53 protein-coding genes and 3 tRNA genes (2 of these 56 running past the window's edge) are annotated in these 57,289 nt (G+C 59.4%); 21 read left to right on the forward strand and 35 right to left on the reverse strand.

The window, feature by feature from the left end; genetic code table 11:
- The 4 genes from tig to QD409_RS06925 all read right to left on the reverse strand — a co-directional run.
- Positions 1 to 1,218, reverse strand: the 5' portion of a protein-coding gene (gene tig / locus QD409_RS06910) for a trigger factor (protein WP_430762184.1). 273 nt of this gene lie to the left of the window's left edge; only the first 1,218 of its 1,491 coding nucleotides appear in the window; the start codon lies at positions 1,216 to 1,218; its stop codon lies beyond the left edge, outside the window.
- A gap of 276 nt (positions 1,219 to 1,494) precedes the next feature.
- Positions 1,495 to 1,579: transfer RNA gene (locus QD409_RS06915), tRNA-Leu, on the reverse strand.
- Between the two features lie 144 nt (positions 1,580 to 1,723).
- A complete protein-coding gene (locus tag QD409_RS06920) occupies positions 1,724 to 2,335 on the reverse strand; it encodes a GDYXXLXY domain-containing protein (protein WP_430762185.1) in 612 nt (203 codons plus the stop codon).
- On the reverse strand, positions 2,332 to 3,471 hold the full coding sequence (locus QD409_RS06925) for a DUF2157 domain-containing protein (RefSeq protein WP_430762186.1): 1,140 nt from the start codon (positions 3,469 to 3,471) through the stop codon (positions 2,332 to 2,334). Before QD409_RS06925 ends, QD409_RS06920 begins: the two co-directional genes overlap by 4 nt.
- 843 nt (positions 3,472 to 4,314) lie before the next feature.
- Here QD409_RS06925 and QD409_RS06930 point away from each other — a divergent pair.
- The 3 genes from QD409_RS06930 (at position 4,315) to trmFO (ending at position 6,556) form a co-directional block, all read left to right on the forward strand.
- Complete coding sequence (locus tag QD409_RS06930) at positions 4,315 to 4,461, forward strand: DUF1127 domain-containing protein (protein ID WP_081615319.1); 147 nt, start codon at positions 4,315 to 4,317, stop codon at positions 4,459 to 4,461.
- 300 nt (positions 4,462 to 4,761) lie between these two features.
- The gene (locus QD409_RS06935; protein WP_069611985.1) at positions 4,762 to 4,905 is read left to right on the forward strand and encodes a DUF1127 domain-containing protein; all 144 of its coding nucleotides are present in this window, start codon (positions 4,762 to 4,764) and stop codon (positions 4,903 to 4,905) included.
- Positions 4,906 to 5,119: 214 nt separating this feature from the next.
- Complete coding sequence (gene trmFO / locus QD409_RS06940) at positions 5,120 to 6,556, forward strand: methylenetetrahydrofolate--tRNA-(uracil(54)-C(5))-methyltransferase (FADH(2)-oxidizing) TrmFO (RefSeq protein WP_430762187.1); 1,437 nt, start codon at positions 5,120 to 5,122, stop codon at positions 6,554 to 6,556.
- An 18-nt stretch (positions 6,557 to 6,574) separates the two neighbouring features.
- Here trmFO and QD409_RS06945 read toward each other — a convergent pair whose 3' ends face one another.
- The 5 genes from QD409_RS06945 to yajC all read right to left on the reverse strand — a co-directional run bounded on the left by QD409_RS06945 (position 6,575) and on the right by yajC (position 11,429).
- Complete coding sequence (locus QD409_RS06945; RefSeq protein ID WP_092845085.1) at positions 6,575 to 7,036, reverse strand: hypothetical protein; 462 nt, start codon at positions 7,034 to 7,036, stop codon at positions 6,575 to 6,577.
- 76 nt (positions 7,037 to 7,112) lie between these two features.
- A complete protein-coding gene (locus tag QD409_RS06950; RefSeq protein WP_430762188.1) occupies positions 7,113 to 7,973 on the reverse strand; it encodes a phytoene/squalene synthase family protein in 861 nt (286 codons plus the stop codon).
- Between the two features lie 16 nt (positions 7,974 to 7,989).
- Positions 7,990 to 8,376 carry an Mth938-like domain-containing protein gene (locus QD409_RS06955; protein WP_430762189.1) on the reverse strand — a complete coding sequence of 129 codons (387 nt, stop codon included), beginning with the start codon at positions 8,374 to 8,376 and terminating at the stop codon, positions 7,990 to 7,992.
- Between the two features lie 4 nt (positions 8,377 to 8,380).
- Complete coding sequence (secDF, locus tag QD409_RS06960; RefSeq protein WP_430762190.1) at positions 8,381 to 10,924, reverse strand: protein translocase subunit SecDF; 2,544 nt, start codon at positions 10,922 to 10,924, stop codon at positions 8,381 to 8,383.
- 157 nt (positions 10,925 to 11,081) lie between these two features.
- Positions 11,082 to 11,429: a preprotein translocase subunit YajC gene (yajC, locus tag QD409_RS06965; RefSeq protein WP_092845077.1), complete on the reverse strand. Its 348-nt coding sequence runs from the start codon at positions 11,427 to 11,429 to the stop codon at positions 11,082 to 11,084.
- A 205-nt stretch (positions 11,430 to 11,634) separates the two neighbouring features.
- On the opposite strand from yajC, the gene QD409_RS06970 reads away from it, so the two are divergent.
- Positions 11,635 to 12,507 carry an ATP-binding protein gene (locus tag QD409_RS06970; RefSeq protein ID WP_430762191.1) on the forward strand — a complete coding sequence of 291 codons (873 nt, stop codon included), beginning with the start codon at positions 11,635 to 11,637 and terminating at the stop codon, positions 12,505 to 12,507.
- A 79-nt stretch (positions 12,508 to 12,586) separates the two neighbouring features.
- On the opposite strand, the gene QD409_RS06975 is transcribed toward QD409_RS06970, so the two are convergent.
- From QD409_RS06975 to QD409_RS07035, 13 genes are all read right to left on the reverse strand, one after another.
- Entirely contained in the window at positions 12,587 to 14,272 is a 1,686-nt protein-coding gene (locus tag QD409_RS06975) for a peptidoglycan DD-metalloendopeptidase family protein (protein WP_430762192.1), read from the reverse strand.
- Positions 14,273 to 14,441: 169 nt separating this feature from the next.
- Positions 14,442 to 15,095, reverse strand: a complete 654-nt coding sequence (locus QD409_RS06980) for a protein-L-isoaspartate(D-aspartate) O-methyltransferase (protein WP_092845071.1) — start codon at positions 15,093 to 15,095, stop codon at positions 14,442 to 14,444.
- A 4-nt stretch (positions 15,096 to 15,099) separates the two neighbouring features.
- The gene (gene surE / locus QD409_RS06985) at positions 15,100 to 15,864 is read right to left on the reverse strand and encodes a 5'/3'-nucleotidase SurE (RefSeq protein ID WP_430762193.1); all 765 of its coding nucleotides are present in this window, start codon (positions 15,862 to 15,864) and stop codon (positions 15,100 to 15,102) included.
- Positions 15,865 to 15,879: 15 nt separating this feature from the next.
- A complete protein-coding gene (gene serS / locus QD409_RS06990; RefSeq protein WP_430762194.1) occupies positions 15,880 to 17,163 on the reverse strand; it encodes a serine--tRNA ligase in 1,284 nt (427 codons plus the stop codon).
- Between the two features lie 108 nt (positions 17,164 to 17,271).
- Positions 17,272 to 18,093: a twin-arginine translocase subunit TatC gene (tatC, locus tag QD409_RS06995; RefSeq protein WP_430762195.1), complete on the reverse strand. Its 822-nt coding sequence runs from the start codon at positions 18,091 to 18,093 to the stop codon at positions 17,272 to 17,274.
- The gene (gene tatB, locus QD409_RS07000) at positions 18,090 to 18,770 is read right to left on the reverse strand and encodes a Sec-independent protein translocase protein TatB (protein WP_430762196.1); all 681 of its coding nucleotides are present in this window, start codon (positions 18,768 to 18,770) and stop codon (positions 18,090 to 18,092) included. Before tatB ends, tatC begins: the two co-directional genes overlap by 4 nt.
- 54 nt (positions 18,771 to 18,824) lie before the next feature.
- Entirely contained in the window at positions 18,825 to 19,028 is a 204-nt protein-coding gene (locus tag QD409_RS07005) for a twin-arginine translocase TatA/TatE family subunit (protein ID WP_092845061.1), read from the reverse strand.
- 240 nt (positions 19,029 to 19,268) lie between these two features.
- Positions 19,269 to 19,901, reverse strand: a complete 633-nt coding sequence (gene scpB / locus QD409_RS07010; protein ID WP_430762319.1) for an SMC-Scp complex subunit ScpB — start codon at positions 19,899 to 19,901, stop codon at positions 19,269 to 19,271.
- Positions 19,902 to 20,005: 104 nt separating this feature from the next.
- Entirely contained in the window at positions 20,006 to 20,803 is a 798-nt protein-coding gene (locus QD409_RS07015) for a segregation and condensation protein A (RefSeq protein WP_430762320.1), read from the reverse strand.
- A gap of 71 nt (positions 20,804 to 20,874) precedes the next feature.
- The gene (nagZ, locus tag QD409_RS07020; RefSeq protein ID WP_430762197.1) at positions 20,875 to 21,888 is read right to left on the reverse strand and encodes a beta-N-acetylhexosaminidase; all 1,014 of its coding nucleotides are present in this window, start codon (positions 21,886 to 21,888) and stop codon (positions 20,875 to 20,877) included.
- 217 nt (positions 21,889 to 22,105) lie between these two features.
- Positions 22,106 to 24,829, reverse strand: coding sequence for an SPOR domain-containing protein (locus QD409_RS07025; RefSeq protein WP_430762198.1), 2,724 nt, complete (start codon positions 24,827 to 24,829; stop codon positions 22,106 to 22,108).
- Between the two features lie 61 nt (positions 24,830 to 24,890).
- Complete coding sequence (argS, locus tag QD409_RS07030; RefSeq protein WP_430762199.1) at positions 24,891 to 26,651, reverse strand: arginine--tRNA ligase; 1,761 nt, start codon at positions 26,649 to 26,651, stop codon at positions 24,891 to 24,893.
- Between the two features lie 56 nt (positions 26,652 to 26,707).
- Positions 26,708 to 27,925, reverse strand: a complete 1,218-nt coding sequence (locus tag QD409_RS07035; RefSeq protein ID WP_430762200.1) for a deoxyguanosinetriphosphate triphosphohydrolase — start codon at positions 27,923 to 27,925, stop codon at positions 26,708 to 26,710.
- 297 nt (positions 27,926 to 28,222) lie between these two features.
- Between QD409_RS07035 and erpA the strand changes: the two genes are divergently transcribed.
- Positions 28,223 to 28,555: an iron-sulfur cluster insertion protein ErpA gene (gene erpA / locus QD409_RS07040; protein WP_092845053.1), complete on the forward strand. Its 333-nt coding sequence runs from the start codon at positions 28,223 to 28,225 to the stop codon at positions 28,553 to 28,555.
- A gap of 127 nt (positions 28,556 to 28,682) precedes the next feature.
- Positions 28,683 to 29,474 carry an exodeoxyribonuclease III gene (xth, locus tag QD409_RS07045; protein WP_430762201.1) on the forward strand — a complete coding sequence of 264 codons (792 nt, stop codon included), beginning with the start codon at positions 28,683 to 28,685 and terminating at the stop codon, positions 29,472 to 29,474.
- 60 nt (positions 29,475 to 29,534) lie between these two features.
- Here xth and exoR read toward each other — a convergent pair whose 3' ends face one another.
- The 5 genes from exoR to QD409_RS07070 all read right to left on the reverse strand — a co-directional run bounded on the left by exoR (position 29,535) and on the right by QD409_RS07070 (position 37,445).
- Positions 29,535 to 30,338: an exopolysaccharide production regulator ExoR gene (gene exoR / locus QD409_RS07050; protein WP_430762202.1), complete on the reverse strand. Its 804-nt coding sequence runs from the start codon at positions 30,336 to 30,338 to the stop codon at positions 29,535 to 29,537.
- A gap of 684 nt (positions 30,339 to 31,022) precedes the next feature.
- Positions 31,023 to 32,279 (reverse strand): OmpP1/FadL family transporter, encoded by a 1,257-nt coding sequence (locus QD409_RS07055; protein WP_092845047.1) that lies wholly within the window; start codon positions 32,277 to 32,279, stop codon positions 31,023 to 31,025.
- Positions 32,280 to 32,692: 413 nt separating this feature from the next.
- Positions 32,693 to 35,536, reverse strand: coding sequence for a valine--tRNA ligase (locus QD409_RS07060; RefSeq protein ID WP_430762203.1), 2,844 nt, complete (start codon positions 35,534 to 35,536; stop codon positions 32,693 to 32,695).
- A gap of 122 nt (positions 35,537 to 35,658) precedes the next feature.
- Positions 35,659 to 36,531 carry a PopZ family protein gene (locus tag QD409_RS07065; protein ID WP_430762204.1) on the reverse strand — a complete coding sequence of 291 codons (873 nt, stop codon included), beginning with the start codon at positions 36,529 to 36,531 and terminating at the stop codon, positions 35,659 to 35,661.
- A 242-nt stretch (positions 36,532 to 36,773) separates the two neighbouring features.
- Positions 36,774 to 37,445, reverse strand: a complete 672-nt coding sequence (locus QD409_RS07070; RefSeq protein WP_430762205.1) for a protein-L-isoaspartate O-methyltransferase family protein — start codon at positions 37,443 to 37,445, stop codon at positions 36,774 to 36,776.
- A gap of 505 nt (positions 37,446 to 37,950) precedes the next feature.
- Between QD409_RS07070 and QD409_RS07075 the strand changes: the two genes are divergently transcribed.
- A complete protein-coding gene (locus tag QD409_RS07075) occupies positions 37,951 to 38,376 on the forward strand; it encodes a Rap1a/Tai family immunity protein (protein WP_430762206.1) in 426 nt (141 codons plus the stop codon).
- A gap of 197 nt (positions 38,377 to 38,573) precedes the next feature.
- Here QD409_RS07075 and QD409_RS07080 read toward each other — a convergent pair.
- Positions 38,574 to 38,647, reverse strand: a tRNA-Cys gene (locus QD409_RS07080).
- A gap of 174 nt (positions 38,648 to 38,821) precedes the next feature.
- Between QD409_RS07080 and QD409_RS07085 the strand changes: the two genes are divergently transcribed.
- From QD409_RS07085 to QD409_RS07100, 4 genes are all read left to right on the forward strand, one after another.
- A complete protein-coding gene (locus QD409_RS07085) occupies positions 38,822 to 38,959 on the forward strand; it encodes a hypothetical protein (protein WP_430762207.1) in 138 nt (45 codons plus the stop codon).
- 242 nt (positions 38,960 to 39,201) lie between these two features.
- The gene (locus QD409_RS07090) at positions 39,202 to 39,654 is read left to right on the forward strand and encodes an acetyltransferase (RefSeq protein WP_430762208.1); all 453 of its coding nucleotides are present in this window, start codon (positions 39,202 to 39,204) and stop codon (positions 39,652 to 39,654) included.
- 781 nt (positions 39,655 to 40,435) lie between these two features.
- Positions 40,436 to 41,539, forward strand: a complete 1,104-nt coding sequence (locus QD409_RS07095) for a porin (protein ID WP_430762209.1) — start codon at positions 40,436 to 40,438, stop codon at positions 41,537 to 41,539.
- Between the two features lie 211 nt (positions 41,540 to 41,750).
- Positions 41,751 to 42,080 (forward strand): hypothetical protein, encoded by a 330-nt coding sequence (locus QD409_RS07100; RefSeq protein ID WP_430762210.1) that lies wholly within the window; start codon positions 41,751 to 41,753, stop codon positions 42,078 to 42,080.
- Positions 42,081 to 42,248: 168 nt separating this feature from the next.
- On the opposite strand, the gene QD409_RS07105 is transcribed toward QD409_RS07100, so the two are convergent.
- From QD409_RS07105 to QD409_RS07115, 3 genes are all read right to left on the reverse strand, one after another.
- Positions 42,249 to 42,428, reverse strand: a complete 180-nt coding sequence (locus QD409_RS07105; RefSeq protein WP_092845034.1) for a hypothetical protein — start codon at positions 42,426 to 42,428, stop codon at positions 42,249 to 42,251.
- Positions 42,429 to 42,730: 302 nt separating this feature from the next.
- Positions 42,731 to 43,135 (reverse strand): DoxX family protein, encoded by a 405-nt coding sequence (locus QD409_RS07110; protein WP_430762211.1) that lies wholly within the window; start codon positions 43,133 to 43,135, stop codon positions 42,731 to 42,733.
- 271 nt (positions 43,136 to 43,406) lie between these two features.
- A tRNA-Asn gene (locus QD409_RS07115) sits at positions 43,407 to 43,481 on the reverse strand.
- Positions 43,482 to 43,597: 116 nt separating this feature from the next.
- Here QD409_RS07115 and QD409_RS07120 point away from each other — a divergent pair.
- Positions 43,598 to 43,909 carry a hypothetical protein gene (locus QD409_RS07120; protein ID WP_430762321.1) on the forward strand — a complete coding sequence of 104 codons (312 nt, stop codon included), beginning with the start codon at positions 43,598 to 43,600 and terminating at the stop codon, positions 43,907 to 43,909.
- Between the two features lie 6 nt (positions 43,910 to 43,915).
- Here the strand turns inward: QD409_RS07120 and QD409_RS07125 are convergent, their stop codons facing one another.
- The gene (locus QD409_RS07125) at positions 43,916 to 44,473 is read right to left on the reverse strand and encodes a sugar O-acetyltransferase (protein WP_430762212.1); all 558 of its coding nucleotides are present in this window, start codon (positions 44,471 to 44,473) and stop codon (positions 43,916 to 43,918) included.
- Positions 44,474 to 44,801: 328 nt separating this feature from the next.
- On the opposite strand from QD409_RS07125, the gene QD409_RS07130 reads away from it, so the two are divergent.
- The 3 genes from QD409_RS07130 to QD409_RS07140 all read left to right on the forward strand — a co-directional run bounded on the left by QD409_RS07130 (position 44,802) and on the right by QD409_RS07140 (position 48,059).
- Positions 44,802 to 46,154, forward strand: coding sequence for an extracellular solute-binding protein (locus QD409_RS07130; RefSeq protein ID WP_430762213.1), 1,353 nt, complete (start codon positions 44,802 to 44,804; stop codon positions 46,152 to 46,154).
- Positions 46,155 to 46,252: 98 nt separating this feature from the next.
- A complete protein-coding gene (locus QD409_RS07135) occupies positions 46,253 to 47,137 on the forward strand; it encodes a carbohydrate ABC transporter permease (protein WP_092845026.1) in 885 nt (294 codons plus the stop codon).
- Between the two features lie 7 nt (positions 47,138 to 47,144).
- Complete coding sequence (locus QD409_RS07140; RefSeq protein WP_430762214.1) at positions 47,145 to 48,059, forward strand: ABC transporter permease subunit; 915 nt, start codon at positions 47,145 to 47,147, stop codon at positions 48,057 to 48,059.
- Between the two features lie 171 nt (positions 48,060 to 48,230).
- Here QD409_RS07140 and QD409_RS07145 read toward each other — a convergent pair.
- Both QD409_RS07145 and QD409_RS07150 read right to left on the reverse strand, forming a co-directional pair.
- Positions 48,231 to 49,291 (reverse strand): IS630 family transposase gene (locus tag QD409_RS07145; protein ID WP_430762215.1). Its coding sequence is split into 2 segments (ribosomal slippage): positions 48,231 to 48,799 and positions 48,799 to 49,291, totalling 1,062 coding nucleotides; the frame shifts between segments, so codons are not numbered across the junction.
- Between the two features lie 384 nt (positions 49,292 to 49,675).
- Positions 49,676 to 50,788: a sn-glycerol-3-phosphate import ATP-binding protein UgpC gene (locus tag QD409_RS07150; RefSeq protein ID WP_430762216.1), complete on the reverse strand. Its 1,113-nt coding sequence runs from the start codon at positions 50,786 to 50,788 to the stop codon at positions 49,676 to 49,678.
- A gap of 247 nt (positions 50,789 to 51,035) precedes the next feature.
- On the opposite strand from QD409_RS07150, the gene QD409_RS07155 reads away from it, so the two are divergent.
- Positions 51,036 to 52,493: a cryptochrome/photolyase family protein gene (locus tag QD409_RS07155; RefSeq protein WP_430762217.1), complete on the forward strand. Its 1,458-nt coding sequence runs from the start codon at positions 51,036 to 51,038 to the stop codon at positions 52,491 to 52,493.
- A gap of 3 nt (positions 52,494 to 52,496) precedes the next feature.
- On the opposite strand, the gene QD409_RS07160 is transcribed toward QD409_RS07155, so the two are convergent.
- A complete protein-coding gene (locus QD409_RS07160) occupies positions 52,497 to 53,327 on the reverse strand; it encodes an SDR family NAD(P)-dependent oxidoreductase (protein WP_092845018.1) in 831 nt (276 codons plus the stop codon).
- A 295-nt stretch (positions 53,328 to 53,622) separates the two neighbouring features.
- On the opposite strand from QD409_RS07160, the gene QD409_RS07165 reads away from it, so the two are divergent.
- From QD409_RS07165 to QD409_RS07185, 5 genes are all read left to right on the forward strand, one after another.
- Positions 53,623 to 54,663 (forward strand): cysteine synthase A, encoded by a 1,041-nt coding sequence (locus QD409_RS07165; protein ID WP_430762218.1) that lies wholly within the window; start codon positions 53,623 to 53,625, stop codon positions 54,661 to 54,663.
- 4 nt (positions 54,664 to 54,667) lie between these two features.
- Positions 54,668 to 55,405, forward strand: coding sequence for an alanyl-tRNA editing protein (locus QD409_RS07170; RefSeq protein ID WP_430762219.1), 738 nt, complete (start codon positions 54,668 to 54,670; stop codon positions 55,403 to 55,405).
- Between the two features lie 60 nt (positions 55,406 to 55,465).
- Complete coding sequence (gene sseA, locus QD409_RS07175; RefSeq protein WP_430762220.1) at positions 55,466 to 56,323, forward strand: 3-mercaptopyruvate sulfurtransferase; 858 nt, start codon at positions 55,466 to 55,468, stop codon at positions 56,321 to 56,323.
- An 8-nt stretch (positions 56,324 to 56,331) separates the two neighbouring features.
- Positions 56,332 to 56,892, forward strand: a complete 561-nt coding sequence (locus tag QD409_RS07180) for a GNAT family N-acetyltransferase (protein ID WP_092845285.1) — start codon at positions 56,332 to 56,334, stop codon at positions 56,890 to 56,892.
- Between the two features lie 132 nt (positions 56,893 to 57,024).
- Positions 57,025 to 57,289: the 5' portion of a DUF1203 domain-containing protein gene (locus tag QD409_RS07185; RefSeq protein WP_430762322.1), read on the forward strand. It continues 245 nt past the right edge of the window; only the first 265 of its 510 coding nucleotides appear in the window; its start codon is at positions 57,025 to 57,027; its stop codon lies off the right edge, out of view.

Here is a 57,289-nt window from a genome sequence, read left to right on the forward strand (position 1 = left end):
GCCGGGGGTCTTGCGGAAGAATTCCAGGATTTCCTTTTCCTGGCCCGGGAACTGCTGGAGCTGAGCATAGAGTGCGCGCTGCAGTTCGTCTTCGCTGACTTCGACGCCGGCCTTTTCGCCGATTTCGGAGAGAACGAGGCCGAGGCGAACGCGACGCTCAGCGAGCTTGCGGTATTCTTCGCGAGCCTTCTCTTCCGTGGTGTCTTCGTCTTCGAAAGTCTTGCCCGATTCGCTGAGGTCGGTTTCGACCTGACGCCAGATGCTGGCGAATTCAGCTTCGACCAGCTTCTGCGGCGTGTCGAACTGGTACATTTCGTCGAGCTGGTCGAGGATCTGGCGCTTGACCTTCTGGCGGGTGACCGAGCCGTACTGGCTTTCGATCTGGCCGCGAACGATTTCCTTCAGGCGATCGGCCGATTCCAGGCCGAGCTTGGAGGCGAGCTCGTCGTTGATCTCGATTTCGCCGGGAGCTGCGACTTCCTTGACGTTGATGTCGAAGGTGGCTTCCTTGCCGGCGAGGTTCTTGGCCGGATAGTCGGCCGGGAAGGTTACGGTGATGACCTTCTCATCGCCAGCCTTGACGCCAACGAGCTGTTCTTCGAAGCCCGGGATGAAGCGGTTGGAACCGAGAACGAGCTGCGAGTCTTCGTCCTTGCCGCCGTCGAAGGCAACGCCGTCGACCTTGCCGAGATAGTCGATGGTGACGCGGTCGCCGTCGGCAGCCTTGCCCTTCTTGGTCTCGTAGCTACGGGCGCTTTCAGCGATCTTGAGGATCTGCTCGGTGACTTCGTCTTCGGCGATTTCAGCGACTTCGCGCGTGACCTTGATGCCCTTGACGGACTTCAGCTCGATCGCCGGGATGACTTCGTAGGAAAGCGTGAATTCGAAATCGGCTTCCGCAGCAAGAATCTTTTCTGCCTCTGCCTGATCTTCGGTCATGGCGATTTCCGGCTGGGTTGCCGACTTTTCGCCGCGCTCGGTGAGGATCGCCGGGGGCTGATCGCGAACGATTTCGTTGACGAGATCGGCCATGATCGACTTGCCGTAGACCTTCTTCAGGTGCGAGACCGGAACCTTGCCGGGACGGAAGCCGTTGATGCGGACCTTGTCCTTGACCTCGGCGAGGCGCTCGTTCATGCGCACTTCCATGTCCTTGGCCGGGATGACCACCTTGATTTCGCGCTTCAGCCCTTCAGCGAGCGTTTCGATAACCTGCATTGTCCTACCTTCATTCATGGCGGCCGTGCCCAGACAGCCGTTCGTTTCGATGAGCACGACGCCGGAAAATCCCGAGCGTGGCTTGGATGCAATTCTCTTTCACCTTGCAAGAGCGCCGCGCCTTCGAATGAACGCGCAAAAGGCAGCTCTATCCCGTCACGAGCCAAAACATCTTATCCCCTTCCTCTTCGAAAGAGGGATGCTTTGAGCAAGATGGCGCGCCCTGCGGCATATAGGAAGACAGGCTAGAGCCTCCCCCCGTCCACAAGACAGTGTTGGTGCGGGTAGAGAGACTTGAACTCCCACGCCTTGCGGCACCAGAACCTAAATCTGGCGTGTCTACCAATTTCACCATACCCGCGTTCCCAAAACCGCATGGCGATGCCTGCCCATGGGCCTTCCGGAGCGCGGCGTCTCTATATCACCCGTTTCAAACCACGCAAAGGAAAAATGACGGTTCCGCGACGACGCCCAAAGCTTATCGGACATAGTCGTGCAGATATCGTCAGTAGAGCGGCTCTTCATAGACGGGTTTGCCGTCCAGCAGCAGACTTCGGATATGGGCGGCGCCATCCGAGGAAACGCGAGCGGCGATTGAGACGCGCCTATCGTTGCGTGCGCTTTCGATATCGTGCCCCTGCCCCTCGGGCACATAAAAACGCTCTATACCGTAGTTTACGAACATGGTCGCCTTAGCGTCGGCTTGGTCACCATAGGAAACATAGTCGAATGGCAGGCTTTTCAAGATGACCGTGTCAGGCTTGGGCTCGAGTGTTCCGAGGGACGATTCGGCGATGCTCCAATAGCCATCGTCCTGCTTCTTCAAACGTACCGACAGAACCTGATTGCTGAGGCTCTCTTTCGGCGGTCCACCGACCAGCGTCGAGACCGGTACTCGGGAGATATCATAGTTCAAAGTGACGTAGTCGCCGCGCAGAAGATCGCGCGGATCGACGGGCGCGGTCTTCAGGATGACTTCGACGCCGCTTCGCAGCCCCCAGGCCCGCTCGCCGACCATATAAGCGAGAACGGCGGTTTGCAGGACTGCAACGATGACGGCCGCGGTCCACAGGCGACGGGCGCCGACGGCTGGGCTCCTTTCGGCTATATCGCTCATACCCGTGTCCCCTGCCCACCATTGTTGGAAAAGCGCCGTTCGAGCTGGATGACCAGCCAGGCGGCAATCGCAACGAGCACGCCTGCGACGAGGAAGAAACCGGCCGTGCCGATGATCGAGCCGATCGTCTCGCTGGCGAGATAGAGAATCTCGCAGGCAAAGACGAAGTAAGCGAGGTAGCGTACCGCGCCATTGTCACGACCACTAAGCGCAATGGCAACGACCGAGCCGACCAGCGTCGCCGCGGCCACAACGATAAGCGGCACCTTGTCTTCGACCCAGACATTATTTTCAAAGGAGCCGTTACTGATCTCGGCATGGACCAGAAAGAAACCGATCGACGCGATCAGAAATGCATAGAAGGCCGGCGCAGCTCCCGCCGTTCGCGCAAAGGGCATGAGTGGCGAGGCAGATATGCTGACGACCAGAAAAGCTACCATCCCGAGGGCTGCAAACAAGATCGCCGTAGTCAGTCCCTCATGCCGGGCAAAAAGCCAGGTCAGCCAGCCGACGAGCATGAGATAAGCCAAATGCCTGGCGAGCGGCGCATCGGCATAGCGAACAAGCGCAATCAGAACCACGGCCATCAGCGGCGGTATCCATGGCATGATTCCGTACCATTGATCGAAGTGCTCCCAGAGATAGACACCACAAAATGCCCAGGCCAGAAAGCCCGCGAGGCCGACCTGCGCTGCGGAGCGAAACAGCGCCGCCACGACGCAGGCCGCCACAAACCAGACGACCATCATGCTAAGTTCATCGCCGGACAGATTATACATCTGGCCAACCAGCGCCATGGCGCCGCCGAAACTCAAAGTGCCGAGAATCAGCAATCCGGACGCGAGGATGGAACGCCCCTGCGCCAGCAAGTATGCTGATGCGAGATAGAAGGCCCATATCATCGCCACCAGCCCGGTGAGGCGAACAATCCGCGGAAGAGCCTCCCAGTTTGCGGAAATGAACAGCAATATGGCGAGACCGAGCAGCACTGCGGCTATGATGGCCAATACCCGGCCCGCGCTGAAACTCGTCTCGCGGCCGTCATATTCGCGCAACAGGGCCTTTGCCGTCGACGCATCGACGAGACCTTTGTCGACCCAGATCTTCAGGTCCCGTTCCAGCCTGCCCCTATACATCCCCGCCCCCTTGCTGCGACTCCCCGCATAGAGAAGAGTTATCACAAATCGTCGTTCAATCGATGCGGGCCGGCGCACATTCCCAATCGACGCACTGCAAGCGAGTACGCTCTTCGTTAATACGACATTAATCGATTGATTGGTATTATAGGCATCGGTATCGCGATATCGATAAAAGATATGCGCAGACGACATACCTCTCATGAATTTATTGCGCTGCACAAAATCAAAAAATCATACTATTGATAATGCAACAGCACACGGCGGTGGCGCGCCGGGCCGGCATAAGTCGGAAGAGCCTGAGGATTGATATCCTGACCATAGAATTCGGAGCCGCACACTCCTCCTCCCAGTGCGCTCCGATGGATTGACGACACCCCTCCTCCCAGTCGTCAATCACCACAAATGACGCCCACCGCATCCTCCTCCCGCGGTGGGCGTTATTTTTTGCCCTTTAAACCGTTTTAAGCTCGTCACTGGCCGACATCAGGCACTGGAATTGGCAGAGCGGAAATCGACAAGATGACGGCAGCCATTGAGGAGTTCGACCTACTTCAAAATAGCAAGGCTGACGAAAACATGGCTCAATAGAGGCAAGCGCAAGAATGCCCCTTGAGACGCTGGGCTTGGGCCGAGATGGCGCTCGTCGTTCGGCCGCGATATGCACACAAATCAGCCATCTTCTTAGGCAAAGCGCCCGGAAGACGTGCGCCCAATGCATAGGTGACATGATGCTTTGGCGCTTTTAGTTCTTGCACCGCAGCATATATAAAGAGGCATCGGATCAACGACGGAACCAACCACGGGGCCGCGAGATCTCCAAATCCTCGAAAGGGACTGAAAATGAACCTGACCCGCTCTTTCAACAACTGGCGCAAGTATCGTCAGACCGTAAACGAACTCGGCCGCATGAGCGCCCGCGAACTGCACGACCTCGGCATCGACCGCGCCGACATTCATCGCGTTGCCCGCGAAGCCACCGGCCGCTAATCGCCGGATAGGCTTCGCCCCATAGCGATAGCCTTCTCAACGCCCGTTGCGGACCTCCGCGACGGGCGTTCTTTTTTGTCCGTTGTGCGACGCAACATGACACGATCCGCCTTGAGCCATTCGCAAGAAACGTGGCGTACAAATTCTAGGCATTGGTGGCTTTTTGGGCGTCATATTGCACAAACGCATAGCAGACGCCTTTTATTTGCACTGCACAAAAGACGGGTTTGCGCCTATATAGAATGCAATCGCTGAGGCGGTAATCGTTCCGCCCGCAACCAAGCTACTGAGGATAAGATCATGAACCCGATTCGCATTGCAAAGAACTGGATCAGCTACCGCCGCACTCTGAACGAACTCGGCAACCTTTCCAGCCAGACCCTGTCGGACATCGGCGTCAGCCGTTACGAGATCCGCAACATCGCTGCTCGTTCCTTCCGTTAATCGTTGGGAATTGCAGACTGCTTCAAGACGGCGCCCTTCGGCGCCGTTTTTGATTCCGACACTTAAAGCGCGTCGCGATCTTTCAGATTCGCTCTTTGCGTTTCAAACTGCCGGCCTTGTGCGTGTCGTTACCGCAAAACCGTGGCGCACTTTTGCGCAACATGCTTTGGCAAAGCGTTTGGATCGCCGCCCCGGTCGTGATAATGACGCGCGCATGACACAGACCAGTTCTCACTTCCCCATCCACGTCATCGGCGGCGGCCTTGCCGGCTCGGAAGCCGCATGGCAGATCGCCAATGCCGGCGTGCCGGTCATCCTGCACGAGATGCGCGGCGTGCGTGGCACCGAAGCCCACAAGACCGACGACTTCGCCGAGCTCGTATGTTCCAATTCGTTCCGCTCAGACGACGCGACCAGCAATGCGGTCGGCGTCATCCATGCCGAGATACGCATGGCTGGTTCGCTCATCATGGCATGTGCAGACAAGCATCAGGTGCCTGCCGGCGGGGCGCTCGCGGTCGACCGCGATGGTTTTTCGGCTGCGGTGACGCAGGCGATCGCAAGCCATCCGCTGATCACTGTCGTCCGGGAAGAAATCCAAGGCCTGCCACCCGCGGAATGGGACCAGGCGATCATCGCCACCGGCCCACTGACCGCACCCGGCCTTGCCAGCGCCATCCAGGCGGAAACCGGCGCCGATGCGCTTGCCTTCTTCGATGCCATCGCGCCGATCGTCTATCGCGAAAGCATCAACATGGATGTCTGCTGGTACCAATCCCGCTACGACAAGGTCGGCCCCGGCGGAACCGGCAAGGACTATATCAACTGCCCGATGGACGAAGCTCAATATAACGCCTTCGTCGATGCGCTGATCGCCGGCGACGCCGTCGGCTTCAAGGAATGGGAAGGCACGCCCTATTTCGATGGTTGCCTGCCGATCGAAGTCATGGCCGAGCGCGGTCGCGAAACGCTGCGCCACGGGCCTATGAAGCCGATGGGCCTGACCAACGCCCACAATCCCACGGTCAAGGCCTATGCCGTCGTGCAGCTGCGCCAGGACAATGCGCTCGGCACGCTCTATAACATGGTCGGCTTCCAGACCAAGCTGAAGTATGGGGCGCAGGCAGAGATCTTCCGGCTGATTCCCGGGCTCGAGAATGCCGAATTCGCCCGCCTCGGTGGCCTGCACCGCAATACCTATATCAATTCGCCGACGTTGCTTGATCGCTCGCTGGTGCTGAAGTCCCGGCCTGGCCTGCGTTTCGCCGGCCAGATCACCGGCTGCGAAGGCTATGTCGAAAGCGCAAGCATCGGACTGCTCGCCGGCCGTTTCGCCGCAGCGGAGCGTAAGGGCGAAGCGCCATTGCTGCCGCCGGATACGACGGCGCTCGGTTCGCTGCTGAACCACATTACTGGCGGGCACATCGTTTCGGACGAAGAGCCGGGCAAACGCTCCTTCCAGCCCATGAACATCAATTTCGGGCTCTTCCCTGAGTTGGAGCCAGGTTCGATCGTCAAGCCGGAGGGCATCAAGCGCTTTCGTGGCAAGGACAAGACCATCATGAAGCGCCAGCTCATCGCCAAGCGCGCCCTTGCCGATTGCGCCAAATGGCTTGGCGTGTCGGCACCTGTGCTTGCGGAAAGCGCCTGAAATCTAAAGCCTGAGATTTCAAGCCTCTGCGGGCGGCGCGTGGTGTTCAGGCCGGACTTCGTCGGCAGCGACATAATTGCCGAGCAGCCATAGCGAGACCTCGGCAGCTTCGGCTGGTGTCTTGAACTCGAATGTGCCGTTGTGATGCGGCACATCTAGAAAATCGACCGTCAAACCGCGGCCGGTTCCTGAGATCTTGGCGCGCGCCCGGCCGGGCTCGATCAGGTGGACGCTGAAATGATTGCGCACATTGCGCATGAAGCCAGCCTTGTCGTCATGCAGGCGCACGAAGACCGCCTGCCCGTCGGCCGTTGTCTGCAGCTGCCTGATCGCTTCCTTCGGGAAGGCGCGGCCGAATTCCAGAATGGCAAGGCCGGTATCGTGCAGGCCGTCTTCCTTGTTCTGCGATGCCATGCGCGTCGCGAAATAGGCAAAGAAGATGACAATCGCAAACAGTATGCACCAGACGATAATACCCATGGCAGCTCCCCCTGAAATGCAAATCAAGTGCCATCCATCTCCATAGACGGCGAGACTTGTGCGAGCTTGGTGTATTTTAGATTTTCTTTGTGATCGACGCTATCGCCATGCGCGTCTGCCGACGCCATTGCGTCAATGCCGGAGACTGATCGAAGAGACCGGCGCCGAGCTTCTGTGCCTTCTTCAAAGCAGGCTCGGCCAAGGTCGCCGGCAGAAAGGCCGGGAATACCGCCTGCGGTATGGCGCCCGCCGCCCTTGCCTTGGCCAGATGCTCGCGGCCGAGCCCCGCGAATGCCTCGATCGCCACGGAAACGCGCGCCTTGTCCCTGCCGGCGAGGAAGGAATCGCGATCGAGGCCCGTTGCGGTCAGGATCTCGAGCGGCAGATAGAGCTGGCCGCGATGACGATGGAGCGGCATCAGCAACAATAGGCCGGCAATCGCCTGTGCTACACCGGCATGGCCTGCCGCATCGGCGGAACGCTTGGCCTCGTCCGCTGATAGAACCAGGCTGGCAAGCTGGATAAGCGCCGAAGCCGTCTCGCCTGCATAGCCCTCCAGATTGCCGCGCGTCTCCATCGGATCGTCATAGAGGTCGAAGATGCGCGCGTCGATCATGTCGATCAGCGTCTGGCGCGGCAAACGGTAGTGCTCGATGGCAGTCAGAAGCTCGGCGGCGATCGGATTGGCTTCGCTCGAGCCGTGCGCCTGGCCTTCAAGAAGGTCGCGCCAGTACTGCATGCGCACTTCACCGGGCAGCGGTTCATGCACCAGATCGCGTATGCGCGCCAATTCGGCATTGAAAGCGTAAAGCGCTGCAAGCGCCGGACGCTTCTCCTCCGGCGCCAGCAGGCAGGCGAGATAGCGATCGCGGTCGGTATCGCGAAGAGTGGCGAGGCAGATGTCTCGATTGCCCCGGGGCGCGGCTGTTGTCGTCATGCTCAAGGATCCGGCGTCAAACGGCAATCAATGCGGCGGCGACGGCACGCGACTCGGACAACATGATATTGAAGGTGCGTACGGCCGCTCCCGTGCTCATCGGGTCCGACGAAATCTGTCTGGCGCGCAAAGCTGCCTTCAGCTCGGCCGGCAGTGGACGCAGCTGCGTTCCCGTGCCGACGAGCAGGACCTCAATCTGTGCGGCTTCGTCAAGCACCTTCTGGAAGCGTTCCGTTGTCAGCGCATCGCCTTCCACCATGTCCCACCCGTAAATACCGGAGGGCAGGCAAAGCAGCGAGCCGCGATGCGACATGTCGGCGAAACGGAAACCGCCATTGCCATAAGTGTCGATCGGTGCGCGCCCGGGAAAATGCGCCTTACGGATTTCTATGCCTTTTGCCAATGTATCACACCGCTGGTTTGCCTGACTGGATGTCACCGGCCGCGGGCCCATTGCTTTCACCGCCGGTCTGGAATTTGTCCGGACGCAGCTTGAACAGGATCAGCACGGGCGCCGCAATATAAATCGACGAGAAAGTGCCGACCGCGACGCCGAAAAGCAGCACGAAAGTAAACGAACGTATCACTTGGCCGCCAAAGATGTAGAGCGCGAGCAGCGCCACAAGCGTCGTCGCGGAAGTCAGAATGGTACGAGATAGTGTCTGATTGATGGAAGCATCGATCAGGATCGGCAACGGCATCTTTGAATAGCGCTTGAGATTCTCGCGCATGCGATCGTAGACGACCACGGTATCGTTCAATGAATAGCCGACGATGGTCAGGATCGCGGCGATACTGGTCATGTTGAATTCCATGCCGGTCAGGACGAAGAGGCCAAGCGTCAGGATGACGTCGTGCAACGTCGCGATGATCGCGCCGACTGCGAACTGCCACTCGAAGCGCAGCCATATGTAGACAAGGATCGCGATCAGCGCCGCAAGAACGGCAAAGGAAGCCGTTCTCGTGATCTCGCCGGATACGGCAGGCCCAACCACCTCGACGCGGGAGAAGTCGTAATCCTTGCCCAGTTCCTCGCGAACGAGGGTGACCGCAGACTGCTCCGCATTTTCCCCGCCTTCCTGCGCGTGCACGCGGACGACGGCACCCAGGCGATCGGGGAGCCGATCGACCTGCACGTTGCCTGGAATGATATCCTGAAGCCGCGATTGGATATTTGCCGGGTCGGCTACGCCCTGCCTGGCGCGAACCTCGATGATGGAGCCGCCAGCAAAATCGATGCCGAGATGCATGCCGATCGTCGCAAAGGCAACAAGCGTCGCGACCGACAAGGCCGCAGATACCGTGAACGTATAGCGGCGGATGCCCATGAAGCGGATATTGGCATTGTCGAAAATGCCGCTGCGCACGCCAACCAGCAATGTGCGCGGCTTGCGATGCGATATCCACATATCCACAAGCGAGCGCGTGACGAAGCAGGACGTGAAGAACGTGGTAAAAACGCCGACGATCAGGGTGGCGGCGAAGCCGCGCACCGAGCCGCTGCTCGCATAGAAGAGAATGGCGGCGACGATGAGCACGGTCAGATTGGCATCGGCTACGGTTGCGGCAGCCTTGTTGAAGCCGTGGCGCAGCGCGTCGACGAGAAGATGCGTCTTCTTTTCCTCTTCACGCACGCGCTCGTAAATCAGCACCAGGGCATCCAGCCCGATACCGATGATCAGGACGATGGCGGCGACACCCGGCAGCGTCAGCGCTATGCCGAGCAACCCCATGATCGCCACCACCATGATGATGTTGATGATCAGTGAAATGGTCGCGACAACACCGAGCAGGCGATAGAAGCCGATCATCAATGCGGTCACGAAAGCCGCGGCGGCGATGCAGGCTATGATGCCGTAGCGTGCGGTATCGCTGCCAAGGCCAAGCTGAATAGTCCGTTCCTCGGCCGTGGTCAGCGTCGCAGGCAGCGGCCCGCTCTTGAGCATGACAGCCAGATCTTGGGCGCCTCTGGCCGCGAAGTCCCCGGGAATGTCGACTTCACCTGTTGCGATCACCGTTTTCAGCGCGGCGCTCGAGATAACCTGATCATCGAGCACCACGACGATGATTCTGCCGAGATTGCTTGCCGTCGCCTGCGCGAAACGGTGCCCCGCTTCCTGCGTCAGCTTGACGGAAACCGTACCACCGCCATTCTGGCCGTTCGCCACGGCAACAGCATCGGCGAAATCCACGTTGGAGAGAACCGGCTGCCTTTGTACGAGATAGCTGACTGGCGGATCGTCCTCGGAAAACATGATATCGGAGCCGGCCGGCGGATGGCCATCCATGGCGTTCTGAACCGACATCGATTGATCGACAAGGCGGAAGCTGAGCTTGGCGGGCTGGCCAAGAAGGTTCTTCAGCCGCTGCGGATCGGCGAGGTCGGGCACCTGCACGATAATGCGATCGCTTCCCTGGCGGCGGATCAGGGGCTCGCCTACACCCAGCTGCGCGATGCGGTCGCGAATAACCTTGATCGAGCGAGCGATTGCCGAGGACACATGGCTGTCGATATCGACGTCGGTAATATCGAGCGTCATCGCGCCATTCTCGCCCTGAGAAAGCTTGACAGCCGGCTTATCCGAGCCGGCAGTGAGCGGCTGCAATGCCGTCACGGCAGCTTGAACCTGTGCAGGGTCGTTGACGCGAAGCTGAATCTTGCGGCCGGTTCCGGTCAGACCGGAATAGGCGATGTTGACGGTGCGTAACCGCGTCGCGATATCGCCGACGATAGATTCGAGGCGATCCTTCTCGACGTCGTCGCGTTCGATCTTCAACAGGAGATGCGAACCGCCGCGCAGATCGAGCCCGAGCTCGATCTTTCTATGCGCCCACCAGGAAGGAAGAGAGGAAAGGGTGCGTTCGCCAAGCAGATTGGGAACGGCAAGGAGCACGCTCAGGAGAACGGCGAACCAGATCAGGGTGGTCTTCCACCAGGAGACGTGCAGCATCGCTCTCTCGAATTTGGGCTTCTCTACTGCGCCCCTCCTTCACCGAGGATTGCGAAGGGCGCAGTAACACCTTGAATTTGTGCATAGTCCTGCAAGAAAGTCGATTCCGATTTTCGAGGACATGCACTGTCAGGCGAGCTGCCTGCGCGTGAGAAGCTTACGCGGCGTCGGCCTTGACGGGTTCACCCTTGACGCGAACTTCCGAAATGGCGCTGCGGACGACGCGGATGCGGACGCCTTCGGCGATTTCGACTTCGAGTTCCTTGTCGTCGACGACCTTGGTGACCTTGCCGACGATACCGCTGGTGACGATCTGATCGCCACGGCGAATATTCTTCAGGATCTCGTCACGCTTCTTCGCCTGCGCGCGCTGCGGACGGATGAGAAGGAAATACCAAACGACCATCAGCGGCACAAACAGGATGATCATTTCAAAGCCGGACCCGCCAAAAACGCTCGCGGCCGAATCTGTCGCGCTCTGCGCATATGCGTTGGTGATAAACATCGAGAACTCCCTTGAACTCCTAGCGGGAACGGGCCCCGCGTCAGGTGGCCGGAATATAGTTAGGCGCATGGCGATTGCAACAAAAACAGCCGCCAACCGTACCGTTTTCCCGGTCTCTTAGCCTTTCAGCTCCGGAAGGAGCATGATACCCGGCAAGACAGCGCGCATTTTACGACTTTCTTGTTCAACATTCAGGAGGAAAACGGTGACTGAAGACCAAAACGCCCTGATCCTTGCCGAAGTCCGCCGTCTTGCCGATGCGCTCGAACGACTGGCCGGACCGGCTCCGGCCGTCAATGACTGGAACGCCGCCGACTGCTTCGTCTGGGCCCCTGCCCGGCTTCATCTGCAGCCGGTACAGCGGCCAAACCGCGTGGCTCTCACCCTCATTCGCGGCGTCGATCACGTGCGCGACATTCTGCACGAGAACACATTGCGCTTTGCGGACGGCTTTGCCGCCAACAACGTGCTGCTCTGGGGCGCACGCGGCATGGGCAAGTCTTCGCTCGTCAAGGCGGTGCATGAGGATGTGCGCCGCTCGACGGGCATCTCCCTCAAGCTGATCGAGGTGCATCGCGAGGACATTTCGTCCCTGCCGGTGTTGCTGGACATCCTGAAGGCGACGCCGCATCGCATCATCATCTTCTGCGACGACCTCTCTTTCGACCACGACGACACCGCCTACAAGTCGCTGAAGGCGGCGCTGGACGGCGGCGTCGAGGGCCGGCCTGATAATGTGCTGTTCTATGCCACGTCGAACCGCCGCCATCTGCTGCCGCGGCATATGATGGAAAACGAGCAGTCGACTGCGATCAATCCATCCGAGGCAGTGGAAGAGAAGGTTTCGCTTTCCGACCGCTTCGGCCTCTGGCTCGGCTTCCATAAGTGCAGCCAGGAAGACTATCTGCAGATGATCGACGCCTATGCCGATCACTTCAAGTTCGATCTCGACCGCACCCATATGCATCACGAGGCGCTCGAATGGGCGACGACCCGCGGCGCCCGTTCCGGCCGCGTTGCCTGGCAATACATCCAGGATCTCGCCGGGCGGCTGCGCATCGCGCTCAATCGGGACTGATCCTCCAACCAAACCGCCAACGACAAAAAGCCCGGCTTTGACCGGGCTTTTTGCAGAGTCCTTGAAGACGCACTACCTATTATTCAAGGAACGTCATTGGGTTGACCGGGGCCGAATTCTTGCGGACTTCGAAGTGCAACTGCGGCTGATTGACATTGCCGCTCATGCCCGAAGTCGCGAGAGTCTGACCGCGCTGGACCTTCTGCCCGCGAGCGACGCTGAGCGCATCCGCATGGCCGTAGACCGTGACCGTACCGTCGTCATGGCGAACGAGAACCGTATTGCCGAGTTCCTTCAGGCCGTTGCCGGCATAGATAACGACGCCGTTCTCGGCAGCCTTGATCGGCGTACCCTCGGGAACGGAGATGTCGATACCGTCGTTACGGCTGCCATTGACGTTGGAGCCATAGCCGGCGACGACGGCGCCGCGGACCGGCCAGCGATATTTGCCGATGCCGGTCGCCTCAGGCGCATCCGCTTGCGTATCGGACTTGGCGGCATCGTTGATCGACTGGCTCGGAGAAGCGGAGGCAACCTCCTTCGGCTTTGCTGCATCGGCCGACGTGTCGGCACGAGCAGCAACCTTCGGCGCTTGCTTTGCAACGGGTTCCGCCACCGGCGCCACGCCCGGCTTGACCGAGACCTTCTGCGGCTCGATGGAAGCCGTCTTGACGGGATCGGCGGCAGCGACGGCGCCATGCGGCAAGGTCAGTGCCTGGCCGATGCGAATGCCGTCGCCGGCCTGCATGCCGTTCGCCCGCTTCAGCTCGGCAACCGTCACGCCGCTTTCCTTGGCAATTCTTGCCAGCGAGTCGCCTGGCTTGACGACATAGCTGCCGGCACCCTTCGGGCCTGGACCCTTGCCGTTGCCGGCAGCGAGCTTGTTCGGATCAGCGAGACCGGCTTGAGATTTGCCGCGCATCTGATTGCCCGAAGGCAGCGCGAGAGTGTCCTGCTGCTGCGGCGCCTTTGCCGGCCCGGGCATCTTGCCGCCCTTGGAAAGATCGGTCGCTTCCGAGGCCATCTTGGCGGGGCTTGCGGCACCTGCGCCATTCATGGTCGGAATAATGATCTGCTGACCGGGCTGGGCACCGGCGCCATTGCGCAGGCCGTTGGCCCGGAGGATTTCCTTTTCCGGAACGCCGTAGCGACGCGACAGCAATGCGATGTTCTCACCCTGATGCAGCGTCACGCTCGGAGCGTTGACGGTAGTCCAGCCCGGAGACATCTGCGGCGTCGCAGCGGCTGCCTTGATCGTGCCCGTCGACAAGGTATCGGGGGCAAGAGCCGGAGCATTGCGCGAACCATTATTGTTGCGCGATGCAGGGAACGGCTGTGCCAGCGCTTCATTCTCCGCTCTGGAGACGGCCCGCGGACGAGCAGCCTGGGCAGATGCGCCGGGGGCTGCAAGTTCGGAGCGCTGGATCGCGACAGGGGCTGCGGATGCGCGAGCGCTGGAATAGGACGGATTATAGCGAGCCGGCGAATTCGGGTAGGGTTGCGCTACCGGTGCGCTCTGCTGCGAATAATCCTGCTGGCCGTAGCCGCCCGCCTGGGCGACGTCGGCGCGCGGCACCGGATCTCCATTCGGACCATTGAGACTGCGCCGGTTGATCGAACCGGTCGTCACATTGTCCGTTTTGGAGAAAAGCCCGCCGAAACGGGTCGTGTCTGAGCTACAAGCTGTTGCAGTGCTCGCCAGAAGAATGGCCACAAGGACTTTCCCTGCCGATTTACCGAAGTTTGAAGAAAGACTGAAACCCATGACTCGACCCACTTAGACGCAACCGTTTATGGGTCTATTAAAGCGCGTTAATCTTACCATGCGGTTAAAGCACTGGTGAGGCATGTGTTTTTTTGAGGAATTGCTAACCATAGAAAAGCGAAACGGCCGTCTACCCGGCCGCTTCAGCTACTGAAACCTGAATTGGGCCTCAGAGATAAGAGGCGAGCATCGGCACGATCGGTTGATAAGGAACGTCGAAAAGTTCCTCGCGCTCGAAGCGGCTTCCGGTTTTCGTCAGCCGCACCAGGCGGCAGACTTCATCGGAGATTATCAGGGGCGCGATCATGGATCCGCCGGATACCAGCTGCTCGGCATAGAAGCGCGGCATGGTCGAAAAGGCTGATGTCACCAGGATGCGATCGAAGGTGCCCTCGCCCTGCAGCCCGACGCTGCCGTCGGCTTGGCGGATGATGACATTGCGCAGCCCGAGCGTATCCATGCGCTGTTGCGCCGATGTCGTCAGCGTCTTGTAGCGATCGACAGTGAGCACGCGCTCAACGATTCGTCCCATGACGGCGGCGGTAAAGCCGCTGCCGGTTCCGATTTCGAGAACGCGGTGGCCCGGCTTGATCTTGAGGCTGTGAAGAATGCGCACCACCAGGTCGATGCCTTCCATGAAGGCGCCGCACTCGATGGGAATGGTCCGGCTGGAATAAGCATCATCGGCAAACTGCGGCGGCACGAAAGGCAGGCGCGGCGTCTGCTCGACCGCCGTCATCAGATCGATGTCCAATATGCCCTCTGCCCGCAGCCGCAGAACCACGGCCGCAAAGCCTTCCTTTTCCACCAAACGAGGTGTCAACCCGTTACTCCATACCAAGCGCCCGCGCCACGCGGTCCTGCGCCGAATAATCTGTCAGATCCAGTTTCAAAGGCGTTACCGAAATGCGATTTTGCTTCAACGCCTGAATATCGGTTCCCGGACGAAAGATACCACTGCGTTCGCCGAAACGAAGCCAATAATATGGGAAGCCGCGGCCGTCGGCCCGCTCTTCGATCTGAACGTTGAAAGCAAGATTGCCCTGCGCCGTCACCTCGGTCGCGGCGACCTCGTCGGGACGGCAATTCGGGAAGTTCAGATTCAGAAACGTGCCGTCGGGCAAATCGACATCCATCAGCTTGCCGAGCAAAGCCGATGCATGCGTCTCGACAACTTCCCAAGGTACGATTCTGGCGCCATTCTCATAGATATAGGCCTGGCTCAACGCGAAGGAGCGCACGCCTTGAAGCGTGCCTTCGATCGCGCCGGCGATGGTCCCGGAATAAGTCACGTCATCGGCGACGTTCGAGCCGGAATTGACGCCGGAAAGGATGATGTCGGGCTTTTTATCCAGAACCTGCCGAAGCGCCATGATGACACAATCGGTCGGCGTGCCCCGTAATGCATAATGCTTGTCGGAGACCTTGCGCATGCGCAGCGGCTCGGAAAGGCTCAGCGAGTGCGCAAGGCCGCTCTGATCCGTCTCCGGCGCGACAACCCAGACATCATCAGATAAAGTGCGGGCGATACGCTCCAACGCAGCCAGTCCTTCGGCATGAATGCCGTCATCATTGGTCAGAAGAATACGCATCGCCCCACCGTTCGATTATGCTGCTTTCTCGATCTTCTTCAGACCACCCATATATGGCAGGAGTGCGTCTGGGATAGTGACGGAACCGTCGGCATTGAGATAATTCTCAAGGACTGCGATCAGGCAGCGGCCGACGGCAGTGCCGGAGCCGTTCAGCGTATGAACGAACTTCGTGTTCTTGTCGTCCTTGCCGCGATAGCGCGCGTTCATGCGCCGGGCCTGGAAATCGCCGCAGACGGAGCAGGAAGAAATCTCGCGATAGGTATCCTGCCCCGGCAGCCAGACTTCGAGGTCGTAGGTCTTGCGCGCGCCGAAGCCCATATCGCCGGTCGAGAGCGTCATGACGCGGTAGTGCAGGCCGAGGCGCTTCAGCACCTCTTCGGCGCAGGCCGTCATCCGCTCATGCTCGGCAATGGAGTTCTCGGCGTCGGTGATCGACACCAGCTCGCACTTCCAGAACTGATGCTGGCGCAACATGCCGCGCGTGTCGCGGCCGGCCGAGCCTGCTTCGGAGCGGAAGGATGGCGTCAGGGCCGTGAAGCGCAGCGGAAGCTTTTCGTGATCGAGGATTTCGCCGGAAACGAGGTTGGTCAGCGTCACTTCGGCAGTCGGGATCAGCCAGCGGCCGTCCGTGGTCTTGAACAGATCCTCGGCAAACTTCGGCAGCTGGCCCGTGCCAAACATCGCCTCGTCACGCACCATCAAGGGGGAGCTGACTTCGGTATAGCCGTGTTCGCTCGTATGCAGATCGAGCATGAACTGGCCAAGCGCCCGTTCCAAGCGTGCGAGCTGCGAGGTCAGCACCGTAAAGCGCGAGCCGGACAGTTTCGCCGCGCGCTCGAAATCCATGTAGCCGAGCTCTTCGCCGATCTCGAAGTGCTCTTTTGGCTGGTGGTTCCAGGTGGGCTTCGCGCCCCACGAATGCTTGACGACGTTGTCATGCTCGTCCTTGCCGACTGGCACATCCTCGAGCGGAATGTTGGGAATACGCGAAAGCGCATCATTGAGCTCACCCGTCAGCGTGCGCTCTTCTTCTTCCGCAGCCGGAAGCGAGACCTTGATGTCGGCAACCTCTGCCTTCAACTTTTCGGCAAGCTCGCTGTTCTTCTGCGCCATCGCCGCGCCGATCTCCTTGGAGGCGGTATTGCGGCGGGACTGCATATCCTGGACGGACTGAATGACGGAACGGCGCTTCTCGTCGAGCGCGATGAGGCTTTGCGACAGAGACTCCATACCGCGCTTGGCAAGCGCAGCATCGAAAGCCTCGGCATTCTCACGAATCCATCTGATATCAAGCATCTTCGTTCCAGGTCGTTTCACATGAGTATAACTCCGACCGAGGCTTCGGTCGGAGGTCGAAACGGCAAATACCTGAGAAACGAGGCTGAGGTCTCCGTCGCTTAGACGTTAATCCGTCTTGGCGACGTCGGAACTCTCGCCACTCTCTTCAAGCGTTTGCCGGGTACGCTGGCGTTCCACGAGTCGCGCCGCGTAGATGGAAATCTCGTAGAGAAGGATCGTCGGCAGTGCAAGACCGATCTGGGACATCGGATCCGGCGGCGTCAGCACGGCAGCAACGATGAAGGCGAAGACGATCGCGAACTTGCGCTTTTCCGCCAGCCACGTCGACGTCAGCAGGCCGACGCGCGCCAGCAGCGTGGTAATGACGGGCAATTGAAAGACCAGGCCGAAGGAAAAGACCAACGTCATGATCAGGCTCAGATATTCCGAGACCTTCGGCAGCAACGCGATGCCCACCTGGCCCTCGGCCGGCGTCTGCTGCATCTTCAGGAAGAACCACATCACCATGGGAGTGAAGAAGAAATAGACGAGTGCCGCCCCCATCAGAAACAGGATGGGCGATGCGATCAGGAACGGCAGGAAGGCAGAGCGCTCGTTCTTATAGAGGCCCGGCGCCACGAATTTGTAGATCTGGGCGGCAATGATCGGGAAGGAAATAACCAAGGCGCCGAACATGGCGACCTTCACCTGCGTAAAGAAGAACTCCTGCGGTGCCGTATAGATGAGCTCGGACTTGGCAAGATCGAGATGAGCCCATTCGACGGCCCATTTGTAGGGATAGACCAGATAGTTGAACAGGTGCTTCGCCACGGCGAAACATCCGATGAAGGCTATGAAGAACGACACGAGCGACCAGATGAGCCGCGTGCGCAATTCCATGAGGTGTTCGATAAGCGGCTGCGGCTTATCGTCGATATCACCCGTCATGCCTGGTCCTTCTTCTTAGGCGTCTTCGGCGCCGTCTTGCTAGCTGTGGAACGCGCCCTGGGAGCTGCGGGCGCTTTCTCTGCAGCAGCGACCGCGATCTTGCGCGGGGCACGCTTTGGTTTCTCCGCAACGACAGGCGTCTTGGCGGCAGCGGCACTCTTAACAGCGACGGCTGTCTTTGCGCGAGGCTTGCGAACGGCTTTCGGCTGATCGACAGCTGCACTTACGACGGCTGCGGGCTGCGGCGCCGGGGCAACGACCGGCAACGGATTGCTAGGGGCAGCGGTAGCCGCAAGCGCCTCCTCCAAGCCACTCGACACACCCGCCACCGGCTCTGAGGGCAATGGCGTCGCGGCAGGAGCTGCCTTGTCCGGCGTTGCGGAGCGCTGCAGATCGGCCTTGATCTCGTTGCCCATCTCCCTCAGCGGGTTCATGGCTTCGCGTAGCGAGTTGACCGGATTGAGCTTCTGGGCATCGGCGATCGTCTGGCGCACATCGCCCAGCTCCGCCTCGCGCATGGCCTCATCAAACTGCGCGCGGAAATCGCCAGCGACCTTCCTGGCTCTGGCCGTCATCTTGCCGATTGTCCGCAAGGTCGCCGGCAATTCCTTGGGGCCGATAACCACCAGGGCCACGACGGCAATAACCACCAGCTCGGACCAGCCAATATCGAACATGCAAAGGCTCCTGGGCCAACGGCACGCCTTAAAGCATCCGCCTGCCCGACATGATTACTTCGTTTCGTCAGCCTTGTGCTCGACCGTGCGGGACGTTGTCGGCTGCGCCGGAGCTTCGTCCTCGTCGTTCATGCCCTTCTTGAAGCTCTTGATACCCTTGGCAACGTCACCCATCAGCTCCGGGATCTTTCCACGACCGAACAACAACAGCGCGATGGCGAGGACGATCAGCCAGTGCCATATGCTTAGAGAACCCATTGCGATAACTCCCGATTTCAATGTTCCCCCCGATGTAAGACGTTTGCGGATGTTTTTCAAACAACAAAATTGAGTACATCCACGCATATCGGAATGACAAACGCCGATGGCGGCGGTCAAACGTCTCCGGGGCGAGAGGATGCTTTCATATTCGCATCCACTGATGGCAAAAGAGAGACCTGCCATCGGCTTTCGAAAGAAAATGCTAATGTTTTTCCGAGGGCTGTTGCGAGCGAGGGCTCAGTCTTCCGAGGGCGATCCAGTGGGCGGCAGCAAGCCCAGCTCCTCCAGATCCATCTGCGTGATCGGATCCTCATCTTCCGTCAGTTCGTCGCTCATCAATGGCGACGGAATATTGAAATTGGCCGGAATGCGGCCTGAGAGCAGCCCTGCCCCCTTCAATTCTTCGAGACCGGGCAGATCGCGCAGCTCTTCCAGACCGAAGTGATCGAGGAAATCCCTGGTGGTACCGAGGGTGACAGGCCGGCCGGGCGTACGGCGGCGACCGCGGAAACGGACCCAGCCGGATTCCATCAATACATCAAGCGTGCCTTTCGATGCCTGCACGCCCCTGATGTCTTCGATTTCGGCGCGCGTCACCGGCTGGTGATAAGCAATGATGGCCAAGACCTCCAGCGCAGCACGGGACAGCTTGCGCACCTCGCTCTCGTCGCGCCGGATCACAAATGAGAGATCGGCGGCCGTCCGAAACGCCCAGGCGCCATCTATCTGCACGAGATTGACGCCGCGCATGGCATAATCGGCCCTGAGGTTCCGCATCACGGCGGCGACATCGACGCCTTTCGCGACGCGTTCGGCAATGAAGGACTCGGAGACCGGTTGAGCCGAAGCGAAAACCAGCGCTTCCGCAATGCGCTCGGCCTCGCCGAGGCGGTGCTCGACGGCTTCCGGCGCTGCCGTCTCGTGCTCGGTGCTCTCCTGATCGTCTCGCGGCTCGGTCACGCTCGTACCCCGCCCTATTCCGCTGCTTCCAGCGAGGAATGCTTCGGCCCGCGCCGCATATAAAGCGGCTGGAACGCGCCGTCCTGGCGTATTTCCATCTGCCCTTCGCGCACCAGTTCAAGCGACGCTGCAAAGGCGCTGGCAATGGCCGTCACACGGTCGGCGGAGCTTGTCATATAGCGCAGCAGATAGTGTTCCAGAGCGGTCCAATCTGTGATTTCGCCGATCATCCTGTCCAGAATTGTCCGGGCGTCGGCCAACGACCAGACGCGGCGTTTCTCGATCGTCACCTGTGTGACGGCCTGGCGCTGGCGCAAGCCGGCATAAGCGGTCAGGAGGTCGTAGAGGCTGGCATCGAAGGCGGACTGTCGCCGATCCGGAATATGCTCCGGCGCCCCGCGGGCAAAGATATCGCGGCCGAGACGATTACGGTTCACCAGGTTCGTTGCCGCATCGCGCATTGCTTCAAGGCGCTTCAGGCGGAAGGCGAGCGTCGCTGCCATCTCCTCGCCCGTCGGACCGTCTTCCTTGCTCTGCTGCGGGATCAGCAATTTGGATTTCAGATAAGCGAGCCAAGCCGCCATGACGAGATAGTCGGCGGCAAGTTCGATGCGAATGCGCCGGGCCCGATCGATGAACGAAAGATATTGCTCGGCAAGCGCCAGCACGGAAATGCGGGAAAGATCAACCTTCTGCGTGCGGGCCAGATGCAGCAGAAGATCGAGCGGCCCCTCGAAGCCAGCGATATCGACGACCAAGGCCGGCTCGTGCGAGCCGCGCTGCGTCTCGCCCTCCTGCCAGAGCTTGTCCATCGGCGTTGCCGCCTGCTGAAGCTTTTCCGTGCCGCTCACCTTGTCACCTATCAGTTCCTCGGAGCCTTGCTCTACGTCACCGCAAACATCGCATCGAACTCGGCGCGAACCGCGGCTTCGTCGGCGCCATCATTCTTGCCGAATGCCGCTTCGACCGCCTTGGCTCTTGCCAGCGACGCACCCGCTAGGGCGGGAACATTGCGAACCACCTGCTGCATCTCGTCCATAACACCATTGCAATGCAGCACGATATCGCATCCGCCGGCAATAATATTTGCTGCGCGCTCGCTGATCGTGCCCTTCAACGCATTCATCGAGGTGTCGTCTGACAAGAGTAGCCCCTGGAAGCCGATATGATCGCGGATGATCTCCTCGATCACCTTGCGCGACGTCGTCGCTGGGTTCTCCGGATCGATATCGGTGAAGACGACATGGCAGGTCATCGCCATCAGCTCGTCCCTGAGCGCCACGAACGGTGGGAAATCATGGGCCTCGAGCTCCGCACGAGGAACGGAGACGACGGGCAGTTCGTGATGCGAATCGGCAAAGCCGCGGCCATGGCCGGGCATATGCTTCATGACGGGCAGCATGCCGCCGGCTTTTAGGCCTTCCGCCGCTGCGCGCCCCATCTCCATCACCGTCACCGGATCGGCACCATAGGCGCGATTGCCGATAACGTTGCTCGAGCCTTCGACCGGAACGTCCAGAACGGGCAGGCAATCGACATTGATGCCGAACTTCAGCAAATCGAAGGCATGAAGTCTCGACATCAGCCAGGCGGCGCGCAGGCCGCGCTCGCGATCCTGGCGATAGATGTCGCCCAAAGCCTGTCCCGACGGATAATGCTGCAGGATCGGCGGACGGATGCGCTGCACCCTGCCGCCTTCCTGATCGATGAAGACCGGTGCGTCGCGGCCGACGCTCTCACGCAGGGACGCAACGAGATCGGCGATCTGCGCCGGCTCCGAGATATTGCGGCCAAACAGGATAAAGCCCCATGGCTGTTCCCCTTGATAGAAGGAGCGCTCCTGGGGCGTGATGGTATGGCCGCTACAGCCAAGGATCATGGATTTCGATTCGGTCATATCCGAATCATAGAGTCTGACGCCGCGAAACGCGAGTGACGTCAAGGCGAGATACACAAGAACAGGGCGTTTCAACGGAAACGACGGCCTTCGAAGCTCAGATTCTCTCGCCAAATGTCCGGATAAGAAGCCATCAAATGCAAATCCGCCCGCAGGTCCATCTCTGCGGGCGGATTGTTTCAAACTAGACCGGGCTAAGTTTGATAGCCCCGACTGCTTACTTCGAAATCAGGCAGGTGCCGCCAGCGGCACGGTAGCGCTCGCAAATGGCTGCGGCTTCATCCTTCGTGCCGGCGACGACACGAACGCGATAATAGGTGCCCTTGCCGGCGATTTCGGCCTTGCGGATCTCGAGCGGGTGATTGCCGATCACGCTGGCGAACTTGATCTTGAGGTTCGCCTGCGACTTCTGCGCGTCGGCTTCGGTCGGCAGAGATGCGATCTGCACGCCGTAAGCACCGCCGCCTGCAGCAGAGGTGGCTGCCGGAGCGGCCGAGGCCACCTGCTTCGGCTGCGGCTTGGGCTGAGCCTCCTGCGCCGGAGCCGGAGTTGCTGCCTTGGCAGGCTCGGGACGAGTCGTCGGGACCGGGTTGGTCTTGACGACGCGGATCGGCGTGCTTTCAGCACTTGCCGCATCCCCATTGTTAGGCTGAGCTGCGGCCTGGGTATTGGCTGGCGCCGGCCGGGCATTCGCCGAGGCGACCTGATTGTTCGCAGCCGGCTTGGCTGCAGCAAGCGCCGGCTTGTCGGCGGCCGCAGGAGCCGTATCGTCCCGCGCAACCAGCGAACCGTCGGGCTTCACGATCATCGTACGCACCTTGCGCGGCGACACCGCGGGCACCTGATCATCGCCATTGGCTGCAACATTCGTGTTGCCGCCGTTCTGATTTGGCAGCAGGCGCGGATCCTGGGTCTCTCCGACCGCCGTCGGCGTCACCTGATCGCCGCTACCATCATCCGGAGATATGGATTCGGGGATCAGCGTCTTCTGAACGACATCGACGGGCTGCTCGTTGGAGGAAACCAGTTCCTTCTGTTTCGGCGCCGCCGTGCTGTCGCCAGCCACGCGGTCATAAACGGCCTTATCCTGATTCGGCACAACGGTGCCGCCCGGATTTTCCGGAGCGACCTTCACCGGATCGGCATCGGCAGTGATCACACGCGGCTCACCGGAGAACGTGGAGATCGGCGCGCCGTGACGGACCCAGCTATAGGCACCGTAGGCACCGGCGCCGAGTACGACGATGACAGCAGCTGCCGTCACCATGCCGCGCACGGAACGAACGGGACGACGGTTACCCGCTGCCGGGTTCAGCGTCATCCGGGCAACGTTCTCAACCGGGCTGGACGCCTCGCGATAGCTGCGGCGGAAATCCTCTTCCAGCGCACGCTCGAACTCATCGAACTCTTCGATCGGCTGCTTTGCAACGGCCGCAGCGGGCTGGGCAGCGGCGTTCTTCGACCAGGAAGAAGCGGCGGCGGTAGCAGCGACACCCAGCGCGGCAGCGGCTGCCGGCTTGATCGGTTCCGATGCTGCTTCCTTCGCCGGCGTACCCAAGAGGCTCGCCATTTCGGAATCGATATCGAAATCATATTCCGGCGGAACGGCGATTGGTTCCTCCGGCTCGATTACAGGCAGATGCGGAACATGCGACCCTTCGAAGGTTTCGACGCGCTCTTCTGTGTCGGAGATTTCGGTCGGGTCGAAGGGCAGCAGCTGATCTGCATCGAACATCGGTGCAGCGCTGCGAGCGGCAGGCACGTCGACGGGTGCAGCCGGTATCTGTTGCGGCGCTACTGCGGCGACAGAGGCGGGAGCGACAGGCACCGGCGCAACCGGCGTCGCGCGGGAAACTACCGGCTCTACAAACGAAGCAGAAGGAGCCGGTTGACGGGCTGCGGCGGACTTTTCAGCTTCGGCGAAATCGAGTTCGGCAAGTTCCATCTCGATATCGGCAAGATCGAACTCGAAGTCCTGGCCCGCGAACGGATCCTCGGCACCAAAGGTGATCGGATTTGGCTCTTCATGATGCTGCGGAGCAGCGACAGGTTCAGCCGGATATTCGGTGACGGCGGGACCGAAATTCCCGAAAATGGGCTCGGCCTTCTCTGCCGGGGCACTCGCTCTCGACGGAACGGGATAACGATCCACATCCGCCAGCAAAGCGTCAATCTCTGCAGAAAGAGCAGCCGCATCGACATTCGGGGATTTCGCCGGCTCGGGCACCTGGGCGACTGCAGGAGCCGGTTGCGCCGCTGCGACCAGCTGCGGCTCAAAGGCTGGCTTCGCGACTTCGACAGGTGCGAAATCGACCGCCATGTCTTCGAACATTGCCTCGACAGACGCGGCATTCGGCGCCTGAGGAGCAACGGGAGATACTACGGCCGGAGCGGGCTGCTCGCGCGAGGCAGATGCCAGCGTGAAGTTGGCAAGCGGCAGCCGAACGGTGGCTGCAGCCGATTGCGGCGTCTTGACGACCGGAGGTGCGACCGGCGGCTCCACCACAGCGGCCTGCGGAGCCGGCTGAACAACCGGCTGCAAAGCCGGAGCAATCGACATTTCCAGCTCATCGATCAGATCGCGAGCACCCATGATCGGCTTGGCCGGAGCCACAGGCTGGGGCGGCGCTTCGAATACGGGCTCAGCCCGCACCGGCTCGGCGGGACGCGAAGCCTGACCCTGCTCAACGGAGGGCACCTGTGCCGCGGGAGCGGAAACGTCATTTGCCGGACTCATACGAGGCGTATCGTAACGCTCGAATTCGCGAAGAAGCTCGTCCTCGAGATTGAAGGCGGGCTCCTGCCGATGCGCGGCGGGAGCTGCCTGAGCAGCGGGGCGCGGCTCGAACCCCACGATGCGGGCGAGTTCGGCTAGCGGATCGTCCTCCGCAAAGAACCCGTCGTTTCCGCTTGCGCGATACGCCAACTGTTTTTCTGCCATCACCCGTTCCACTCGCAAACGATACAACTAATGCCAGTGCAATGTGGGTAAATGGTGACGTTTATCGCATTTCATCCGGTGCTGCGGTCCCGGTGATACCGAGACCCGACTTCAAAACCGACGCGACAGCGTACACCAGCCCAAGTCTGGCAATGCTCAATTCTCGGTTCTTATCGTTAACAAATCGTAATTCAGGTAAATCTTTACCTTTGTTCCAGTGTCCGTGGAAGGAACTTGCCAGATCATACAGGTAAAAGGCGATGCGATGCGGCTCCTGAGACTGTGCCGCAGCTTCGATGATTCGCGGGAACTCTGCAATCTTGGCGACCAGCTGAAGCTCGGCCGGATCGGAGATCGTGTCGATGACGGCCTTTGACAGGTCGAGCGCGCCGATATCGAGATCCGGGAAGGCCTCCTTGGCTTGGCGGAACACCGACATGCAGCGAGCGTGTGCGTACTGCACGTAGAAGACCGGATTGTCCTTGGACTGTTCCGTCACCTTGGCGAAATCGAAGTCCAGCGGCTCGGAATTTTTCCGGTAGAGCATCATGAACCGCACCGAATCGCGACCGACTTCGTCGACGACTTCGCGGAGCGTGACGAAATCACCCGACCGCTTCGACATCTTCACCGGTTCGCCATCACGGAACAGCTTGACGAGCTGGCACAGAAGGACGGTCAGCTTGGCCTTTCCTTCCGATACACCACGCGCCACGGCCTCGAGCCGCTTGACGTAGCCGCCATGGTCCGCACCGAGAATATAGATCATCTCGTTGAAGCCGCGGTCGAACTTATTCTTGAAGTAAGCAACGTCGGCGGCGAAATAGGTGTAGGAGCCATCCGACTTGATGAGCGGGCGATCGATATCGTCGCCGACTTCCGTCGAGCGGAAGAGCGTCTGTTCGCGATCTTCCCAATCTTCCGGCAACTGGCCCTTCGGCGGCGGCAGCGCACCCTTGTAGACGTGGCCCTTGAAGGTCAGGTCGTTGATCGCGGTCCGGATCAGGGCCGCGCCGTTGGCGTGCAGCGTGCGCTCGGAAAAGAACACGTCATGATGAACGTTCAGGGCCTGCAGATCCTCACGGATCATCGCCATCATCGCGTCGATAGCACGATCCTTGACGATGGGCAGCCATTGATCTTCCGGCATGCCGCGCAGCTTAGTGCCGAATTCCTTGGCCAGCGCCTCGCCGACCGGAACCAGGTAATCGCCGGGATAGAGGCCGGCCGGAATTTCGCCGACCTGCTCGCCGAGCGCTTCGCGGTAGCGAATGAAGACGGAGCGCGCCAGCACATCGATCTGCGAGCCGGCGTCGTTAATGTAATATTCCTTGGTGACGGCATAGCCGGCAAAGGCAAGCAGGTTCGCGAGCGCATCGCCGACAACGGCGCCCCGGCAATGGCCGACATGCATCGGCCCGGTCGGATTGGCCGAGACATACTCGACGTTGACCTTCTGCCCCTCGCCGAGCTTGGAGCGGCCGAATTTCTCACCTTCGGAGATCATCGTCGACAGGAGGCGCTGCCAGTAGCCGACGGAAAGGCGGATATTGATGAAGCCGGGGCCGGCCACCGAAACCTCGGCGACGTCGGCATCTTCCTTCAACTTCACGACGATAATTTCGGCGAGCGCCCGCGGGTTCGTGCCCAGCGGCTTGGACAGGACCATGGCCGCATTGGTCGCGACGTCACCGTGGCTGGCATCTCGCGGCGGCTCCACACCGACACGCCCGAAGTCAAGTTCGGATCGCTTTTCTCTTACAATATCAATTTGCTCGAGAGCGTTCTTAATTCTAACTTCGAAGTCGGTGAAAAGGTTCATGATCTGGTCCACGCAATAGCTTCGGCGGGCCGCTATCGGCCCGACGCCGCCGCTGCCTACCGCAAATCGGGAGTCTGGTCAAACAGCCGCTTGTGGGCACTGATGGCATAGGTGTCCGTCATGCCGGCCAGATAGTCGCCGACATGCCTTGCCTTGGCGGCGACGGCAAGCCCGGCGATATGATCGACCCAATAGTGGCTCTGCATTTCCTTCGGATTGTCCATATAGGCACGGAACAGATCCGTGACGATCTGTGCCGCACCGGCGCGGATGCGCATGATATCCGGATGACGGTAGATGCGCTTGAACAGCATCTGCTTGATCTGCTTGTCGGTTTCGGCCATTTCGGGCGAGAAGGTCGCGGTGACGCGGCCGGCGGCGCGAATATCGGCAACGCTTTCCGGCTTGATCTCGGCAAGCGCCTGCTGCGAAACAGCGATGACATCCTCGACCATGCGGGTGATCTGGCGGCGCATGATTTCATGCGTGAAGCGGCTCGGCTCCAGATGCGGATAGCGCGCACTTACCTCGGCCATCAGCCCCGCAAGAAATGGCACCTCCTCCAGCATCTCGAAGGTCAGATAGCCGGAACGCAGCCCATCATCGATATCGTGGGTATTATAAGCGATATCATCGGCGATCGCGGCGACCTGTGCCTCCAGGCTGGCAAAGGATGCGATTTCGAGATCGTGGATCTCACAATAATCGAGGATCGGCTGCGGCACGGGGCCATGGATTCCCTCGCCGTCCGGCGTCATGAGCGGGCCATTGTGCTTGACCAGGCCTTCGAGCGTTTCCCAGGTCAGATTGAGACCATCGAAATCGGCGTAGCGGCGCTCGAGTTTCGTCACTATGCGCAGGGATTGGGCGTTGTGATCGAAGCCGCCAAAGGGCAGCAGTACCTCATGCAGCGCATCCTCGCCAGTATGACCGAAAGGCGTGTGACCGAAATCGTGAACCAGCGCCACGCCTTCCGCCAAGTCCTCATCCAGCTTCAGGGCACGCGCCAGAGCGCGAGCAATCTGCGCCACCTCGATCGTATGCGTCAGCCGCGTGCGATAGTGATCGCCATCCTGGGCGATGAAGACCTGCGTCTTATGCTTCAGCCGGCGGAAAGCGGTCGTATGGACGATGCGGTCGCGATCGCGCTGGAATTCGGAGCGTGTCGGGCTGCCGCCCTCCTCATAGAGTCTTCCTCGCGACGCCCAGGGATCTGTCGCATAGACTGCCTTTTCCCCATACCCGAAACCCAATGCATGCGTATCAATTGTCATTATCAATCCATTCCGGCATTTGGCTCCCGCACCACTATAGGCGCGATCGTCGTTTCCCTGCAGTCGCTTCCTGGCATTCGGACATTCCATCCGATCTTCGAACGCCCGGCCCCATTGACGCCGCTTTGCGGCCTTCATACCTATAGACAAGAAAACAGCAAAATGGTGCGTGGCTCAACCATGAAACCATTGCTGTCACCGGCCTGACTTTCATGATAAAGGCTATGGATATCAGCTGTTTGAAAGTTTGACGGCTGAATGGTTCTCTCCGGATCTTGACCCCGGCAGGAGGAAGTTATGACTGAGACAAGTGTTACCCTGTCGGATGCCGCGGCGAAGCGAATCGCTGCTATCGTCGGTGCGGAAGCTGGAAAACGTGCGCTTCGCGTCGCCGTCGAAGGTGGCGGCTGTTCCGGGTTTTCCTATAAATTCGATCTCGTCGACGGTCCTGAAGACGACGATGTGGTCGTCGAGAAGGGTGACGCGACCGTCCTGATCGATCAGCTGTCGTTGGTCTATATGGCCGGCTCGGAGATCGATTTCGTCGATAACCTCCTCGGACAATCCTTTCAAATCAAGAATCCGAATGCGGTCGCAAGCTGCGGATGCGGCACGAGTTTCGCAATCTGATCCCTACCCCTTTTCCACAGCTTGATCGCCGGCCGGGAGCGGTTGCTCCGGGCCGGTTCTCATATGGGCTGTAGTCAAGTCGATCCGCTGCGGATACAACGGGGCGAAGCAAAGGAATGGGCCACCCATGAAAATCGCCACCTGGAACATCAACGGCGTCAAAGCGCGTATCGAGAACCTCTGCCAGTGGCTGAAGGATTCGAACCCGGACATCGTTTGCCTACAGGAGATCAAGACGGTCGACGAAGGTTTTCCGCGGCTGGAGATCGAGGCGCTCGGCTATCACGTCGAGACGCATGGGCAAAAAGGCTTCAACGGCGTTGCTATCCTCTCCAAGACCAAGCCGGATGAAGTGACGCGTGGCTTGCCGGGCGACGATAGTGATGAACAGGCCCGCTTCATCGAGGCGGTGTTCTCGGTCGAAGGGCATGGCGCGTTGCGTGTCTGCTGCCTCTACTTGCCGAACGGCAATCCGGTCGATACGGAAAAATATCCCTACAAGCTCGCCTGGATGGAACGCCTGCGCAAATTCGCAGCCGGTCGCCTGGCGCTGGAGGAACCCCTGGTGCTCGCCGGCGACTACAATGTCATCCCGGAGCCCCATGATTGCTTCGATCCGAAGGTTTGGGAAAGTGATGCGCTGTTCCTACCGCAGACGCGCCAAGCCTTCCGTCAGCTCGAACATCTCGGCTTTACCGATGCGGTGCGTGCAACGACGGATGCGGTCAAGCTTTACTCATTCTGGGATTATCAGGCCGGCGCATGGCCGAAGAACAACGGCATCCGCATCGATCATCTGATGCTGTCGCCGGAAGCTGCCGATCGCCTCACCGCGACCGCGATTGAGAAGCATGTACGCGCCTGGGAAAGACCCTCGGACCATGTCCCTGTAATCGCGCACCTTGATTTCAGCAACTAGGCTTCAAATCTGACCGATCAGGCTCGATTGCGGCTCTTCGCGTCCTAAAGTGTCAGCCGATCAGTCGGGGCCGGCAACATCGAGCTGATGTGCCATCGAGACTGCGACACGGCGGTCATTCTCATTGGCGACGGAGAAGGCTTGCTCCTGGATGTCTTCCATCCAGCCGCAGTCCTTCGGCTTACACTTGTCGAGCGCGGCCGTCATGAAGGCCAGGCCGCGAATGGACTGCCCTTCCTGGAAGAGAAGATTGCCGAAGACGGCCATAGCGCCGGGATGGCCGCTTTTGCGCGCCTGGTTCAGCCACTTCTTGGCCTGCTGCACGTTGGAGGCACCGCCCTCGCCTGACAGCATCATCTGCCCAAGCTGGAACTGAGCCTCGGGAACGCCGAAGGTCGATGCGACCTGGAAATAGAGCTGGCGAGCCTGACCGAGATCAACCTTGACCGGGCTGTTGGAAATGCCTTTCTTGTAATAGCCGGCGAGAGCCAGGAGCGCATTAATGAAGAAGCCGGTGTCTTCCGAGCCCGGCTCCACGCCCTGCTGGGCGATCTCGCTGTAGATCTTGAAGGCTTCGAAATCGTTCTGCGTGACGCCATCGCCATCGGCATACATGTTGGCGAGAGCCCATCGCGAGCCCGTGTGGCCCTTTTCGGCGGCGTAGCGATAGGCCTCGACCGCCTCTTCCTTCTGTCCGTTCTTGTAGGCCTTGAAACCGAACTTGAAGAGATCGAACGGACCTGATTCCTTGCTGATGCCGGCATTGATATCAAATGCCCGGGCTTGACCCGCCAGCGCCACCGCAGTGGCAAGGGACAGGCTGAGCATCATGACTCTCGCTGATATGAACTCGGACTTAAACATAACAGTCGATTTCTTTCGCTCCATTCGGACCTGTCACGGCGTTTGTACACGCGCCGCCAGATTCGCGAATGTTTTCCCTGATGGCGCACGAGACTGGATCATCCTTGAAAAGGACGGTTCCCGTGGCATTCAACCGAGGCTGTTTGCCACAATTGCGAGCATAGCTTGCAATTATGTCCAAACCAGCATTTGCGCGGCCGTTATCGTATCTCACCGCCAAACCGGCGTTCTCATTCGAATTCCAATGAGTGAGATTTGACATCGTCACGTCGACGACTTCCCTTGGCAGACAAAGACTTCCCCCCCGCATCGGAAGCATGACGGCTCCGATCCCGGATTGTTGCTTATGCCAAAGTGGAAGTTCACCCATCGACCGCTTACGCACTTTCTACAAGGCTTGCCCCTGTGACCACGTAATCGCTGCTCCCCATTTGTGGCGGGAAATGGACAAATTGCGATCTGATCACGGACCTGCAGTCTCTTGAAATAGAGTGTTGCTAATTCGTCACAAAAATTTTACCGGTGCTGAGATTTCCTTAACCATGAATCGCGCACACAGACCATTTTCGCGGCCTAACGGGCGACGACCCGGCAAGAAAACGCTGCGAGGCTCGATGGAGCTCGCAGCGCTGAGTCCGACAGGAGAGAATAAGCGATAAACCTATTCAATCCAGGAGTTTATCGTCAGAAGCTGACCTTCACAGAAGTCTGAAGAGCTGCAACCAAATCATTACCGAAGCTATAGGTGGCATCATTGCCATAGACGACGCCGCCGCGGGTGACCGGTCCGGATTTGCCGCTGGTCATCAGACCAAGCGCGCCACCGAAATTGAACTGAACATGCTCCGTCGGCTTATAGGCAACGCCGGCGCCTAGCGTCCACGTATCGCTGTTCATGCCATAGCCCTCGCTCGTGCCGCGATCCCAGGTCAGGCTGACCGCACCGCTCCACTGGTCATTGAACTTGTGCCCAATACCGCCGGTTATGGTCCAGCCATCCTGATAGAGCAGATCAAGCGACGTCAACTGAGTCTTTCGGTTGCAAGCGATGCTGCTATTGGCCGTCGGGCAGAGCGCGATGCTTTGCAGAACGCTCCAGTTCGTCCACTTGACCGAACCGAAAGCGAGCCAGTCCGGCGCGATACCAGTCTGAACCTTCCACTCCAGCGAGTCAGGCGCATCGGCCGATCCGAAGACGGAGGTCACCTTGCCACCGAAGCCGCCGGGAACAACGGGTGGAGGCACTTGGGTCAAATCGACGCTACCCTTAAGGTTGTCGTATTTGACCCGGCTGTTGTAGACGAGGCTGGTGCGGAAAGCGTATTCCGGAATTTCATAGGCAAGGCCGGCACGCCAGCCCCAGCCATGGCCGTCGACGTCAAGCGAGCCGACGCCGTTATAAAGTGCAGAGATCGGCGCCGGAGTGTCGAAGACCAGTCGCGATTTGAAGCCGCTGACTTCCTGATAGAAGCCGCCGCCGATCACGCGCAGCTGCCCCGGACCCATATCGAACTTGTACGAGCAGGTGGCCGAATAATTGTTCGTCCGCACCTTCGTCTCAATTTCATTGTTGGCGCCGGCCCAATTCGGGCCCTCGTTGAGATGGCCGCCGAATGGCTGGGAATAGTCGGCCATGCAATCGAGGTCGTCGGTAATACCGACCTTAAAGGCCGCATAGGGTATCGCATAATTTGCGGACGCATCGACCGAACGGCTGCGATTGTTGAGATTGCCGTCGAGCGGATTAATGTCCTTGGCGTTCTTCAGTTTGCGGTCGGGCATGACGTAGGTAACGCCGGACTCGAAAACATAACGTCCCTTGTCGAAGAGCAGGTCGATGTCGTAACCGCCACGATCCAGGCCGCCCGCAAAAGCGGCGCCCGCGAAAGACGTGCCGATGACGAGTGCGACTGCGCCCCTCAACGCAATTGAAAATGCCATTGTGTCTCCCCCACTGGTGCATTCATTTATTCGATTGTTGCGACGATCGAGTGAATTGGCAATGCGGCCAGGAAGAGCGATGAACACCTGAGTTAGCAATTGGTTTACGTAAGAAAGTGAACTCCGCATCACTGGGGCGGTAAAATTAGTCAGATTTTGCCTTTTTAATATCATTTTTATCCCCGCGTAGATTCTCATTCTTCACTGCAACATTTCTGTTACAATCTGACAACAGTTCCGCTTTTCGAAAATGCCCACTGATTTTAAGGATAATATATTTCGCCTGTGCGAAGCTGGCGGTCAGAAATTCCATCGCCCAACAGGCTCGTCCAGAAGCGGCCGGACAAAAAAGAAGGGCACGCGACCTTCGTCACATGCCCTTCTAACTATTTCAATTGATTGGATCTTCGTCCTCAGCCAGCCTCGCTGACCCGGGCCAGCGCCACCTTGAGGCTGGCCTGCTGCCCTTCGAGTTCGCCGAGACGCTCGCGTTCGGCGGCAACGACGTCCGGATTCGCGTTGGCCACGAACTTCTCGTTCGAGAGCTTGCCGAGGATGCGGGCGATCTCCTGCTCGTTCTTCGCAATTGCCTTCTCGAGACGGGCCTTTTCGGCCGACAGATCGATAAGGCTGCCAAGCGGCAAGCAGACGGTCGCCTCGCCGGTAACGATCTGGGCGGCACCCTTCGGTGCCGTGTCGGCCAGCGAAATCGCCTCGACACGCGCCAGACGCTTGATGGCGGCGTCATGGCGGAACAGGCGCTCGCGGGTCAAGCTATTGGCATCGACGACGACCAGCGGCGCGGTAGCAGCGGGCGGCACGTTCATTTCCGAACGAACCGAGCGAATGCCGGAGACCAGGTCGATCAGCCAGTTGATCTCGTCGGCAGCAACGTTGTCGGCATAGGACGGAGCCGGCCAATCGGCATGGCAGATGAGACCATCACGCTCCTTGCCCTCGCCCGCCGTGTGCGCCCAAAGCTCTTCGGTCATGAACGGCATGAAGGGATGCAGCAGCTTATAGGTCTCTTCCAGAACATAGGCGGCACAGGATTGAGCCTCCGCCTTGGCATTCTCGTCTTCGCCATTGAAGATCGGCTTCAGCAGTTCGAGATACCAGTCGCAGAACTGATTCCAGATGAAGCGGTAGAGCGCGCCTGCCGCATCATTGAAACGGAAACTTACCAGCGCCTCGGTGACATCGCGTTCCGCACGCGCCAGCTCGGTCAGGATCCAGCGGTTGACGGTGAGCTCGGCGGCCTCGGGCACGAAATGCGGATCGCTCTTGGCGCCGTTCATCTCAGCAAAGCGCGTAGCGTTCCACAGCTTGGTGCCGAAATTGCGGTAACCGGCGATGCGGGCCGGGTCGAGCTTCACGTCACGGCCCTGTGCGGCCATGATCGCCAGCGTGAAACGCAGCGAGTCGGCACCATACTGGTCGATCAGTTCCAGCGGGTCGATAACGTTGCCCTTGGACTTCGACATCTTCTGCCCGTTCTTGTCACGCACCAAGGCGTGGACATAGACCGTGCTGAACGGTTCGACGGGTTCGCCGTTCTCGTCCTTCATGAAATGCAGGCCCATCATCATCATGCGGGCAACCCAGAAGAAGATGATGTCGAAGCCGGTGACGAGGACGTTGGTTGGATAGTAGCGCTCCAGCTCCGGCGTCTCATCCGGCCAGCCGAGCGTCGAGAACGGCCAGAGCGCGGACGAAAACCAGGTGTCGAGCACGTCTTCGTCGCGCGTCAGGATTTCGCCCGGCTTGAAGTTCTCAAGCAGGTCCTCGACATAGGCCTTCATCGGCCCTTCATGCGAGAGATAGTGCTGGATCGCCGCCTGCAGCGCTTCTTCCTCGGTCTTCTCGACGAAGACCTGGCCATCCGGTCCGTACCAGGCGGGAATCTGGTGACCCCACCAGAGCTGACGGGAAACGCACCACGGCTGAATGTTTTCCATCCAGTCGTAATAGGTCTTGTCCCAGCTCTTCGGAACGAGCTTGGTGCGACCTTCGCGAACAGAGGCGATCGCCGGTTCGGCGAGCGTCTTGGCGTCGACATACCATTGCTCGGTCAGTCGCGGCTCGATCGGCACGCCGCCACGGTCGCCATGCGGAACCATGTGCTTGTGCGGCTCGATCTTGTCGAGCAATTCGGATTCTTCGAAAATGCGGACGATGATCTTGCGCGCTTCGAAACGGTCCTTGCCCTCCAGCTCATCCCAAGCGCCGTGCAGTGCGGCAGGATGATCGAGACCTTCGAGGAAATCCTCGTTGTCCTTGATGGCAATGGTGGCTTCCGGGGTCAGAATGTTGACAACGCGCAGACCGCGGCGCTTGCCGACGTCGAAGTCGTTGAAATCATGCGCCGGCGTCATCTTGACTACGCCCGTTCCAGCCGTCGGATCCGGATATTCGTCGGCCACGATCGGGATGCGGCGGCCGACGATCGGCAGGATGACATGCTTGCCGACGAGCGACTTGTAACGTTCGTCGTCCGGGTTAACTGCGACGCCTGTATCGCCGAGCATGGTTTCGGGGCGGGTGGTGGCGACGACGAGATAGTCGCGCGTTTCCCATTCGGTCGGCTTGCCGTCTTCGTCAAAGGCGACCGGATGCTGATAGGTGACGCCCGGCTCCAGCGGGTAACGCAGGTACCAGAGATTGCCATTGACCTCGTGCTGCTCGACTTCGATGTCCGAAATCGCGGTCAGCATCTTCGGATCCCAGTTGACCAGCCGCTTGTCGCGATAGATCAGGCCTTCCTTGTAGAGCGTGACGAAGACTTCGAGAACGGCCTTCGACAGGCCCTCATCCATGGTGAAGCGCTCGCGCGACCAGTCGCAGGAAGCGCCGAGGCGCTTGAGCTGATTGAAGATCAAACCGCCCGACTCATCCTTCCATTCCCAGACCTTCTCGATGAAGGCTTCGCGGCCCATCTTGTGACGATCGGGCTGCTGGCGCTCGGCTAGACGACGCTCGACAACCATCTGCGTGGCGATGCCCGCATGGTCCATGCCGGGCTGCCAGAGAACGTCTTTGCCGCGCATGCGCTCGAACCGCACCATGATGTCCTGCAGCGTGTTGTTCAGCGCATGACCCATGTGCAGCGAACCGGTCACGTTCGGCGGCGGAATGACGATGGTGAAGGTTTCAGCGCCCGGCTTGGCGTTCGCACCGGCGCGAAAAGCGTCGGCTTCATCCCATTTTTGGGCGATCTTCGGTTCGACGGCGGCGGAATCATATGTTTTGTCGAGCATTTTTTGACCGGATCTAGAGGACTGGGTGATGCGGGTTGTAAATAGGATGGCTGGGAGCGAGTCAATAAAAAAGCCGCCCCGGAGCCCGGAGCGGCGGATCGTCTACCCGAAGCTCAAGGCTGTCAGCGGCGCGGGCCGCGTGCCACTCGTTCGATTTCTTCGCGCACGAGGCGCTCCACCAGGGTCGGCAGATTGTCGTCGAGCCATTCCTGCAGCATGGGCCGCAGCATCTCCTGGGCCAGTTCATCGAGAGAGCGGCGCGGGCCGCCATCGATGATGGCAGCAAGCTCTTCAAACGAGCGGGCGACTTGCGCACCGGTATCTTCGGACATCAGCGCCGACGATGCGGGCGCAGCCTGAGCAGGCGTCAGCGCGGCTTCAGCTTCCAATGCCGCCGGCCGCGGTACTTCTGGAACGTGGAAGGCCGGCGTCTCCACCAGCGGCACAACCACCTGCGGAGCTGCGACAGCTTCCGGTGGCTTGATTTCTTCCATCTCGGATTCCAACTCGGCAGCAGGCGGCACCACGGCCACAGGCGGCGCGACTTCGGTAATCGCGTGTCGCAACGGATAGTCGATAGCCGGCTCGACTCGCGCTTCGGCAAGGCGTGCAGCCATGACCGGCGGCAATTCGCGGTGCTGCGGCAGCTCGCGCCCGGCACTCAGCAATGCGGCATTGCGCTCGGAAGCGGCACGAACGCGCGCGGCGACATCAGCAAGCGACAGGCCACGGTTGGCGCTTTCCGGCTCGGAAACGGGCACCTGCGAGTTTGCAGCGACGAAACGCGGATCCTGTGTAGAGGCACGGGCTCGATCGGCGGCAGCGAACTCTTCATCGACGGTCAGCTGGATATCGTCTTCACTTCCGCCGCTAGCGGCAAAATGTGTCGCTGGCATCGGCTTCGTGCTGCCGGGCTCGTTGCTTTCGATAATCCGGCGGATCGACGCCAGGATCTCTTCCATGGACGGTTCACGCACTACATTTGGCTGAGCCATATTCATCCCCGTTTTCCCATATTCAGCGACCGGAAACTCACCAAAGCGGCGCTCGAACCAGGGCCACCCTAGATGACTGTCCCCGGGAAAAAAATCACCTGGAAAGCACTAAACCCGGTGATGCACAGTTTTGTAACGATGACGGCGAATCGCACCGCTACGGCTGATTCTGCCATATGCGCGCACAATAAAAAACAGGCACCCGAAGGCGCCTGCCGAATGCATTGCCGATCTTCAAATAATCAGAATACGAATTCCTTGGCCTTGGCGAAGCCAGGCAGCGGCTTGATCGACGCGTTGAAGAAGACATTCTCCGAGAAAGCGCCGCGCTCGCGCATGAAAACGGTGGCGCGCGCCGCATGGCCATAGCCAAGCACGGCGATCAGGCGTCCGTCCTCGCCGAGCTGGTCCAGAAGCACCTGCGGCAGCTGCTCGATCGAGCCATTCAGGAAGATGACATCGTAGGGTGCGTCGCCGGCGTGACCCTTTTCGAGATCGCCGGTCACGACCGTGACGTTTTCATAGCCGAGTGCTGCGAGATTGGTCTTGGCCTGGGCGGCGAGATCCGCATCCGATTCGAGAGCGACGACCTTGCCTGCGACGAGCGACAGGACGGCGGACACGTAGCCCGTGCCGCAACCGATATCGAGAACCTTGTCTTCCTTGGTGATGGCACCGAGTTGCAGCAGCTTAGCCAGCGGCGAGGCTTCCATCAGGAAGCGAGCGGGCTTGCCTGCGGCTGCCGGGGCAGTCTCGATATCGCAATCGATATAGGCCAGGAGCTTCGACTTCTCCGGCACAAAATTTTCGCGCGGCACCGCGAAAAGTGCACTCAACACGGAATGGGAGGTGACATCCGTCGTACGGACCTGGTTCTCGACCATTTTCACGCGTGCTGCTTCGAAATCCATCATATCCTCTTGCGCCTTTACCAGGCCGGCTTTGCTACAGTGCTACGCGTGTCTTAATCGCCTGCGGCTACGCTTTCAAGGCATCGCTGCAACAGGCGCCGAGATTCATACCGATGCGTCGCCGCCAGACAACAACCGATTGCTCGAATATGGGGCCAGGCACCCCGATCCAGGTGCCCTCACCTCATATTCTCAAGCGAACGCGACTTCTTCGAAGGGAAAGCGAGCTGCGGCAAAACCCTCCGCCTCCACGTTCCTAAAATCAGGAGGCCCGTCAAAGCGGTACATCTATTAATAAAATGTTAACCTCCCAGGACCACGTTTGATGGTATTGGACCGCCTGAAAGTGGTGACCGATCGACCTTCCGGCCCGAAGCTCTTCGGGCTAAGATTAAATTTGAATAGAAGGTGGCTGGATGCCTGTCTCTCTCGTGCTTTTCGTGGCAACTTCCCTGCCGTTAGTGGTTTTTCTGGCTGCCAGTCTTTCCTCCATGATGTAGGTCGTCGAATGAGGCTTTCGCTCTCCCTCGCAGCGTCCCTTCTCCTCATACCTCAGATCGCGCTCTGCGAAGAAAGCTCAGAAAAAGCAGCACCGGTCATCGAACATGCCGTTACCGGCAAACAGCTCGATGAATGGTGCGAGGAAGAACAGGCGCTTGCCTCGGTCTACGTGCAGGGAATTCTCGACGAAGCGCAGCGCACGAAGAATCTGACGATCCGCGCCACAAAGCAGACGCCGAAGAACTCATCCCGCTACGAACGCTATCTTCAGCAGTTCGTCGGCGCCTTCTGCCTCCCGCCCGATCTCAGCAACGCAAGAGCGACCATGATCGCCTGCAAATGGATGTCGGAGCATTCCTGGCAGCTCGAGCGGCCCGCCAGCGCGCTGATCGCCCGCTCCTTCAAGTTCGCCTTTCCTTGCCTGGAGGAATAGGCGCCCTTCCTGTTCCCGTCCGATGGGCCTGCAGCTTGCGGATGCGACGCCGTCGAGGGCGGCGGTATGTCCGATTGAGAGGAAGCAGGAACGAATTGTCGCGCTTGGCTTTGGGAGCCGAAGGCCGTTCAAGCCCAATTCGCGAAAACTGAAATTCCGATGGGATTCAGCTGGTTACACAAGTGTTTGGGGAAGGATGGAGGCCTCGCCCGGAATCGAACCGGGATGCAAGGATTTGCAGTCCTCTGCGTAACCACTCCGCCACGAGGCCATCCGATGTATAAAGGCGAGTGATGGCGGGCGTTTAGAACGAATCTTGAATCGGCGCAAGGGCCTCATTCTGAATATCGCTCTTTTTTCGTCATCGGCGGCGGCTTGTGACAAGTCTATGCACTTGATAGCGGCAATTGTCCCTCCGCACGGGAGAAATGCGGCCATCGCAAGGATGGGCCGAATCATTGTGCTCGACCAGGGACGCATCGTGAAGCACGGCAGACCGGACGAACTGGTCGAGCAAAATGGCCTCTTTGCCCGTCTGTGGAAGCGCCAGACCGATGGCTTCATTGCCAAGGAAGTCAGTTAGTCCTCGTCGACCCCACCTTCGAACTGACGGGTTGACCGCGCCTTGCTCCTATATAACAGAAGTTGAGCGTATCGACTTCTTGCCACTTGTGGATCACGTCACGATGGACAATATCCGAAAAGCTCGGTGTAGCGTTGCAGATCGGCTCCACGCAGGCCCCGCCCATAAGCGGAGATTCGGCGCCGGATATGCGACTTCAAGCGAGTATCTGAAAACGACGAAAAGACATCCGAGGATCTGACTTGTTCCAGTTGCGGCGAGCAAAGCCGGGCGATCTAGCGCGTAATTATGAAATATGGCGGACTGCAGTCGAAGCCACTCACCAGTTTCTTGATACGTCGGATCGCGAGGCGATCGGCAAGATGGTCGCAGAGGATTATCTGCCGAATGCCGGGTTTACGGTGGCGGTCGATGGCAATGACCTGCCCCATGCCCTCCTGGGGACCACCGGACATCACATCGACGCGCTCTTCGTTCATGCCGATAGCCGAGGAATGGGCCTGGGACGCTTCCTCCTCGAGAGCTTCCGGACGGAGAAGGATGTCGTCACGGTCGATGCCAACGAGCAGAATCCTGAAGCGATCGGCTTTTATGCGCGGCTAGGATTCAAGGTGACAAGCCGTTCGGAGCTGGACGATCAGGGCCGCCCCTACCCGATCCTTCATTTGCGATGGGAGAGATCCGCGTCGAAGTGAGCTGCTATCCTCATCGATTTGGTTATCCAACGAAGTGCCGACATGCGCTGCAAATACGCTTAGCCTCGCTTGTAGTGCCGCCCCAGAAAGATTGAGAATCGAGCGCATTTCAAGCCCTTCGAGAACAGCGGTCATTGCCGTGTACCGAATTCGTCGCAGGGGTTCATCCGCTGCCAGCCCATTCAGGTAGGTTATAGAAACCTAAGGTAGATGCTAGGCTATTTGCTACCGGTTTGGACGCCACCCCTGAACCGGACAGTGCCGCGTCCGACGAGACTGCGCCCCCAGTAGTGTCGTCGGACGCACCAATGCCGCTGTCGTTCGCCGCTAGGGCACAGACATAAGGCGGGGCAAGCTTTATCTTCGTCATCTCCGACGCCAATAGAATCGCTTTCCTTGTCGTTATTCGCCGCAAACTTCTCCAGATTCTGGCGTCGAAAACTCCCAGGCTGCGTGAGATGTGACAGTGACAGCTAGGCCTCTTCCCAGCTTCCGTTGCAACGGCATCTCTCTGTCTCAGCACTCCTAGTTGAACGCAACGCGCGATCTATCGTCGGCAGCCGATGATTTGCGTCATTTTTGCAACAAACCTCTTTTTCGAATAGCACGCATATAGTTCGCTCGCCTTATCATCTTGCCAAATCAGCGAAGCGGGTTCAGGAATTAGTTCGCGAAGCTTATTACTTCGCACCTACTGATAGGGAACATGAGCGGGATGGGGTTGGGCACGTCGTTTTTCGGCGCGATATCTCACGCCCAATCAAGAGAGATTGGAGTTACTATGAACATCAAGAGCCTTCTTCTCGGCTCCGCTGCTGCGCTGGCAGCAGTTTCCGGCGCTCACGCAGCCGACGCCATCGTTGCTGCTGAGCCGGAGCCGGTGGAATACGTTCGCATCTGCGACGCATACGGTGCAGGCTACTTCTTCATCCCGGGTACCGAGACCTGCCTCAAGATCGGCGGCAAGGTTCGTACGGAAGGTGAATGGTACGACGCCTACAACCGCAACAGCCACAATGGCACGCTGTGGCACACCCGCGCCGAACTGAACGTCAGCACCGCGACTGATACCGAATACGGCCCGCTGAAGACCGAAACCATCGTTCGTTGGGATTGGCACGACGGCAACGCGACTAGCACCAACCTGCTGTGGTCCTACATCAGCCTCGGCGGCTTCACGGTCGGTAAGAAAGACTCGCAGTACAACTCCTACATCGGTTACGCCGGCGACGTCATCAACGACGACGTGATCTATGACGGCCCGTACGAACTGAACCAGATCACCTACGAATATGATGCCGGCAACGGCTTCTCGGCCGTGGTCTCGGTTGAAGACAGCAACTCCAGCGGCTCCGGCGCTTCCTACGGCGCAAGCTGGTGGACGGACGACAAGGCAAACCACTACGCTCCTGATGTCGTTGCCGGTGCCGGCTTCAAGTCTGGCGCATGGGGCTTCAAGGTTGTCGGTGGTTATGACTCGATCGTCGAAGAAGGCGCAATCAAGGCTCGCGTCGATGCCGACTTCGGCGCATTCTCGGCCTTCCTGATGGGCGGCTGGAACACCGACGGCGACAAGCTCAACAAGTACGCCGGCACCAACCAGGACGTCTCCGCTTGCACGGCACCGAACGGCACCGTCAACGCATCCAAGTGCGGCTGGGGTGACTGGGCAGTTTGGGGTGGCGCAAGCGTTCCGGTCAACGACAAGCTGAAGTGGAACGTCCAGCTCGCCTACACCGACAGCAAGATCTTCGAAGCAACCACGAACATCAAGTGGAACCCGGTCAAGAACCTGCTCATCGAGCCGGAACTGACTTACGTTCACTATGATTATGCCAACGACGATACGGTTTCAGGCATCCTGCGCTTCGAACGCAACTTCTAACCTGATCAGATTTGACCTCCGATCAGAGAAGGAAGGGGTCCGGCTTTCCCTGCCGGCCCCCTTTTTTCTTGTCGGTAAGCTCCTGAAAACGAAGGCTTCCTCTCCATTAGCGCGTGTCGCGGCATCATCCCGATCAACCAGAAGGGGGAACATTGTCGCAGCCGTGGCGTTTACCGGCAAAGGGACGAAGCTGAATAAAGGAGTTACCGCCTTGAAATATCTCGCTTCAATCGCTCTGACCGCCGCATTGACCGCGGGTTCGTTGCTGTCGGTCGCGTTGCCGACGACGGCAGCCCCGCTCGGCGTTTCGCCGGCGACGACCGCGAATGTCATTCTCGTGCAGGAACAGGGCTCACGCTGGCACCCCGATTCAGACTATGACCGCCGGGCCTATTGGCGCGATCGCGAGCGCCGCCACTGGCGCGACGACCGGGATTGGGATCGCCGGCATTGGGACCGAGGCTGGCGTCGTGGCTGGTATGACGAGGGCGGCTATCACCACCGACACCACGGCGGCGTGATACTGGAAATCCGTCCCTGAGGTCGCCGCACAGTTCTAAAAAGGCATATGCCGGTAGCGATGTGCTGCCCGCCCGGCATGCATCCCGGTCACAACGGGAGCCCAAAAACCAACGGCCGCTGCCGAGATATCGGTAGCGGCCGAATTGCTGTAAAAACCTAACTTGCGCCGGTTTGAAGCTCCTACCGGTTAACGGCAGACGCGGACATTGCGGACGACCCAGTGGCCGTGAACCTTATGCTTCACCTTCTTCATCTGGCAGTGATGATGATGGTGGTGACGATGATACATCGGAGCCGCCTCGGATGGTACGCTGACGGCGAAGACCGATGCCAGTGCGAGTGCAGAAGCAAGAAGCAGGTTTTTCATGTCGAACCTCTAAAGCATTGGGGGACTATGCTGCGCATATCGCGCTGTTAAGCAAATGCGCCGGCTCACATTAACGACACATGAACATCTGCTCACATTCGCGAGAGCAACCACAACGTGAACGAAATTTAATGAAAGGCCGCGCGCGCCTGGGGCAAAACTACTGTTGAATACCGCTGTATCAAGCTGATAAATCCCTCACTCAAGCGCGAGCTCAGACCGCGAAACAACAGATCGACATGGATGCAAGCACCTGTTGTTGCAGCATAAAGGCAGCTCTGCCGCAGTGCGCCCTCGGTTCCTCAGTCGATCGCGGAACGAATGGGCAGCAGAGCTCGAATCCGTTGGTCGCGAAGGTAGAGGCCGCCCCATGCCAAGGCGCCTAAAAATAAACTTATAAGTTGCGGAGGAGAGCCGACTTCTCCGAGGCGAAAATGGGTGCAGATAGCGCCACCCAGAAAGCCCGTCGTCAGGATCGCTCCGAGAACAGCCGTGCCTGGAATTGCATAAAGGATCGCGCAGACGAGGATGATGAGACCCAGCAATCTTGCCTGGTCGATCAGAAAGCCCGTCGCTTCGATTTCCGCACTGACCAATGCGGGCGCAAACAAATCGACAGCCGCATCGGCCGCCAGTGCCAGAATGACGATGGCGCTGAGGACCCATCCCAGCATTGCCCCTTTGCGAAGGCTCGCATTCTCAACCATTTGTCACCTCCCCAATATGCCGATCCGGCCCATATTCCCGATATCGCCTCATAGGCCGAAGTCCACCGGACGAACGGCGGCAAGCTGACATGGAGAGAGGAGGCAGGTCAACGAGGATAAGGGACCTATCGCATCGAAACGATTCCGGTCAAAATCGCGCGGGCAGAAGCGGATGCAATAAAACTGCAAAATTGCGCTGATAGGGTTCGCCCGCTGTCGCCCATCGGCACCACGTCGATGCGATAAACTTCCGAAGTTCTATGGAAGAAAGTGGCTCCCCGGGCCGGATTCGAACCGGCGACCTGTCGATTAACAGTCGAATGCTCTACCGCTGAGCTACCAGGGAATGCGCTTGGCGCGGTGTGAGTGGGCTTCTACAAATGCTTTCCCGATTTGCCAAGCGGTTTTTTCAAAAAAATGTATTTCTCTTGCATTATTTTGTCGCCTCACCATTTCCTGTGGATGACTGATCAAAGCGGAACGACAGCGAACGCCGATCGAAATGCCCGGAAAACAAGGCGTTTCGGCATCGATCCCTCCACTCGCGAGCTTGTTTTTGGCTCGGTGAGAATTCCCCTGCCCCGGTCGCGCCTTGCCCGCCTCGGCCTGGGGATAGCGCTCGTCTTCGGTGGCCTGCTTGGCTTTCTGCCGATCCTCGGCTTCTGGATGCTGCCACTGGGCCTCATCGTGCTGTCGCACGATATGCCTGCAGTACGCCGCTGGCGCCGTCGCTTCGCCGTGTGGCGGGCAAGAAGGCGCCGTCCGGCGAACTAGCTCCCTTTATCTTGCGCCAACCGGCTGGGCAGGATTGCCGACGACAGTAGCGCCTGGCGCAACATCCTTCGTCACCACCGCACCCGCCCCTATGATCGCGCCGTCGCCGATCGCCACGCCGCCGACAAGGATGGCCCCGCCGCCGATCCACACGCTCGCGCCGATCGTGACCGGCCGCGCGATTTCCATTCCCGCTCCCCGCAGCTCCGGATCCTTGTGGTGCTCGGCGCAATATATATGGACGCCCGGCCCCAGCATGCTGCCATCACCGATGCGCACGCCGGCACTATCGAGAATGGTGCAGCCGGCATTCATATAGACTCTGCGACCAAGCGAAATGTTGATGCCGTAGGAGCAGTGAAACGGCGCTTCGATAAAAGCGCCCTCTCCGATGTCGGCAAAGAGCACAGACAAGGCCGGAGCGAGATTGCCGCGCTGCGAGGGTGGCATTGTATTGTGTGCATGTATGGCCTCGCGCGCCTGCCAGCGCAAGGCGTCGAGTTCCTGATCGAAGCAGCAATACCACTCTCCCGCCGCCATCTTCTGCCGCTCGCTTAGACCCATATCCTCATTCCTTCCACTGCCTTCGGGATTCGTTGACGGTCATCTTGCAACAGCATTCGACGCGTCAGCAATAAAGACGATCGCACGCCTTCCGCCCGCCAACAGGCTCTGGGCGAGGCAAGGCACTTTGCCGACCTTGATTAGCAAAATCTCAAATGCACGATCCTGCGAAGAGCGATAATTCGCAAGCCTCTTCCCTGAGTGAAAAAGCCCGCCAATGCGGGGATTCCTGCCCTCAACAAACTGTCACACAGCTTGTCTATAACGCCGCTACCGCGGACTTGCGCAAGACCACCGGTTCCGAGCTTTCAAAAAGGAAATAGGGATTATGTCTAAACTTAAAAATTGCATTTCGGCTGCTGCAGCCGGCGTCATGAGCGTAGCGCTGGCTCTGCCTGCAGCTGCCGCTCCGACCAAGTTCGATTTCTGGTTCGGCCTGTCGGGCGATCTGGAGCGTGTCGTTCAGACGCTGTGCAAGAACTTCAACGATTCCCAGAAGGATTATGAAGTTTCTTGCGTCAGCCAGGGCAATTACGACGCCGCCCTGCAGAACACGATTGCCGCCTTCCGCGCTGGCAAGCAGCCGGCCATCGTTCAGGTTTATGACGTCGGCACCGCGACGATGATGCTTTCGGGCGCCTACTACCCGGTTGGCAAGCTGATGTCTGAAAACGGCTACAAGGTCGACTGGAACGACTACTTCCCCGGCATCGCCCGCTACTACGCAACGTCCAAGGGCGAGCTGCTTTCCTTCCCGTTCAACTCTTCGACCGCCCTGCTCTACTGGAACAAGGACGCGTTCGCCAAGATCGGCAAGACCGCCGCTCCGAAGACCTGGGAAGAAGCCGCCGAAGCCATGAAGGCGCTGAAGGGCGCCGGCTATGATTGCCCGATGGCCATCAACATCTCCGGCAACGAAAGCTGGCAGCTGATGGAGCAGTTCTCTGCCATCCACGACCAGCAGGTTGCCACCAAGAACAACGGCTATGACGGCATTGACGCCCGTCTGACGGTTAACAAGACCAAGTTCGTCAAGTACGTAACCGACCTTAAGAGCTGGTACGACCAGGGCCTCATCAAGATCAAGTCCAAGGATCTCGGCCAGGACATGGTTCAGGCCTTTGCATCGGGCGATTGCCAGATGATCATGACCTCGGTCGGTGACCATGGTTCGGTCACCAAAACCCAGAAGGCTGGGATGACCTGGGATGTGGCCGAACTTCCGGTCTACGCCGGCACCGAGCGCAAGAATTCGCTCGTCGGCGGCGCGTCGCTCTGGGTTCTCTCCGGCAAGTCGGCTGGCGAATACAAGGGTGCGGCAGCATTCCTCGACTTCATCGGCAAGCCTGAAACCGCCCTCTTCTGGTCGACCAACACCGGCTACATCCCGGTGAAGAAGTCCGGCTTCGACTTCATGAAGTCCAGCGGTTTCTACGACAAGGCGCCTTATAAGGGCCGCGAAGTCGCGATCGCCAGCTTGACCGCTTCCGAGCCGACTCCGATCACCCGCGGCGTTCGCCTCGGCAACTTCACGCAGATCCGCGCTGAATTCGGCAATCAGATGCAGGCCATCTTCGCCAACAAGGTCAGCGTTCAGGAAGGCATCGACAACCTCGTCAAGAACGGCGACGCCGTCCTTGACCGCTTCGAAGCCACCTACAAGGGCAAGCAGCTGCCGTAAGCAGCGCATCGCATGACAGGCAGCGTCCGCCGGGGTTTCCCGGCGGACGTTCGTTATGAGCGCAAGAGTGCCATCGGGATTCCAAGCCGGAAGAGACAATGGAAAAACGTATAACTTTCAACAAGTGGAGCGTCGGCATCCTGTTCGCAGTGCCGCAACTGCTCCTTATCTTCACCTTTTTCTATTGGCCGGCCGGTCAGGCAGTCTTCTGGTCGCTGACGCTGCAGCAGCCTTGGGGCGGCGGCAATATCTGGGTTGGCCTCGATAACTTCAAATCCATTCTTGCCAACGCCGACTACTGGAACTCAGTTACGATCAGCATCAGTTTCGCGGCGATCAGCACCGGTATTTCCATGGTGGCCGCGCTGGTGCTCGCAGCCTTGACCGACCGGCAGCTGCGCGGCTCGAAAATCTACCGCGTCGTGCTCATCTGGCCCTACGGCATCGCAGCTCCCGCGGCGGCGATGGCCTTCCGCTTCATCCTGGCGCCAGAAGCCGGCCTCGTTGCCGTGGTCAATCAGTGGTGGCCAGGAATCTGGGACCCGGGCCTCGACGGAAACGCCGCGATGGCCTGCGTCATCGCCGCCTTCTCGTGGAAATATATCGGCTACAGCTTCATTTTCTTCTTGGCCGCTTTCCAGGCAATTCCTCGCTCGTTGATCGAAGCGGCTGCCATGGACGGTTCGAGCGTGCTCAGACGTTTCTGGGACGTCCAGTTCCCGTTGATAACGCCGACGATCTTCTTCCTGCTGGTCATCAACATCACCGAGAGCTTCCAGGATTCGTTCGGCATCGTCGACATCATGACATCAGGCGGCCCGCACAACTCGACCAACCTCATGGTCTACAAGATCTATTCCGACGGCTTCAAAGGCCTCGATTTTTCCGGTGCGGCGGCGCAGAGCATCATTCTGATGCTGCTGATCATCGTGCTTACCATCTTCCAGTTCCGCTTCATCGAGCGGCGCGTGCATTACCGTTGAGGCTGACATGGTCGAGCGCACACCTATTCTCAACTTCTTTACCCATCTGATCCTGTTTATCGGCTTCGTGGTAGCCGTGGGACCGATAGCCATCGTGGCCATCGCCGCATCCCACAATATGACCGACGTCAACCACGTCCCGATGTCGCTCATTCCCGGCACGGAATTCTGGGCCAACATGAAGACGGCCTGGACGACCGCCAACCTCGGCCCCAAGCTGCTGAACAGCCTGATCTTCGCCACCGGCGTGGCGATAGGCAAGGTGCTCATTTCGGCGATCACCGCCTTCTCGCTGGTCTATTTCCGCTATCCCGGCCGCCACTTCATCTTCTGGCTGATCTTCATAACACTGATGCTGCCGCTCGAAGTGCGTATCGTGCCGACCTATGCGGTCGCAGCGAACGTCCTGTCGCCCTTCCAGGGGATTCTCGACATCACCGGCATGACCTGGCTCATCGAAAAGCTTACAGGCGTTGAGGTCTCGCTGAACCTCGGGCTACTTAACTCCTCGATCGGCCTGATCCTGCCGCTGGTCGCGACGGCGACCGGCACTTTCCTCTATCGTCAGTTCTTCCTGACCATACCGGACGAGCTGACCGAGGCCGCACGCATGGACGGCGCCGGAGCGTTGCGCTTCTTCATCGACATCCTGCTGCCGCTGTCGCGCACCAATATGGCGGCACTCGGGACCATCATGTTCCTCTGGGCCTGGAACCAGTATCTGTGGCCGCTGCTTGTCACCACCGATCCGGCACACATGACGGCTGTAACAGAGCTCAAGCAGCTCATCCCGAACATCGGCGGCCTTCCGGAATGGCATATCGCCATGGCCGGCACGCTGATCGTCATGCTGCCGCCGCTTGCCGTCGTCGTTCTCATGCAGCGCTGGTTCGTTCGCGGCCTGATCGCTACCGAAAAGTGATCGAGCAGCCTGCCGCTCCTATCGAAACGAGCGGCAGGCATTTACATTGGTCCGTCTAAAAGCGTCGATCGACCACTTGGGACAAGTTGTCCCTCTCTAAGGGATAGCAGCGCAGAAACCGCGCTGATCAAGCTACCCGCCAGGATAGCGGCTAATACCAATCGGCATTGGTCAGAACCGATGAGCCCAATCGCGCAAACCGATTGACATGATTTTCCAGGGTTGGTCGACGAGCTTGTTCCAGGCGGCGCAGCAATGATGGACGATGTCGTCGTAGGATGTGAAGACCCGGTTTGACAACCAGTTGTCACGCAGGAACTGCCAGACATTTTCGACAGGGTTCAGTTCGGGGGAGCGCGGCGGCAGGAACAGCAGGGTGATGTTTGCCGGCACGATCAGCTTGGGCGATGAATGCCAACCCGCCTGATCGAGGATCAGGACCGCATGCGCACCGTGATCGACCTCGCGGCTGATTTCTTGAAGGTGCGCGTTCATTGCCTCTGTGTCGCACCAGGGCATGACAATGCCTGCACCCTTTCCCTTCTTCGGGCAGATCGCCCCGAATATGTAGGTCCACAGTGTTCGCTGATCATGGGGAGCAGATGGACGTGTTCCCCGTTGCGCCCATCGCCGCGTCATCTTGTTCTTTTGCCCGATGCGGGCTTCATCTTGCCACCACAGTTCTATTTCTGTCCCTGGAGCGAGGCTCTTGCTGATCGCGCTGATCTCTTCCGGGAAACTTTTTTAAAATCCTCCACCGCCAATTCGTTCTGGGCATAGTGGCGCGGACGGGCAGACAGCTTGGCAAAGCCCATGGCCTTCAACTCACGTCCCACGGTGCTTTCGTCCAGCGATATCCGATAGTCCTCGAATATCAACCGCGCCAGGTCCTTCAACCGCCAGCGYACAACGCCGTGRATCGCCGGGATCGGCCCCTTCTCMACAAGACGACGAAGCTCCTGGCGCTGATCGTCGTTGAGTTTCGGACGCTTGCCCGGAGCCTTCACGTTTAAAAGCCCCTCAGGGCCTTGCGCGTTGAAGCGCTCGACCCAGTCCCGCACAATCTGCACGGTCACGCCACCAACTCTGGCGGCCTCGCCGCGCGTCGCTCCATCATAAATCTGCGCAAGAGCCAGAAGCCGCCGCGTCTGGGCCGCATCTTTCGATAGCCGCGCTGCCTTGCGCAGGTCATCGCCAACGTAGTCCGTCCGAAGTCGAAGTGCTGATCCCATGGCAAACCTCCTGTTGCCACCATGGATTCAGATTCATCGCTCTTTGTGAACCCCCAAGAGTCAGCACCAATGCCGGTTGGTATAAAGCCTTTCCGCTTTTCTTCGAATCGCGAAAACGCTCTATCTTCTTGCTTTCTTACGCATTCCGGACGGAAAACCGCTGCGCACTTTTCCTGGAAATGCTCTAAGCTCCCGCCAAGCCTTGATTTTCAAACTGACGGTACTCACGAGCAGCTGACAGCGATGGTCTGCGTGATGCGCTGATCTCGGCTCGGGCGTCTCGGACCTTTGGCGGCGCCTCTCCTCCTCACTCGCGCAGACAAAAAAGCCCGGAAATCGGTGAGGATTTCCGGGCGCACGTACTGAAAATTGATGTTTGAAATTTTAGTGTGCCAACACCTTGAGCGGCGCGACGGAGGCAACGGCATCAAGCCGCAGGCCGGTATCCTGGGCAAAGAGATGCGTGTGCTGCTGCGGCAGCTCCAGCCCAACGGACTGGCCGGTCTGACCTGTGGTGTGATCCGATACGGCAACGGCGAAGCTCGATCCGTTGATATCGCAATGGATGACGCGGCCAGCGCCGAGCTCTTCGACGAAATCCACCGTTGCCGGGATAGCGCCCGGAGTGCCTGCCGGAACGAGACGTACATGTTCCGGGCGAATGCCGAGAGCAACCGGGTTGCCGGCATGACGCTTGCCGATATTGGCGTCGATGTCGATCGGCAGGCCATCGAAGATGAACTGTTCGCCGTTAGCCGAGAAGGTCCCTTCGAGGAAGTTCATCGCCGGCGAGCCGATGAACGAGCCGACGAACCGGGTGCGCGGCGTATTGTAGATTTCAAGCGGCGTGCCGACCTGCTCGACATTGCCCTTGTACATGACGACGAGCTTGTCAGCGAGCGTCATGGCCTCGACCTGGTCGTGGGTCACGAAAACCGATGTCGCCGACAGGCGCTTGTGCAGGCGGCGGATCTCGACACGCATCTGGACGCGCAGCTTGGCATCGAGGTTGGAGAGCGGCTCGTCGAAGAGGAAGACCTTGGGCTCGCGGATGATGGCGCGGCCCATGGCGACGCGCTGACGCTGGCCGCCGGAAAGCTCGGCCGGCTTGCGGGCGAGGAAATCTTCGAGACCGACTATCTTCGCGGTTTCCTTGATGCGGCGGTCACGCTCCTCGCGCGGCACGCCGGCCACCTTCAAGGCATAGCCCATGTTGGCGGCGACATTCATGTGCGGGTAAAGCGCGTAGTTCTGGAACACCATGGCGCAGCCGCGCTCGCGCGGCTCGAGCTGGTTGACCACCTTGCCGTCGATGACGATCTCGCCTGACGAGATGTCCTCAAGACCAGCGATCATGCGCAGCAGCGTGGACTTGCCGCAGCCGGACGGGCCGAGAATGACGACAAATTCTCCCGAGCGGAAGTTCAGGTCGACGCCATGGACAACCTGATTGCGTCCATACGCCTTGCGAACTTGTTCGATCCGAATTTCCGCCATTTCAATCTTCCCCGCCTGTCAAATCTGGGCATGTCAATCGGGTGGACTGCTAACGAATTTGCATTACAGAACAGTGACAAGGATCCCTTATATCACAAACGACATCCAGATTTCCTCACGAGAGTTGCGTGTAGGATTCGCTTATAAAACGCGTGGTGGTGGAACTATTTGAAGACGGACACCGTATACTGGTTCCGGTGGCGAAAAAGCGCATGAAGAAGCAGAGAGCGGGCGATCGGCCAGGATCATGACGACATCGAGGAAAGAGCCAACTCCCATCCTGCTATGGTTTCGCAAGGATCTTCGCCTTGACGACAACCACGCGTTCCATGCCGCCGCGACATCGGGCCGCCCAGTCATTCCGGTCTATATTCGCGAGCCGAGAGCGACGGGGTGCGGACCGCTCGGCGGAGCACAGGAGTGGTGGCTGCATCATTCGCTCGCTGCCCTGCAGAAAGCTCTTGATGCGCTCGGCAGCAAGCTCATTCTTCGACAAGGCGATGCGCTCGCGGTGCTCGAAGAGCTGCTTGCGGAAACTGGCGCCGAGGCCATCGTCTGGAACCGGCGTTACGATCCAGCCGGCATAGCGGTCGACACGCAGGTCAAGAAGGCGCTGCGGGACAAAGGCATCGAGGCCAACAGCTTTGCGGGCCAGCTGCTGCATGAGCCGACGCGCCTACGCACAGGCACCGGCAACCATTACAAGACCTATACGCCGTTCTGGCGTGCATTGGAGCAATCCGGCGAGCCGCCATTTCCAATCGAGGCGCCCGACCAGCTTCTGTCTCCTCTGCACTCGCCGCAATCGGATTCCCTCGGCTCCTGGTCGCTGCTGCCGACCAAGCCGAACTGGGCAGCCGCTTTTCCGGAGATGTGGACACCTGGCGAAGCCGCCGCACATGAGAAACTGCGGGATTTCATCGAGACCGCGATCGACGGCTACGCAATCGATCGCGACTTTCCGGACAGATCGGCAACCTCCCTGCTCTCATCGCATCTGGCACTCGGAGAAATCTCGCCCGCCCGCATATGGCATGCAACGCGACGGCTCACCGGTAAGGTCCCCACGGACAATATCGTTCGCTTTCGCAAGGAGATTGCCTGGCGGGAATTTTGCTATCACCAGCTCTTCCATTTTCCGAAACTGAGCTCCGCCAACTGGAATGATCGCTACGACGACTTCCCCTGGCATGCGGATGCCAAACTCTTCGACAGCTGGCGGCGGGGCCAAACGGGATATCCGATCGTCGATGCCGGCATGAGGCAACTCTGGCGCCACGGCTGGATGCACAATCGCGTCCGGATGATCGTGGCTTCCTTCCTGATCAAGGATCTGTTGATCGACTGGCGCGAGGGCGAGGCCTGGTTTCGCGACACGCTCGTCGATGCCGATCCGGCAGCAAATGCTGCGAACTGGCAATGGGTCGCAGGCTCCGGCGCCGATGCCTCGCCCTTCTTTCGCATCTTCAACCCGGTATTGCAGGGCGAGAAATTCGATCCGGATGGCGGCTATGTCAGGACCTTTGTGCCGGAGCTCGCCGACCTCGACCGCAAATATATCCATCGGCCATTCGAAGCGCCCGACGATGTGCTGAAGCGCGCCGGCATAGAACTCGGCAAGCACTATCCCCGGCCGATCGTCGATCACACCATGGCGCGGCAGCGTGCACTCGCGGCACACGCATCGCTCAAGAATGATGGATAGGCGCTATTCGGCCGGATGCGCGGTTATGCGCGGCCCGACCGACCGGCGTTTTTGACCACTCCCAAGAAAATACCTGAGCACCCGGAAATAGAGGCTGTAAGGCAGGAACTTCAGCAGCTTCGCCCGATAGATCAGACCCTTCGGGAAGCTGATCTCGAAGGCAGGCGATTTCAATCCGGCCGCGATTGCGTCTGCCGCCTTCTGTGCCGATACGATATCAGGCATCTTGAACGTGTTCTGCGCCGTCAGCGGCGTCTCGACATAGCCGGGAGTAACGAGCTGGATATGAATGCCCATTCGGTCTAGCTCGAAATTCAGGCTTTCGGCCATGTTGATGAGCGCGGCCTTGCTGGCGCCGTAAGCGGCGCCGCCGGGCAGACCGCCGAAGCCGGCGACAGACGACACGAGGGCAACCTGGCCGTATCCCCTGGCGCGCATATGCCGGACGGCCGGAACGAGACAGTTGACGACACCGTGCAGATTGACCGCAAAACTGCGCTCGAACACCTCATGATTAAGATCTTCGCCCCGCGCCGGCAGATAGATGCCGGCGTTCAAGACCACCATGGCAACCGGGCCGTGCTGATATTCGATTGCGGCAACGGTGTGCTCCATATCCGCGGTATCGGTGACATCGCCGTCGAGCACGACGATGCTGCCAGCAAGCGCGCTTGCCTCGGCCTGCAGCGCCAAGAGCTTCTCGTGGCTGCGGGCCGTAACGGCCACTTTGTACCCTTCTTCCGCCAGCTTCAGCGCAAGCGCGCGCCCGATACCGGAACTGGCGCCGGTAATCCAGACGACTCCGTGTTCAGGACGTGCGATGAACGGGCTCATAGCTCTTCTCCTTGACTGGCAGCCGCGTCAATCAAACGCTTAAACCGCGACCGTCCGTGGCATTTTAGAAATAGCGTATCATTGTGGCCGCTTTCGGCCAGTTTAGCGGCTCGACGCGGAAATCGATGTCACCGATCGGAGACCGATCAATCCATAGACAACTTCGGCAAATGAATGCCGCCAAGTCGAATTTTGCGGCGCGAACAAATAGCGAGGAACAGAATTTCTTGCCTATGTAGCCTTGTGAAGGGAAAAGACCGTTCTTACAGTAGTTGCGAACAGAAGGCAGATTCCAATGACCGTCCATCCGTCCGTCCTAGAAGCAATTGGCAATACGCCGTTGATCAAGCTCAAGGGCGCCTCCGAGGCGACGGGCTCGACCATTCTTGGCAAGGCCGAGTTTTTGAATCCCGGCCAGTCGGTCAAGGACCGGGCCGCGCTCTACATCATTCGCGATGCCGAGAAAAAGGGGCTGCTGAGGCCTGGCGGCGTCATCGTCGAGGGAACGGCCGGCAATACCGGCATCGGCCTGACGCTCGTCGCCAAGGCGCTTGGCTATCGCACCGTCATCGTCATTCCGGAAACGCAAAGCCAGGAAAAGAAGGACGCGCTGAAGCTGCTCGGCGCCGAATTGGTCGAGGTTCCCGCCGTCCCCTACAGAAATCCGAACAACTATGTGAAGGTCTCGGGCCGGCTTGCCGAACAGCTGGCGAAGACGGAGCCGAACGGCGCGATCTGGGCGAACCAGTTCGACAACGTCGCCAACCGGCAGGCACATATCGAGACGACGGCCAACGAAATCTGGGCCGATACCAATGGCAAGATCGACGGCTTCATCTGCTCGGTCGGTTCCGGTGGCACGCTGGCCGGCGTTGCCATGGGCCTGCACGCCTTCAACAAGGACATCAAGATTGGCATTGCCGATCCTGAAGGCGCTGCACTCTACGAATTCTACAAAAATGGCGAATTGAAATCCTCCGGCTCCTCGATCACCGAAGGCATCGGCCAGGGTCGTGTGACGGCCAATCTGGAGGGCTTTACGCCTGACTTCGCCTATCAGATCACCGATGCGGAAGCGCTGCCCTACGTCTTCGACCTGGTCGAGTACGAGGGCCTGTGCCTGGGTGGCTCGACGGCCATCAATATCGCCGGCGCGGTCCGTCTCGCTAGGGATCTCGGTCCCGGACATACGATCGTGACCATTCTGTGCGATTACGGCAATCGCTATCAGTCGAAGCTCTTCAATCCGGACTTCCTGAGGTCCAAGGGCCTGCCGCTGCCGGCCTATCTGGAAAAGCGGGCGGCAATTACCGTCCCATACGAAGCAACAGCGTGATCATATGACCGTCAATGCCCTTTATCGTGATGATTTCTATCTCTCGACCGCCGAAGCAGTGGTAACCGCAATTCACGAAGATGGGGGTATCGAGCTCGATCAGACCTGCTTTTACGCCACCTCGGGCGGTCAGCCGGGCGATACGGGTTTCCTGGAGCGCGGCGACGGCTCCAGGATCACGCTTGGCCAGACGAAACATGGTCCTATCAAGGACATCATCATCCACGTTCCACTCGAGGGCGAACCGCGGCCCATCGTCGGCGAGAAGCTGGTGCTGCATATCGACTGGGCGCGCCGCTACAAGCTGATGCGCATGCATACGGCCTGCCATCTGCTCTCGGTTGTCTGCCCTTACCCGATCACGGGTGCGGCGGTCGGCGAGGAAGAAAGCCGCGTCGATTTCGACATGAGCGAAACCATCGACAAGGACGAGGTGACGACCAGGATGATGGCGCTCGTCAACGAGAACCATCCCGTATTCCTCCGCTGGATCACGGATGAGGAACTGGTCGCCAATCCCGACATCGTCAAATCCAAGAATGTGCGCCCGCCGATGGGGCTCGGCCGCGTGAGCCTCGTCTGCATCGGCGAGGATTCGGCCGTCGACAGCCAGCCGTGCGGCGGCACGCATGTGTCCGAGACGCAGGAAGTCGGTGCGATCCACATCGCCAAGATCGAGAAGAAGGGCAAGGAAAACCGCCGCTTCCGCATTCGTTTCGGCACGCCGACCGACGAGAATTGACCGGGCAAGCGCCTGGATCCCGATATCAAGACCAAGAAATCATAGCAGGGAGAGATCATCATGGCAGCGGACAAGAGCCGTTTCGTCGTATCCGCCGACTGGCTGCAAGGCGAGCTTGGCACCAAGGACCTGCGCATCCTCGACGCATCCTTCTATCTGCCGGCGCAGAAGCGCAATGCCGACGCCGAATATGCCAGCGGCCATATTCCGGGCGCCATCCGCTTCGATCAGGACAAGATATCAGATCATTCGACCAACCTGCCGCATATGGTTCCTTCGCCCGAATTCTTTGCCGCGGAAGTCGGCAAGCTCGGCATCAGCGAGACAGACCGCATCGTCATCTATGACGGCCCCGGCGTCTTTGCGTCACCGCGCGTCTGGTGGCTGTTCCACATCGTCATGGGTGCGCCGAACGTCTTCGTGCTCGATGGCGGCCTGGATGGCTGGAAGGCTGAAGGGCGGCCGCTCGAAACGGCGCTGCCCGCCTTCGAAGCCGCGACCTTCAAGCCCGAGTTCAACGGCAGTCGCGTCGTCGCACTCGATGAGATGCGTGGCATTGTCGACTCCAGCTCTTCGCAGATCGCCGATGCCCGCAGCGCCGGGCGCTTTGCGGCGACTGAGCCTGAGCCGCGCGAAGGCATGCGCTCAGGCCACATGCCGGGCGCAAGAAGCCTGCCGTCCGGCGTATTCGCCACGAACGGCAAGTTCAAGTCGCTGCCGGAACTACGCGAAACAATCGAGAAGGCCGGCATCGATCTCGACAAGCCTGTGGTCACGACCTGCGGCTCCGGCATTACCGCCGCCATCATCACGCTGGCGCTCGAATCCCTCGGCCATGGCAGCAACAGACTCTACGACGGCTCCTGGTCGGAATGGGGCAGCCGGGCGGACACGCCAATCGTCACCGGTCAAGATTGAGCAGCATCGTGGTGAAAACGCCCTCGTCCATCAAGGTTCACATCACCCGTCTGGAAATGACTGCGCCGCCCAAGACCAGCCTGGCGGTGCCCGTCAATATCCAGACGGCGATCATGCGTGCGCCTGATATTCCGCTGCCCTTCTATCGCCATCTCTACCGCCAGGTGGGGGCCCGCTGGCATTGGGTGGATCGGATCCGCCTCTCTGACGAGGACTTGGCGACCGCGCTTCACGACCAGCGCAACAATATCAGCGTGCTCTACGTCAATGGCGCTCCGGCCGGATTCTTCGAGTATTTCCGTCAGGATGAGGAGACGATCGAGCTCAGTCATTTCGGCCTCATGGAGCACGCTCTCGGCCTTGGCATCGGCAAATGGTTCCTGCTGCAGGCGCTTTACGCGATATGGACGCTCAATCCGCAGCGGATCGTGACGACGACGAACAACCTCGATCATCCGCGGGCATTGCAGCTCTACCAGATGTTCGGCTTCTCGCCGACTTCGACCGGTGAAGGCATCGTCAGGCCGCTGAGCGACAAGGAACTGCTCGAGCTCGCCAAAAAGGGCTAGAACGCCTTAGCCTGCGCAATCGCTCGGCACGATGTTGAGTCGGCGAGAGTCAAAGAGATAGGCGGCAGGAATCGGGTGGTTTCCCACCCCATACCGGCGCATCACATGGCAAATCTCGAAAGGAGCTTTGCCATGTTCTCCATCGCTTTTGCAGCAATGCCCGCGACAGACGCCGAAGCTATGTGGCGCGGCGGCGCGGATGCCTATGGTTACCAGCCGGAGACCATAATCTCCGATGGTCCGGGCCATCCCTGCCGCCATTGCCTGCGCAATATCGATGCCGGCGAGGAACTATTCGTCTTCGCCTACCGTCCCTTCCCGGAATTGCAGCCCTATGCAGAGACCGGTCCGATCTTCCTGCACAAGACGCCGTGCCAGCGCTACGACGCGGAAGAAA

Source organism: Rhizobium sp. BR 315, from assembly GCF_050577975.1.
Lineage (GTDB): Bacteria > Pseudomonadota > Alphaproteobacteria > Rhizobiales > Rhizobiaceae > Rhizobium > Rhizobium miluonense.

Excerpts from the sequence above, each read along its gene's own strand:
- QD409_RS06920 (WP_430762185.1), bottom strand. The coding sequence starts at position 2,335 with ATGAGCGATATAGCCGAAAGGAGCCCAGCCGTCGGCGCCCGTCGCCTG.
- QD409_RS06925 (WP_430762186.1), bottom strand. The coding sequence starts at position 3,471 with ATGTATAGGGGCAGGCTGGAACGGGACCTGAAGATCTGGGTCGACAAA.
- QD409_RS06930 (WP_081615319.1), top strand. The coding sequence starts at position 4,315 with ATGAACCTGACCCGCTCTTTCAACAACTGGCGCAAGTATCGTCAGACC.
- QD409_RS06935 (WP_069611985.1), top strand. The coding sequence starts at position 4,762 with ATGAACCCGATTCGCATTGCAAAGAACTGGATCAGCTACCGCCGCACT.
- trmFO (WP_430762187.1), top strand. The coding sequence starts at position 5,120 with ATGACACAGACCAGTTCTCACTTCCCCATCCACGTCATCGGCGGCGGC.
- QD409_RS06945 (WP_092845085.1), bottom strand. The coding sequence starts at position 7,036 with ATGGGTATTATCGTCTGGTGCATACTGTTTGCGATTGTCATCTTCTTT.
- QD409_RS06950 (WP_430762188.1), bottom strand. The coding sequence starts at position 7,973 with ATGACGACAACAGCCGCGCCCCGGGGCAATCGAGACATCTGCCTCGCC.
- secDF (WP_430762190.1), bottom strand. The coding sequence starts at position 10,924 with ATGCTGCACGTCTCCTGGTGGAAGACCACCCTGATCTGGTTCGCCGTT.
- yajC (WP_092845077.1), bottom strand. The coding sequence starts at position 11,429 with ATGTTTATCACCAACGCATATGCGCAGAGCGCGACAGATTCGGCCGCG.
- QD409_RS06975 (WP_430762192.1), bottom strand. The coding sequence starts at position 14,272 with ATGGGTTTCAGTCTTTCTTCAAACTTCGGTAAATCGGCAGGGAAAGTC.
- surE (WP_430762193.1), bottom strand. The coding sequence starts at position 15,864 with ATGCGTATTCTTCTGACCAATGATGACGGCATTCATGCCGAAGGACTG.
- serS (WP_430762194.1), bottom strand. The coding sequence starts at position 17,163 with ATGCTTGATATCAGATGGATTCGTGAGAATGCCGAGGCTTTCGATGCT.
- tatC (WP_430762195.1), bottom strand. The coding sequence starts at position 18,093 with ATGACGGGTGATATCGACGATAAGCCGCAGCCGCTTATCGAACACCTC.
- tatB (WP_430762196.1), bottom strand. The coding sequence starts at position 18,770 with ATGTTCGATATTGGCTGGTCCGAGCTGGTGGTTATTGCCGTCGTGGCC.
- QD409_RS07005 (WP_092845061.1), bottom strand. The coding sequence starts at position 19,028 with ATGGGTTCTCTAAGCATATGGCACTGGCTGATCGTCCTCGCCATCGCG.
- QD409_RS07015 (WP_430762320.1), bottom strand. The coding sequence starts at position 20,803 with ATGGACAAGCTCTGGCAGGAGGGCGAGACGCAGCGCGGCTCGCACGAG.
- nagZ (WP_430762197.1), bottom strand. The coding sequence starts at position 21,888 with ATGACCGAATCGAAATCCATGATCCTTGGCTGTAGCGGCCATACCATC.
- QD409_RS07025 (WP_430762198.1), bottom strand. The coding sequence starts at position 24,829 with ATGGCAGAAAAACAGTTGGCGTATCGCGCAAGCGGAAACGACGGGTTC.
- argS (WP_430762199.1), bottom strand. The coding sequence starts at position 26,651 with ATGAACCTTTTCACCGACTTCGAAGTTAGAATTAAGAACGCTCTCGAG.
- QD409_RS07035 (WP_430762200.1), bottom strand. The coding sequence starts at position 27,925 with ATGACAATTGATACGCATGCATTGGGTTTCGGGTATGGGGAAAAGGCA.
- erpA (WP_092845053.1), top strand. The coding sequence starts at position 28,223 with ATGACTGAGACAAGTGTTACCCTGTCGGATGCCGCGGCGAAGCGAATC.
- xth (WP_430762201.1), top strand. The coding sequence starts at position 28,683 with ATGAAAATCGCCACCTGGAACATCAACGGCGTCAAAGCGCGTATCGAG.
- exoR (WP_430762202.1), bottom strand. The coding sequence starts at position 30,338 with ATGTTTAAGTCCGAGTTCATATCAGCGAGAGTCATGATGCTCAGCCTG.
- QD409_RS07055 (WP_092845047.1), bottom strand. The coding sequence starts at position 32,279 with ATGGCATTTTCAATTGCGTTGAGGGGCGCAGTCGCACTCGTCATCGGC.
- QD409_RS07060 (WP_430762203.1), bottom strand. The coding sequence starts at position 35,536 with ATGCTCGACAAAACATATGATTCCGCCGCCGTCGAACCGAAGATCGCC.
- QD409_RS07065 (WP_430762204.1), bottom strand. The coding sequence starts at position 36,531 with ATGGCTCAGCCAAATGTAGTGCGTGAACCGTCCATGGAAGAGATCCTG.
- QD409_RS07070 (WP_430762205.1), bottom strand. The coding sequence starts at position 37,445 with ATGATGGATTTCGAAGCAGCACGCGTGAAAATGGTCGAGAACCAGGTC.
- QD409_RS07075 (WP_430762206.1), top strand. The coding sequence starts at position 37,951 with ATGAGGCTTTCGCTCTCCCTCGCAGCGTCCCTTCTCCTCATACCTCAG.
- QD409_RS07085 (WP_430762207.1), top strand. The coding sequence starts at position 38,822 with ATGGGCCGAATCATTGTGCTCGACCAGGGACGCATCGTGAAGCACGGC.
- QD409_RS07095 (WP_430762209.1), top strand. The coding sequence starts at position 40,436 with ATGAACATCAAGAGCCTTCTTCTCGGCTCCGCTGCTGCGCTGGCAGCA.
- QD409_RS07105 (WP_092845034.1), bottom strand. The coding sequence starts at position 42,428 with ATGAAAAACCTGCTTCTTGCTTCTGCACTCGCACTGGCATCGGTCTTC.
- QD409_RS07110 (WP_430762211.1), bottom strand. The coding sequence starts at position 43,135 with ATGGTTGAGAATGCGAGCCTTCGCAAAGGGGCAATGCTGGGATGGGTC.
- QD409_RS07120 (WP_430762321.1), top strand. The coding sequence starts at position 43,598 with ATGACTGATCAAAGCGGAACGACAGCGAACGCCGATCGAAATGCCCGG.
- QD409_RS07125 (WP_430762212.1), bottom strand. The coding sequence starts at position 44,473 with ATGGGTCTAAGCGAGCGGCAGAAGATGGCGGCGGGAGAGTGGTATTGC.
- QD409_RS07130 (WP_430762213.1), top strand. The coding sequence starts at position 44,802 with ATGTCTAAACTTAAAAATTGCATTTCGGCTGCTGCAGCCGGCGTCATG.
- QD409_RS07135 (WP_092845026.1), top strand. The coding sequence starts at position 46,253 with ATGGAAAAACGTATAACTTTCAACAAGTGGAGCGTCGGCATCCTGTTC.
- QD409_RS07140 (WP_430762214.1), top strand. The coding sequence starts at position 47,145 with ATGGTCGAGCGCACACCTATTCTCAACTTCTTTACCCATCTGATCCTG.
- QD409_RS07150 (WP_430762216.1), bottom strand. The coding sequence starts at position 50,788 with ATGGCGGAAATTCGGATCGAACAAGTTCGCAAGGCGTATGGACGCAAT.
- QD409_RS07155 (WP_430762217.1), top strand. The coding sequence starts at position 51,036 with ATGACGACATCGAGGAAAGAGCCAACTCCCATCCTGCTATGGTTTCGC.
- QD409_RS07160 (WP_092845018.1), bottom strand. The coding sequence starts at position 53,327 with ATGAGCCCGTTCATCGCACGTCCTGAACACGGAGTCGTCTGGATTACC.
- QD409_RS07165 (WP_430762218.1), top strand. The coding sequence starts at position 53,623 with ATGACCGTCCATCCGTCCGTCCTAGAAGCAATTGGCAATACGCCGTTG.
- QD409_RS07170 (WP_430762219.1), top strand. The coding sequence starts at position 54,668 with ATGACCGTCAATGCCCTTTATCGTGATGATTTCTATCTCTCGACCGCC.
- sseA (WP_430762220.1), top strand. The coding sequence starts at position 55,466 with ATGGCAGCGGACAAGAGCCGTTTCGTCGTATCCGCCGACTGGCTGCAA.